The organism is Pseudoduganella sp. RAF19 (assembly GCF_052114165.1).
Taxonomy (GTDB): domain Bacteria; phylum Pseudomonadota; class Gammaproteobacteria; order Burkholderiales; family Burkholderiaceae_D; genus Rugamonas.
Map to the genome: position 1 here is coordinate 1 of NZ_JBFREF010000015.1, position 57,671 is coordinate 57,671.

The window sequence follows — 57,671 nt, forward strand, 5'->3', positions numbered from 1 at the left end:
ATGACCATAGCAAGTCGGTCCCACCCCTTCCCATCCCGAACAGGACCGTGAAACGACTTTGCGCCGATGATAGTGCTGCAACCAGTGTGAAAGTAGGTTATCGTCAGGCTAGTTATTGAAAAAGCCCACCAGGCGCATGCGCCGGTGGGCTTTTTGCTTTTAGCCGCCTCTTACAATTTGTAATAGTTTCCCAACCCTCCTTAACGCAAAGCTTGCCTAATATGCTCTGCAGAACAGGGAGGAACCATGGACGAGACCTTCAAATTCACGACCGATTCCAGTGGCCAGATCACAGGCATCAGCCTGGTCGGCGCACGATATGACCATGTATTGCGGGTGCCGGACGGCACCACGTTCACCAGTATCGCCAACAAGGTCACGGAAACCATCAGCGGCGACCGCGCGACAGTTACCGTGATCTACACTCAGGATGCGGCTGACGCCAGCATTTACCGCATCAGCTCCGAATCGACCGTCATCAAGGCGCCCAGTACCGACAAGCATTACTTCAGTTTCACCGTCACCGGCGGCGCCGTGACTGCCGCCAGCGAGACCTTCATTTTCGGCACACACACGCACACCAGGGATCTGACCAACACACCGGCATCGAGCTTCTCCGCCAGCGCGGCCGGCGTGACGGAAACGCGCGTAGTGGGCGATCTGATCGAAACGCTGAACTTCGTGCAGGTCGGCAGCAGCGGCGAATACGCGCTCGCATCCGACACCAGGACGGTCATCGCGCAGGGCAGTGCAACGACTGCGCTCAACGTCGAGCCTTTTGAGCGCGACCAGTTTGTATTCGATGCCAGTGGCAATGTGACCGGAGTGCAGGCGATCCTGTGGGATGGCAGCACCAAGACCGTGACACCTGGCGAGCACACCAGCTATACTCAGCTTGAAAAGGGATTTGTGCTCGAAACGCACACGGGCACCCACCATACGAGCTTCGAACTTTTCTACGACGGCAACGGCGACGGCAAATACACCGCGATCGCCGAAGGCAACGGCACCAGCGTCGACCTGGTTGGCATCAAGGCGCAGCTGGCCGGCATTGAAGGACTGTTGTAGCAGTTGTTGCGCTGCCGTGGTTTTTGTCTTATAGTCTCCTCAATAATTGGTAACGTTTCCAAAACGTGCCGCAAAACCAAGGAGACAGGATGTTCAAGCGTAGCAAGCTGGCCGTTGCCTGCGGTCTGGCGCTGTTCGTGGCGGGTGTGGCGCAGGCTGGCGCCGGCACCGCGAGTCCGGCGCTCAATGCTGAAGTCATTCACTGGTGGACCTCGGGCGGCGAGTCGGCTGCCGTCAAACAGCTGGAAGGCGCTTACCGTGCTGCCGGCGGCAACTGGATCGACACCGCCATTGCAGGCGGCGACCAGGCCCGCGCGGTCACCCTGAACCGCATCGTTGGCGGCAAAGCGCCCGCGGCTGCGCAATTCAACATCTCCAAGCAATTTCTCGACGTGGTGGAGCAGGACATGCTCATGCCGCTCGACGACATCGCCAGGCAACAGGACTGGGACCGCACGCTGCCCGAGCCAATCGCGCACGTGATCAAGGTCGACGGCCATTACTATGCGCTGCCGCTCGACATCCACATGCAAACCTGGATCTGGTACTCCAAGGCTGCGTTCAAGAAGGCAGGCATCACCAAAGAGCCGGCGACGATGGATGAACTCTTCGCCGCGCTGGACAAACTGAAGGCTGCTGGCCTGATCCCGCTGGCGCACGGCGGGCAGGCGTGGCAAGAAAACGTGCTGTTTGCAGGCGTTCTGGCCAACGTCGGCGGCAAGCAGCTGTACATGCAGGTGATGCGTGACCGCGACCAGAAGGCGATCAACTCCGAAGCGATGCGCAAGGTGCTGGTCGCTTACAAGCGCCTGCAGTCTTACGTGGACCCGAACGCGCCTGGCCGCAACTGGAACGACGCCACGGCCTTGCTGGTAAGCGGCAAAGCGGGCGTGCAAATCATGGGCGACTGGGCGAAAGGCGAATTCACCGCGGCCAAGCAAAAGCCGGGCGTGGACTTCGGCTGTATTGCCGGCCTGGGGCCTGACGTGCCATACCTGGTGCAGGGCGATGCCTTCGTCTTCCCGAGATCGGATCGCGGAGATGTGCAGCAGGCGCAAAAGCTGATGGCGCGCACACTGGTTGCGCCGACGACGCTGATCTCCTTCAACAAACTCAAAGGCTCGCTGCCGCCGCGCGTCGATCTCGACACCAGTTCGCTCGATGTGTGCTCGCAGGCCGGTGCCGCCATCATGCGTGGCAAGTCGCGTCTTGCCGGCGCACCTGAGGTCTACCTGACGCCCGATCAGAACGGCGCGCTGCAAGATGCGATCACCGCCTTCTGGAATACGTCCATGCCGGTAGAGAGAGCGCAAAAAGCGCTGGCTGCCGCGCTGCGGAACTGAGCTGCCGATGCGTCAACGCGGCGTCATGCCTTACTTCGCGCTGTTGCCGATGCTGGCCACGGTGGGCGTAGCTTATCTGGGCGCCTTCGCCTGGACTTTCTATGTCTCGCTGACCGGCTCGCGCAGCATCGCGTCGAATAAGTTCGTGGGCATGGCCAATTACACGCGGCTGTTCGATAACGAACGCTGGCAGCTGTCGGCGCATAATCTCGCCATTTACGGTGTGCTGTTCATTCTGGCCTGCCTGGTGATCGGCTTTCTGCTGGCGGCCTGCATCGACCGCCAGGTAACGGGGGAAGGCGCTTTGCGCACGGTCTTCCTCTATCCGTATGCGATGTCCTTCGTCGCAACCGGCCTTGTGTGGCAATGGATCTTCACACCGGACGGCATTCCCGGCCTCGACTTCGACTGGCTGGTCGATCAGGATAAAGTGATCTACACCATCGTCATCGCCTCCATATGGCAGGCGTCCGGCTTTGTGATGGCGCTGATGCTGGCAGGCTTGCGCGGTGTCGATCCCGAAATCTGGAAAGCCGCGCGGCTGGACGGTATTCCCGTGTGGCGCGTGTACCTGTCGATCGTGCTGCCCATGCTCGGTCCTACCGTTGCAACGGTGCTGATTCTGCTGGCGACCATGGTCGTCAAACTGTACGACGCGGTGGTGTCCATGACCCAGGGCGGCCCCGGCATCGCCAGCGAAGTGCCGGCCAAGTTCATCATGGACCATCTCTTCCTGCGCGCGAACATCGGCCTGGCATCGGCTGCCGCAGTCATGCTGCTGGTGACGGTGCTGATGCTGCTGGCGCCTTATGCTTATGCGCGCAGCCGCCGGAGGATCGCATGAAGCCAGCGCGCATCGGCCTGTATGCCTTCCTGCTCAGCGCAGCGCTGTTCTTCATGCTGCCGCTGTACATCATGATCACCACCTCGCTGAAGTCGATGGACGAAATCCGCAATGGCCACCTGTTTGCGCTGCCGCTGGCGCCAACACTGGAAGCCTGGCGTTCGGCGTGGAGTGAAGCCTGCACCGGCGCGTCCTGCGATGGCGTGCGGGCCGGCTTCTGGAATTCCGTGCGCATTGCGGTGCCGAGTACCATCCTGCCGATCCTGCTGGGCGCGCTGAATGGCTATGCGCTGTCGTTCTGGCGCCCGCGTGGCGCCAACGTACTGTTTGCGATCCTGCTGCTGGGCGCATTCGTGCCGGTGCAGGTGATGATTTATCCGCTGGTGCGTATGCTGGCCGCGATGGAAGTGTATGGCTCGCTGACCGCAATCGTGCTGGTGCATCTGGTGTTCGGCATGCCGGTACTGACTCTCCTCTTCCGCAACTATTATGTGTCGCTGCCGCATGAGCTGTTCCAGGCTGCGCGCATCGATGGTGGCGGTTTCTGGCGCATCTTCTGGCACGTGATGCTGCCAGCTTCTATTCCTATGCTGGTGGTCGCGGCCATCATGCAGGTTACGGGCGTTTGGAACGACTATATCCTGGGCCTGGTCTTTGCAGGGCGCGATAACGCGCCAATGACGGTGCAGCTGAATAATGTAATCAACACCACGACGGGTGTCCGTCTTTATAACGTCAACATGGCGGCGACCATTCTCACGGCGCTAGTGCCCTTGGCGATTTACTTCTTGTCCGGCCGCTGGTTTGTACGCGGCATCGCCGCTGGCGCAGTGAAAGGTTGAGTGGATGTCGAACGTAGATTTGCGTAAGTTGAGCATCACCCTTGGCGGTAACGCTGTGATCAGGGAGCTGGATCTGCAGGTGAAGGAGGGCGAGTTTCTGGTGCTGCTTGGTCCTTCGGGCTGCGGCAAGTCGACCCTGCTGCATAGCATCGCGGGCCTGATTGAAACGAGCGGTGGCAGTATCGAGATCGGTGGCAAGGATATGTCGCGCATCGATCCGAGCGAGCGTGGTATCGGCATGGTGTTCCAGTCGTATGCGCTGTACCCGACTATGACGGTGGAGAAGAATATGTCCTTCGGCTTGCGCATTGCGGGCATGCCGAAGGCGCAGATTGCAGAACGCCTTGAGCGCGTGGCGGGAATGCTGCACCTGAAGGAGCTGCTGAAGCGCAAGCCGGCGCAGCTGTCCGGCGGCCAGCGTCAGCGTGTGGCAATTGGCCGTGCGCTGGTGCGCAATGCGAACGTGTATTTGTTTGATGAGCCATTGTCGAATCTGGATGCAAAGCTGCGCACGGACCTGCGCCGCGAGCTGAAACTGCTGCATCAGAATCTGGGCTCGACCATGATTTATGTGACCCACGATCAGGTTGAAGCGATGACCCTAGCCAGCCGCATCGTGGTGATGAAGGCCGGTGAGATTCAGCAGGTAGGCACGCCGAGTGAAGTGTATGAGCGGCCGGCGAACCTGTTTGTAGCGGGCTTCCTTGGCGCGCCCTCGATGAACTTTATTCACGGTGAGCTGGATGCCCTGGGCAGATTCAATGCCGGGACGCTGTCGGTCGGCGTGAGTGCGGCAGGTCCGCGCAAGGCCGTGCTGGGTGTGCGCCCCGAGCATATAGCGTTAATGGATGATGGTCCGCTGCTTGGCAAGGTGTCGCTGGCCGAGCCGATGGGCAGTCATCAGGTGGTGTGGCTGGATTGCGGTGGTCATCAGCTATCGTGCATCGTGCAGGAGGCTCGTTCGTTTGCGGTAGGGGACCAGGTGGCGTTTGCCATTGATGCGCGTCGCGCCTGCCTGTTCGACCCCGACAGCGGAAAGGCTTTATGAGATGGAAGCCATCAAGTATGCTCTCACAAGTTAACTAAGGATCACTGTGGCCACAATCAAAGACGTTGCCCGCCTTGCGGGCGTTGGACTGGGAACGGCGTCCCGCGTAGTCAGCGGGAAGGGGGCCGTATCGCCCGCCACGCTTGAGAAAGTGAAGAAGGCCATTGAGGAACTGGGTTTCCGTCCATCGCATGCTGCGCGTTCGCTGCTGTCGGGCACCAGCCAGATGATCGGCGTCTACATCCCTGTGCTGAGCGGCACCTTCTACACACCCATCCTGCAGATCATCGATACCGAGCTGCGTGCTGCGGGGCTGCATATGGTGGTGGCTTTCGGCGTGGGTCTTGGCGACGAACGCAAGCAGGCGAAAGAGGGCATTGAATTCCTGATGGAGCGCGGCTGCGATGGCCTGATCATCATGACGGGCGCTCTGCATGACGAAGACATTGCAGGGCTGGGCGCAGCGCAAAGCCGCCTCGTGGCGCTGAACCATCCCTTCACCGAGATTCCTGACCAGTGCTTCACCGTGGACCACGCACTGGGCGGCCGCCTTGCCGCACGTGCGCTGCTGGACCATAAGCATCGCGACATCGCCGTGATTGCAGGTCCTTCGCGACTCGCCGACAGCGTGGCCCGTATCAACGGCTTCATGGATGAATTGCAGCAGAACGGCATCGATACCGGCAAGATGTGGGTGGCCGAGAGCGACTTCTCGCCAGCTGGCGGCTGGGCTGCGGCCAAAGAGCTGGTCGAATCCGGCCATCGCTGCAGCGCGCTGTTCTGCGCCAACGATGAAATGGCGGTCGGCGCGCTGTCCTATTTCCAGGAGGCGGGCATTCGCGTACCGCATGATCTGTCCGTGATTGGCTATGACGATACGCCAAGCGCCGAGTTCTCTGCCCCGCGCCTGACGTCGGTGCACATGCCCTGGCGCGAGATGACGATGAATGGACTCAGCGCGTTGTTGAATCAATGCTATGACCTGAGGCGGCCGGTAACGCGCAGCTTCCCCGTCACCGTGACACTGCGCGCATCGCTGGCAAAGGCCGCCAGCACGGCCGTAAAACGTAAAGCTTCATGAAATGAGCGGCCTCCCGTGGGGCGGGCCGCTTTTTTTGAATTAAACTTGGAAACCTTTCCATACTTTGACCATGACGACTACTGACCGCACCGAACCCCAGGCGCCCAAGCGCAGCGACTTTGCCACGGACTTCCTGTGGGGCTGCGCTACTTCCTCCTACCAGATCGAAGGCGCAGGCTCCGAAGATGGGCGCGTTGAATCCATCTGGGACCGGTTCGCCGCCACGCCAGGCAAGGTGCGCGATGGCTCCAGCGGCGCAGTCGCCTGCGATCACTACCATCGCTGGCCGCAGGACTTCGCGATCGCACAGGATATGGGCTTGAATGCCTACCGCTTCTCGATTGCCTGGCCGCGCATCATCAACGAAGCGGGCAAAGTGAATGAGAAGGGCCTCGATTTCTATTCGGGCCTGGTGGACGGCATGCTGGAACGCGGCCTGGACCCATGGGCCACGCTGTATCACTGGGACTTGCCGCAGTATCTGCAGGACCGCGGCGGCTGGGAGTCACGCGAGACGGTGGACCGCTTCCTGGAGTTCGCCGACGTCATGTCGCGCCGCCTCGGCGACCGGGTGACGAACTGGATCACGCACAACGAGCCATGGTGTACCTCCATCCTCGGCAACTTCGAGGGCGTGCATGCGCCGGGCAAGCATGATCTGCATGCGGCGCTGCAGGTCTGCCACCACGTGCTTCTCTCGCATGGAAAAGCCGTGCCTCTGATCCGCGCCAACGTCCCGGATGCGCGCGTCGGTATTTCGCTAAGCCTTCATCCGGTGCGTCCGGCCAGTGCGAGTGCGGAAGACTGGGCTGCGATGGAGCGCCACGACGGCTTGCGCTATCGCTGGTTCCTCGATCCGCTGTTCGGCAAGGGCTACCCGGCCGAGACGATGGAGCGCCTGCGCGCTTCCGCACCGGACGTGCGACCAGGCGATCTGGAAGCCATGTCCGTCAAGACTGATTTCCTCGGTGTGAATTACTACTTCCCCGAGACTATCGCGAACGCACTGGGCCACGAGCCGCTGGATGCACGCGTGCTGCCGCCTCGCGGTTCGGATATCACGGCCATGGGCTGGGAAGTCGCGCCGGAGGGATTGACCGAGCTGCTGGTGCGCATCCAGCAGGACTACCAGCCCGGCGATATCTACATCACCGAGAATGGCTCCTGCTACGACGACACCGTCGAAGCGAATGGCGAAGTGCATGACGTGCAGCGCCGCCATTACCTGATGCGCCACCTGGACGCGCTGAAGGCCGCCATTGCAGCAGGCGTGCCGGTGAAAGGCTATTTCGCCTGGAGCCTGGTGGACAATTTCGAATGGGCCGAGGGCTATCTGCGCCGCTTTGGCCTTGTACACATTGAATACGCAACCCAGGAGCGCCGCCTGAAAGACAGTGGCAAGTGGTATCGCGCCTTCCTGAAATCGGAGAAATAAGAATGAAGAGACTGACCCTGGCGCTGGCCGTAGCGCTCGCACTTCCCGCCGTTGCCGCCCCGCTGAAGGACTGGCCGCATATCAAGAGCGCCATTGCGAAGGACGACGCGCTGGAGAAGCGCGTGCAGGAAATCGTGAGCAAAATGACGCTTGAGCAGAAAATCGGCCAGATGACGCAGCCGGAAATCAAGACCACCACGCCTGACGATGTGAAGCGCTACTACCTCGGCTCCGTGCTGAACGGCGGTGGCAGCTGGCCGAAAGGGAACAAGCACGCCAGCGCGAAGGACTGGCTGGACCTGGCGGAGGCCTACCACCAGGCCTCCATGTCGACTGATATGGCGGTGAAGGTGCCAGTCATCTGGGGGATCGACGCGATCCACGGCAACAGCAATATCTATGGCGCCACGCTGTTCCCGCATAACATCGGCCTCGGTGCGGCGCGCGATCCGAAACTGGCAGAAGAAATCGGCGCAGCCACCGGCAAGGCGGTACGCGCAACCGGCATCGCCTGGATCTTTGGTCCGACCATCGCTGTGGTGCGTGACGACCGCTGGGGACGTACCTACGAGAGCTTCTCGGAAAACCCTGAAGTAGTCGAAAGCTATGCAGGTCCTTACGTTCGCGGTCTGCAGGGCAGTTTCAAGAACGATGCCAACGTGGTCGCCAGTATCAAGCACTTCATGGGTGACGGCGGCACCGACCAGGGCAAGGACCGTGGCGTGAACAAGTCCACGGCCGAGCAGATGATGAATATCCATGCCCGCGGCTATTACACCGGCCTGGCGGCGGGAGCCCAGACGGTGATGGCGTCGTTCAACAGCTGGGACGATGTCAGCGCAGGCGTCAATTACGGCAAGATGCACGGCAGCCGAGTGTTGCTGACCGATGTACTGAAGACCAAGATGGGCTTCGACGGTTTTGTGATCAGCGACTGGAACGCCATCGCCGAAGTACCGGGCTGCCGCAACGACAGCTGCCCGCAGTCGATCAATGCCGGCGTGGACATGATCATGGTGCCGGATGACTGGAAGGCCTTTATCGCCAACACCATCGCGCAAGTGAAGTCCGGCGAGATTCCGATGGCGCGCATTGATGATGCCGTGACCCGTATCCTGCGCGTGAAGCTGCGCGCTGGCTTGTTTGGTAAGAGCCCTGCGCAGAACGCCCACGCGGGCAAGAACGATGCGCTGCTGGCGCGCGAGCTGGCGCGCCGTGCGGTACGTGAATCGCTGGTGCTGCTGAAGAACGAAGGCCCTGCGCTGCCACTGGCACACGGCAAGAAGATTCTGGTGGTGGGCAAGACCGCGGACAATATCGCCAACCAGACCGGCGGCTGGTCGCTGACCTGGCAGGGCACGGACAACACCAATGCCGACTTCCCGAACGCCGACAGCATCCTGGCCGGCATCCGCGCCGCGGCGGGCGCCGAGAATGTGCTGTTCAGTGCCGATGCGCGCGATGTGGATGTCAGCAAGTTCGATGCCGTGATCGCCGTGATCGGCGAGCGTCCATACGCCGAAGGCGATGGCGATATCGGCCCGTCCGGCACGCTGCGCCACAGCAGCCGTTATCCGGAGGATTTGTCCGTGCTGGAGGCCGTGGCAGGGAAGGGCAAGCCGGTGGTGACCGTGTTCGTTTCCGGCCGTCCTCTGTACACCAACGATTTGCTGAATTTGTCGGATACCTTTATCGCGGCCTGGCTGCCAGGCACCGAAGGCAAGGGCGTATCTGATCTGCTGGTGGCCGGCAAACAGAAATACGACTTCCGCGGCAAACTGTCCTTCTCGTGGCCGAAGTCGGCCTGCCAGACGCCGCTGAACGTAGGCGATGCCGATTATTCGCCGCTGTTCGCCTATGGCTATGGTCTGAAAAACGGACAGCGTTCGAAACTGGGCAAGCTGGATACCTCGTATGCGGCGGGCGGTTGCGGCGGCGGCAATAGCTATCCTGTTTTCAGCCAGGCCGACCGTGCCAGCTTCCCGCTCGCGATCCGCAGCGGCAGCGAACGCCAGGCACTGGGCGCAGACCTGAACGCGACCTTCCAGCTGCCGGGCATCAAGGTGCAGACTTCGCAGATCAATACCCAGCAGGACGCCAAGCTGGTGACCTGGACCGGTCCGGCATCCGTTGAAGCGCATGGCGCCAAGCCGCTGGCCCTGCCGCCGGCGCTGGCCAAGGATGGCGCGCTGCACTTTGCCACCATCGTGTCGGCGGCGCCGCAGGGCAAGGTAACGCTGGCAATGCAGGACAGCACGGTCAATGCGACCGCGCTGTTCCAGCGCCTGGCAGGCAAGGGCAAGCAGAGTGTTTCGATTCCCCTGGCTTGCTTCGCTGGTTTGCATCCGGAGCGCGTCGATACGCCATTCAGCATTACGTCAGACGCAACGTTTGCGGCATCGTTTGCGAATATCGAGATTGTCTCCGGCGCCACCGATGCGGTGCGCTGCGAAGATCTGAAATAAGGAACGGTCATGGCAAATACCGCACACAATGCTAGCGCGCCAGTGGCGCATTCGACCCACGATGCCAACGGCAATAACACGGCGCCGCTGGTCATCATCACCATCCTGTTCTTCATGTGGGGCTTGCTCACGTCGCTCAATGACGTGCTGATCCCGCATCTGAAGGCGAAATATACGCTCAGCTACGTGCAGGCGATGCTGGTGCAGTTCTGCTTCTTCGGCGCCTACTTCATCGTATCGCTGCCGGCGGGCGGACTGATTCGCCGCATCGGCTATCAGCGCGGCGCGGTGACAGGCCTGCTGATTGCGGCCGGCGGCTGCGCGCTGTTCTATCCGGCGGCGGAGAGCGGCTATACGCTGTTCCTGTTTGCCTTCTTCGTGCTGGCAGCGGGCATCACCATCCTGCAGGTGGCGGCGAATCCTTTTGTTACCGTGCTTGGTCCGGCGCGTACCGCGTCCAGCCGCCTGACCTTGACGCAGGCCTTCAATTCACTGGGCACGACGGTTGGTCCGTCGGTTGGCGGTTTCCTGATCCTGTCGGGCGGCAGCGTGCAGGGACCGTACCTGGCGCTGGCCGGCGCGCTGGCCGTACTGGCGTTGTTGTTTGCGGCAGCGCGTCTGCCGCACATCACGCATGCCGACGAGGGGACGGACGCGCAGACGGCGTCGCCGGCTGGCGTCACTGATGCGGTGGAGAAGCGCTCCGCGACATCGTTTCCGCACCTGGTGCTGGGTGCGATCGCCATCTTCGTTTATGTCGGCGGCGAAGTCAGCGTCGGCTCCTTCCTGATCAACTTCCTCGGTGAGCCGGCCATTGCAGGGCTGTCGCATGCCGATGCCGCGCAATACGTCAGCCTGTACTGGGGCGGCGCGATGGTCGGCCGCTTCATCGGTTTCGCGGTGATGCGCAAGATCAGTCCCGGCAAGGCGCTGGCGTTCAACGCCACGGCTGCCATCGTGCTGATCCTGGCCGCGATTCTGGGCCATGGCAAGGTGGCGATGTGGGCAATCCTGGCGGTTGGCCTGTGCAACTCCATCATGTTCCCGACCATCTTCAGCATGGCGCTTCACAAGCTGGGCCGCTTCACCGGCCAGGCGTCGGGCATCCTGTGCATGGCCATCGTCGGCGGTGCACTGGTGCCMTTTGCACAAGGCGCGCTGGCGGACAACGCAGGGCTGCAACTCTCCTTCGTGATTCCGGCGGCTTGCTACGCCTACATCCTGCTATTTGGCCTGAAGTACGCCGGCCTGCACAAGACCTGAGGTCACGGCCTTGTAAGCCCGTGCGCGCTCCGTTTCGCTCAATACGCGTGGAGTCGCCACGGGCGCACCAGCCTGGAAGAAGGGGCTGATCTGCCAGCTGCCGTTGACGCGGGCGCGCAGCACGGAAGCGATGATGCCGGCAGTGGCAAAGAACGTCGCCGCGGCGCTGGAGGGACCCTTGCCTTTAGCGTGCCTGGTGTTTGTGTGCACACGCTTGCTGCCGAATTTGGCATCTAGCGTCGCGATGGACTTGCCAAGGCCGTTGTGCAGCAGCGCGACGAAGGACAGCTTCGGATCACGCGCGGTGTTGGCGATTGGCGTGTTGCAGCAGCTGGCGTACCAGCGCAGCAAGCCTTTATCGGACAGCGAAACACAGGCCAGCGCCTCTGCGCCCTGCGTGAACGATACATGCTGCTGTAAGGTGGTCACAACATCAGTGCCGCCATGGCCATCCAGCACACGTTCCGGGTTGCCTAATGCATGGGCGTAGGCCTGGCAGTCCGCGCAGTGGCAGACAAGGCGTGTTACGGACACCGCGCCGGACAGGGCACCCTGCAGATGCCCGCATTTGCATTGAATTTTTCTTGCTGTGTATTGCATGATTAGCTCCCAACATTGATATTCGATGTTGGGATTAAATCGCTGCGGTGTGTCCTGCGGATTTCAGTGATACATTGAGACACACAGCCGTCTAGACAGGCGCCGCACAATATTGGCGCACATAAGCCTCATGCTGCGGCAGCTGGGCCACGGTGCGGTTCACCGTATCGCTGATGCTGCCGAGGAAGGCCGACAGTTCCGCATCGCCCATCAGATCGGCCGCCTGGTGGTGCTGCTCCGGCATGATGCCCTGGCCCAGCATCACCTGAATCCAGGAGTTCTCGGCGAACAGCTCGTTCGGAATACGGAACACGCGGCCCGTTTCGCGGAACAGATTGATGCGATGACGCAGGGAGGCCGGTACTTCCATCTCGGCGCAATGGCGCCAGAACGCGGTATCGCGGCGGTTCGTCACGTTATAGTGCAAGATGATGAAGTCACGGATGTGTTCAATCTCCGTGCGCGTCTGGCTGTTGTATTCGTCGATATCGCTTTGACGGATACCCTGAGCCGGGAACAGCTGCATCAGACGGATGATGCCGCGCTGGATCAGGTGAATACTGGTCGACTCGATCGGCTCCAGGAAGCCGCTGGCCAGGCCGATGGCGACGCAGTTGCCAACCCAGGTCTTGTGGCGCTGGCCCGGCTTGAAGCGGATCACGCGTGGCTGCACCAGTTGCTCGCCCTCGATATTGGAGAGCAGGGTTTGCTTCGCGTGCTCGTCATCGGTGAATTTACTGGAGAAGACGATGCCATTGCCGACGCGGTGCTGCAGCGGAATGCGCCACTGCCAGCCGGCGTCGCGTGCGATGGAGCGCGTCAGCGGCACGGCAGGACCAACGGATGCCGTCTGCACTGCAATCGCGCTGTCGCAGTGCAGCCATTGCGACCAGTCCTCATACTCCTGCTTCATGGTTTCGCCGATCAGCAAGGCGCGGAAGCCGGTGCAGTCGATGAACAGATCGCCTTCCAGCAGCGCCCCGTTCTCCAGCTGCAGGGACGTGATGTTGCCGCTTGCCGGATCGGTGTTCACGCGGGCGATCTTGCCTTCGATACGCTGGGCGCCATAGCCTTCCGAATACTTGCGCAGATAGCGCGCATAGGCGCTGGCGTCCATGTGGTAAGCGTAGTTGATGCCCTGGCGCGGCAAGTGGGCGAAGCGGTTTTCCTGCGCCGCTTTCAGTTCCAGGCAGTAATCGCCGTAGTCGCCGGCGAGATTGCGCTCGCGGCCCTTGCGCCAGAAATGCTGGAAGCCCGCGGTCCAGTGGTCGGTGCCGGTCAGACCGAAGGAGTGGATGTAGTCTTCATTGACGTTGCGCCAGTTCTCGAAGCTGATGCCCAGCTTGAAGGTGGCGTTGGTGGCGGCCATGAATTCCTGCTCATTGATCTCCAGCAGGCTGTGATAGTTCATCAAAGTAGGAATGGTCGCTTCGCCTACGCCCACGGTGCCGATTTCGTCGGACTCCACCAGTTTGATGTCGAGCAGCTTGCCCAGGGTGCGAGACAGCGCGGCAGCCACCATCCAGCCAGCGGTGCCGCCGCCGGCAATCACAACGCGCCGGATAGGGCGGCGGTCTTCTCCATTATGTTCTCGCATTGGTGTCTCCTGTTACCGGTTAATTTTCTTGAGCAGCTGCGCGCGCAGCACGCGCGACATGTCATCGTCGATGGGGCCCAGCATGCGGCGCGCTTGCGGCGACATGTGAGCGGAAGTATTTTCGTCGGCCTCGAATACGTAGTGGCGGAACAGTTCCTTCCAGGCCTCGCGCTGTTCGTGCGGCAGGTCGCGGATCGTCATCAGAGACAGCATCAGCGCATTGCTGGGCGTGTCCATGTAATCGGGCGACTGGCGCCACCAGTAGTTGATCAGCATATTGAAGCTGTCCAGCGCCTCCACATGATGCCACCACATACTGGGGATGAAAATGGCGTCGCCCGGCCCCAGCTCGGCCACTTGCGCATGGCGGCAGGCTTCCGCAAAGCGTGGGAAGCGCTCCAGATCGGGCTTGGCGAAATCCACCAGGCTGATGGACTGGCCGGCAGGTGTGAAGTCCAGCGGGCCGATATACAGATTGGTCAGCTGGTCCGGCGGGAACAGGGTGAAGCGGCGGTGGCCGGCTGTCACGCAGGCCAGATTGTCCGGCAAGTCGTAATGCGCAGCGATGCGCGTGCGGTTGCCGAACCAGACGCTCATCAGCGCGTCGCGCACACCGAGATCGATCGGATTCTCTTCGCGGAAGCCGGGCAGGGCGACTTCCACCGTGGTCGAACCGACATAGATGGCAGGCGGCTGCGGGTTATCGCGCTGCGCCGCCAGTTCATCCAGTACCTGGTCGATACGCGCGCGCAGCGACTGGAAATTGAAGCCGCTCAGGTCTTCGTTGTAGAAGAAGCGGCCTTCGATGTCGTCGCGGCCCAGCATGGCGACCACCGTGCAGTCGCGATAGAAGCGGCGCAGGTAGGCGTCTGCCGTCTGGTGTGTGGCGCCCGCGTGCACGGCGGGCCAGTCCGCAACCAGGCCACGCAGAATCATGGGCTGCGTGGAAGTCAGGATCTCGTCCGTCAGCGTCTCGCGCGTAACGCCGTGCACTTCCCGCATCGGTTTTGCATCAACCAGCACGGTTCTTACGCTCGATCAGTGCACGGAAGTTGGCCATGGAGGCAATCTGCATATAGATCGGCTGCAGGAAGCCGGCGCGGTGCAGGCCTTCCAGCGCCGGCCCGCCCAGTGCTGCCAGACGCTCTTCATGGATCGTGTAGAAGCCGGCCAGGCGGTTCTGGGAGCCGTCATTCAGCTCGATGTCGGCCACGAAGGATTCCAGCAGTTCGTTCTGCAGCAGGGCGCCGATGAACAGGCGCTGTTGCTGCAGGCCGTTGTGCAGGGCCAGCAGCATGGAATTGACGTTTTCCAGGTATTCGGTGGTGCCGCCGTGGGTACGGAATACCGGTTCGCCCTCGCTGCGATTGACGCGCGGGTTATCCAGGTCCACATGTACGGTCAGTTCGTCGCCGTTGCGGCCGATCAGGAAAGGCTGGCGCTCGATGGCCAGCGGCACATAGGCAGCATCCCAGCCGTCTGGACCAAGGAAAAGATTCTCGCCTTCCTGGAAGCCGAACAAGGCCAGCGATTCGAAAGAACCATCGGCACTCTTGCGGAACACGATCGGGTAGCAGGACTGCACATCGCGGAACTCGCCGGGGAAGGTGAGGGCGCTCATCACGTTGTCGCCATACTGCGCGCCGCGTGCGGTGACGATGTGCATGTCCTTGTGGGCCACGTTATTGAGCAGTGCGTGATTGGGCATGAAGTGGCCTTTTCAGATTCGAGGCAAGCCGTGACGCCGGATATGGGCGATCAGCTCGCGGTTGGTGGGCAGGGCCTTCAGCATTTTCGCCGTCAGCCCGGCTGTTTCGCGGAAGTAGTTATCGGCTGCTTCCGCATTATCGGGACGGCGCAAACCGCCGCCAGCCTCGCTGCGGAAGCCCATGCCGTACAAGACGTACTGGTAGCTGGCAGCCGGGAAGACTTCCTCGATGCGGTAAAAGTCGCTGCGCGACGGCGGACGATGGCGCCACAGCGTCAGCATTTCGGCCAGGCGTTCCGGCACCGTTTCGCGGTTATCGATCCAATATGGCGAATCGCTGCGGTGGCTCAGCACATAGTGCAGCTTGAGGAAGTCGATCACGCGCTCCCAGCGATAGCGGAAAGTCTCGTTGAAGCGGCGCGCAACGATGTCCATGGCTTCGCGCGTCGCGGGCATGTCGTCGCTGATCATATTGGCCGACAGTTCGACCATGGCGAGTGCCGACGCTTCCAGTGGCTCGATAAAGCCGGAGGAAAGGCCTACGGCCACGCAATTGCGTTGCCAGAAGCGCTCGCGGTAACCTGGATTGAAGGTCAGCTTGCGCGGCGGCGGAATGTCGTCCAGTCCGATGTAGGCGCGCAGTTCGGCTTCCGCTGCCTCGTCGCTGGTATGGGCGCTGGAATAAACGTGGCCAATGCCGCGCCGCGAGGGCAGGCCGATATCCCAGATCCAGCCGTTGCGCTGCGCGGTGGACGTGGTCTGCGAACCGATGGGCGTATCTTCGGCAGGGTAGGGAATTTGCACTGCCAGCGCGCTGTCGTTGAACAGCACATGCTTCTGCGAGATGAAGGGTACTTCAAAGTGCTGGCCCAGCAGGCGCGATTGCATGCCGGTGCAATCGACAAACAGGTCGCCGGCCAGCACGCCGCCCTGACGCAGTTTCAGTGAGGCGATATCGCCGCCATCGCCGGATGTGATGGCATCCACGTGATCCAGTACATGCCGCACGCCGAGGCGTTCGGTGCAGTGCTTGCGCAGGAAGACGGAGAATTTGCCCGCGTCCAGGTGGTAGCCATAGTTGGCCACCGCCGCGAATTCCGGCGTGGCGGCCTGCTTGGGCGCCTTGCCCTGCACGCACAGGTGCGGCTGGAACGAAGCCAGATCGGCAAAGGGCACTTGCGGAAATGCTTCCAGCCAGCGCTCGACCAGATTGGCCTCGCCATAGCCCTGCGGCAGAACAAACGGGTGGAAATAGTAATCGTCATCCGCGCCGGTAACCCAGCGGTTAAAGCGCGAGCCTTGTTTGAACGAGGCGTCGCACTCGCGGAAGAAATCGGATTCGGAAACACCGATGCGATGCAAAGTGTCGCGCATCGTCGGCCAGGTGCCTTCGCCGACGCCGATAATCGGCACGTCCGGCGATTCGACCAAGGTAACTTCCAGTCCGCCCGGCTGGTGCGCCGGATGGTCGGCGGCCAGGACGGCGGCGGTCAGCCAGCCTGCCGAACCGCCTCCCACTACAACAACTTGTCGGATCATCCTGCTCACTGCCATGAAACCTGTCCCCGTTGTGCTTTGCTGCGAGTCTAACCGAAAAGGCCGCCGCTGGGCAGCGGCCTTTTCATGGTCAGAACTTGTAACGGGCTCCAATCATGTAACGCGGACCTGCCTGCGTCACGGACAACACTTCAGACTTGGTACGGCCATGCACGCGCTGGATTTCGTCGGTCAGGTTGATCGCCTCGAACTGGAAGCTCAGCTTCTCGGTCAGTTGATAGCCCACGCTCAGGTCCAGCTGTCCATACGGCTCGGTGTAGTTCGGGTTAGGACCTGCGCCGTCGAAGGTCGACGACAGGAACTCGCCGCGCCAGTTCCAGGCCGCACGCACCGTGAACTTCTTGTCTTCGTAGATACCCACCAGGTTGTACGAGTTGCTGAGGCCTACCAGCGCGAACTGCTCGCCGATCGACGCGTTGTCGTATTTCAGGCCGGAGTGCACGTAGGTGTAGTTGGCCTGCAAACCGAAGCCGGTGTCGCCGAACATATGCTGGACGTTGAGTTCAGCACCGTGCAGCTTGGCCTTCTTCTGGTTCGAGTACGAGTTGATCTCGAAGCTTGCCACCGGATCGCTCGGTTGGCCGACGATGTTACCGGTTGCGTTGCCGCTTGCGTCATCCGGGCCGCGCGTCACGCCGGGTGCATTCGGGTGATTGCGGAAGATGTAGTTGCGGATGCAGACTGCATCGCTGCCGCAATTGCCCTTGGCGATCGCCTCGTTCCACAGTGCGCCGCCCACCGGCGTATGCAGGCCTGGCGAGGTGTCGGTGAACTTCGACTGGCCAGCGTAGTTGCTCAGGTCCTTGTAGAACAGGCCCAGCGACGCGAAGCTCTGCTTGTCGTAATACCATTCGCCGGAGAAGTCCAGGTTCTTCGACTTGACTGGCAGCAGCGCCGGATTACCCTGCGAGCCGGTACCGCCATTGATACGCGCCAGATTGTCGATCGTCTTGCCGCCCTGGATCTGGTCATAGCGCGGACGGCCAATGGTTTCGCCGTAGCTGGCGCGAACCTTGATGTCCGGACGCAGGTCGGCATCCCAATCGATGCTTGGCAGCCAGTTGCTGTATTTACCGTTCAGCGTCGTGAACGAAGCAGGGCCGAACTGCACAGGGAATTCGTTGGCCGAAACCATGGTGATGCTGACCGGAGTCGGCACCAGTGCGGACGACACGACGTCCGTCGTTTCGTAGCGCACGCCGATATTGGTGTGCATCGGTACGCCAAATTCCCAATCCGTACCCAGCTGGATATAGCCGCTCTTCGACGTTTCCTTGGTGCGGCGGTCGGTATCCCAGGTGGTCTTCGGCAGGTAGAGATCAGGCAGGCCGGAAGCCTTGGCCGCCAGATCACGCACTTGCGCGAAGTTGAAGGTGTAGAAGGTATTGAACAGGTTCGGATTGCTGCTGCCGTCGATCTTGTCGAAATACTGGCGCACGGTGTCCGCATGCCATACGCTGCTTGGATAGTCCGAAGGCTTGGTGGCGCCGCCCCAGGTATCGCGCTGCTGCGTGGAGAAGGCGGAGCGGTTGTCCACCTTGGTGTGCGCAATGCCGAAGTTCAGGTTGGACGATTCCATCACCTTCCAGCTGCCCTTGACCTGGGTCTGGTCGATCTTGCCCTTCATATAGCCGTTGCGGAAGGCCGAACCGGTCACCTGCTGCGGTGCGTTAACGAAGTCAGCACCCTTGATGCTCAGAACCGGGAAGTCTTTCGAGAAGTCGGCCGAGGTGTCGCCGCGGCTGAAGCTTGCCGTACCCAGCACGTTGTCCGAACCCCATGGGCTGTCGGCCTTCGATTCGGCGGTGGAGTGGTGCGTATCCAGCTCGAAGCGCAGATCGTTATTCGGCTTCCACAGCGCGTTGAAGCCCAGCGACTTGTTCTGGGTCTTGGTCGCGAAGTCGGCGCCGCCCATGGCGATGTCGCTGTTCCCGGCCGGGATCAGTTCCGTGTAGACCAGCGGGCCAGCCACAGGACCATTCGACCAGGTGCTGGTGGATGGACCGAAGTTGAACCAGGCCGAAACGTCGTTACGCTTGGTCTGGATCTTGTTCTCGGAATAGGTGTAGTCCAGCGTGGTGGTCAGCGATTTCGCCGGCGCGTACTGCAAGGTCAACTGGCCATTGGTACGCTGGCGCTGCACGCCGCTCATGGCGTAGTTCAGGTTTTGCGGAACGTTGTAGATGTCGTTCGGTCCCGGACGATTGGTGATGCGGTTGCTGCCATCCGCGCCGGGCAGGGGAATGGTGCCCCAGTTGTTCTCGTCGCCCTTGAACGGGCCGCGCCAGCCGTTGCCCACCGACGCCACGTTGAAGCCCAGGTTGCGCTCCTGGTAGCTCGCGCTCAGCGAGATACCGAAGGTGTTGTCCGCAAACGTATTGCTATAGATACCGGAGACTTCAGGCGTGTAGGAATGCTTGGCCTTCACATCGCCCGGCAGGTTGTTGTTGGAGGTGTCGTACACACCCTTGGCGCCGAAGCTGGCCACCATGCCCGGATGGTCCAGCGGACGCGCGGTCATGATATTGATGGTGGCGCCGATACCGCCGGTCGGCGTTTCGGCGCGGCCGGTCTTGTACACCTGGATCTGCGAAATCGCTTCGGAAGCCAGGTTGGCGAAGTCGAAGGAGCGGCCATTCAGGTCGCCCAGGTTGGAGGTCGGCATCTGGCGGCCGTTCAGCAGCACCAGGTTGAAGTCCGGACCCACACCGCGCACCGTCACTTTCGCGCCTTCGCCGATCGAGCGGTCGATGGAAACGCCGCTGATACGCTGCAGCGATTCAGCCAGGTTGGTATCGGGGAATTTACCGATGTCGGCGGCCACAATGCCGTCAACGATACCGTCCGCGTTGCGCTTCAGGTTCATGGAAGTACCGAGACTGGCGCGCAGGCCGCTCACTACAACGGTCTGCATATCGGTTTGGGTGGTCGAGCTGATTTGTCCCGATGCCGCGTCCTGCGCGTGGAGCGGTGCGACGAACGCTGTACATGCCGTCGCGACGGCCAGGCTCATTAGCTTCTGCTTCGCCTTGGGCTGGTGCATTTGGTCTCCTTGGTTTTATGCCGGCGGGTGTTTTGCCGGTCACGTGGAAACGTTTCCACTTCGTTTTAAAAGATACTAGGGTTAGTGCAAAAAATTGTCAATGAAATACTGAACTGCGTGAGGCTTTCTGGCGGGGACTTACAACACTTGCCAGTTTGGGGACGCTGGATCGTGGAAATTGGAAACCTTTCCACATTGCCAAGCAAATATAGCATCGTTCATTTTTTAAAGTCAACACGCAATGCAACATGGAGGAGGCCAGATGGCGCAAGGCGTTGCGGCTTGCGCACACCTCCGTGCTCCCGGACTTCGATTGACACTCAAATTTTTACGATGCTATATTTTCCCGACTATCTGGGAACGTTTCCACGTCTAAGGAGTCTTAATGAAGCTGTTTACCATCGCGCTTGCCGCATCCATGCTGTTGTCGCTGGCGCCGGAAGCGCAAGCCTTTCGCTGGCCGGGCAACGCGAAAGCCGCCGTCAGCCTGGCTTACGACGATGCGCTGGATTCGCAGCTGGATAACGTGATTCCCACGCTGGATCGCTATGGCCTGAAGGGCAGCTTCTATCTTCAACTGTCCAATCCCGCCGTGCAGCTGCGCATGGGCGAGTGGCGCGCGGCCGCCCAACACGGGCATGAGCTGGGCAACCACAGCCTGTTCCACCAATGCGTGTATAACGGCGGCGATCATTCCTGGGTGCAGGCGCATCGCGACCTGGCGACGACCAGCGTGGCGCAGATGGCCGATCAGGTGCGGCTGGCCAATACCATGCTGACGGCCATCGACGGCAAGAGCGAGCGCACTTATACGGCGCCCTGCGGCGATCTCGATGCGGGCGGCAAGCCTTATCTGCCGGCGATCCGCGATGCCTTTGTCGCCATCAAGGCGGGCGGCGGCAGCGGCGTTGTGGCGTCGATGGAAAAACTGGATACGGGCGCGGTGCCGGTCTTTGCGCCGGTCGGCTTGACCGGCCAGCAGCTGATCGCGCTGGTAAAGGAAGCGGGCGCACACGGCACCATGCTGAATCTGACCTTCCACGGCATCGGCGGCGATTACCTTACCGTGTCAAAGGAAGCCCACGAGGAGCTGGTGCGCTTCCTCTCCGAGCACAAAGACGAATACTGGACCGACACCTTCCTCAACATCATGAAATATGTGCGGGCGCCGGGCTGGGTGCTGGACTGGAGCGACGAATTCGATGGCACGGAACTCGATCACCATAAATGGGTTGAAGAGACGGGCGGCAGCGGCTGGGGCAATAATGAGCTGCAGTTCTACACGCCGCGCCGCGAGAACGTGCGCGTGGCCGATGGCCGCCTGATTATCGAAGCGCGCAAGGAGCAGTACGAGCATCGCGGCTATACCTCGGCGCGCATCAAGACGGCAGGCCTGATGGAGCGCCGCTACGGCCGTTTTGAAGCGCGCATCAAGATCCCGCGCGGGCAGGGCATCTGGCCTGCATTCTGGATGCTGGGCGCCGACATCGCCAAAGCCGGCTGGCCGCGCGGCGGCGAGATCGACATCATGGAAAACATCGGCAAGGAGCCCGGCCTCGTGCATGGCACCCTGCACGGGCCGGGCTATTCCGGCGAGCATGGCTTTGGTGCACCATCGGCGCTGGCGGCGGGCACCTATGCTGACGACTTCCACATCTACGCGGTGGAGTGGGAGCCGAAGGAAATCCGCTGGTATCGCGACGGCATCCTGTACCACACCGCGCGTCCGGATCTGGTGAAGGGCGAGTGGGTCTTCGAGCATCCCTTCTTCGTGCTGCTGAACCTCGCGGTCGGCGGCTACTGGCCCGGCAATCCGGACGCCACCACCGAGTTCCCGCAGCGCATGCTGGTGGACTACGTCCGCGTCTATCGGCGTGCCGACGCAAAATAATGCCGGATTCAGACAATACGGCAGCCTAGGGCGCCGCCTACACTCTTTCGCATCTCAACCGAAGGAGTGCACGATGGAAGACCGTTATCACACCCACCTCAATATTCTTTACCCGCAGCTGGAGGTGGTCGATATACCCGGGCTGGTCGCGGCCTGCGAACATGAGTGGTACAACCAGACGCTGTGCGCGGTGAACGAGTCCGTAGTGCGGCTGGGCGTGGTGCAGGGCGAGTACCACTGGCACCAGCACGTCAACGACGACGAATTCTTTTACGTGGTCAGCGGCCGCTTCCTGATTGATCTGGAAGACCGTACCGTGGAGCTGCTGCCGGGGCAGGGCTTTGTGGTGCCGCGCGGCGTGCCGCACCGGCCGCGTGCGCCGGAGCGGACCGTAATTCTCATGGTCGAGAACAAAGGGATCGTGCCAACCGGCGACGCCTGAGCGCACGATTGCAATTCGTTGCAACTTATTTGACTACATCCGGTTATAGTGCCGCAGGGAAATAACTGGAGGTAGTATGAAAAAGATGACTTTTGCGGTGAGCGTGCTGCTGGCGCTCAGCGCTTGCGGCGGTGGTGGCGGCAGCAATGGGACGGCCAGCGTGCCAAACACGCCCCCGGCCCCTCCGACGACGCCACCGTCCACGCCGCCAACCACGCCGCCGCCGTCCACCGGCTGTTCGGCCAATCCTGCCGACCTGACGTCGCTCCAGATCTTCCCGGCCGACAGCCCCTGGCGCACCGATATCTCGAAGGCCGCGCTGGACAGCCGCTCGGCCAGCATCATCAGCTTCCTGAACCAGACCGCCGCGCCCCTGTTTGCGGACTTCGGCAGCGGCACCTACAACGGCGCGCCGATCGGCATCCCCTTCGTGGTGGTGTGCGACCAGCAGCCGGTGAACGTGACGTATCGCGCCAACACTTACGACGGTAACTACGGTGATGAAAGCGATCCCGGTCCGATGCCGATCCCGCTCACCGCACCGATCGAAGAGAACGGCGCAGGCGACAGCCACGTGATTGCGGTCGACGCGAAAAACCACAAACTGTATGAACTTTACAACGCTAGCACGATGGCAGGCGGTACGGTGTGGGGCGCTTCGTCGGGCGCGAAATTCGACCTCGACAGCAATGCCCTGCGTCCTTTGTGCTGGACGTCGGCCGATGCCGCGGGCTTGCCGATCTTCCCCGGCTTGCTGCGCTACGACGAAGCGGCATCCGGCAAGATCACCCATCCTATCCGTTTCACGCTGCAGAAAAGCCGCGTCAGCCCCAACTTCACCGGCCTTGCGCGCCACGCGGTCAACGGCACCAATACCGCAGATGCCAGCCCCACGCCTATGGGAATGCGCCTGCGCCTGAAGGCGGACGTGGATTTGTCGGGCTATTCCGCAACCAACCGTACCATCCTGACGGCGATGAAGAATTACGGAATCATCCTGGCCGACATCGGTTCCAACTTCTATATTTCGGGCGCGCCGGACGCACGCTGGGATAACGATGACTTGCACAAGCTGCGCGCGATTCGTCCGTCCGACTTCGAGGTGGTGCAGATGGATCGGATCTACAATCCCAATAACCCCAGCGACGCGGCGTTGTGCGGACGCTAATTTTCTTCCCCCGACGCCATTTCTATTGCTAAACTGGTCAATAAATGACTGTGAAGAAAGGCGTGCGGGATGAAAGAGCAAGCGGCAAGGGCGGTTTTGCTTGTCAAGGCCGTCGAAGAGGCAGACCAGGCGCGCGAGGTCCTGACTGAGGACGACCGCAAGTACGCCACCCGTACCGCACGTGAGCTGGCGGACTGGGACGCGTCCGAGCGTAAAGCCGCCGCGACTTTCCCATCCTTCCTGGAGGCGCGCGCTGAACAGATTCTGAAACGACTCGGCGCCCGCCATCCTGCTTTCGGCACTTTTGCACAGCGTCACAGCGGGGCGGCCTGGGTGCTGGGCTGGTTCCTGCCGCTGGCCGGCTTCCTGCTCGGCGTCGGCGCCGACCGCATCGCCGATCCCGAGCACGTTGACCTGCTGTCGCTGCCGCTGCTGCTGATCATTCTGTGGAATGTGCTGGTCTATGTGGCGATCGTGGTGTGGGCGCTGCTGCCGAAGCGCGGCGAACGCCTGTTCCGTTCGCGCTGGGTGCGCCGCGTCAGCGTGGGCAAGGGCGGCATTCCGCGCCGCCTGCCGTATTCTCTGTCCGCCGCCATGCTGGAATTCGTCGGGCAATGGACCCGTATCAGCATGTCCCTGAACGCGGCCCGCGTGGCGCGCGCCCTGCATCTGAGCGCTGCCGCGCTGGCCGTGGGCGCCATCGTTTCCCTGTACTCGCGCGGCGTGCTGACACGCTATTCGGCCGGATGGGAAAGCACCTTCCTCGATGCGCATGATGTGTACACCGCGCTGTCATGGCTGTTTGGCCCCGTCATTGCGCTCTTTAATCTGCAAGGCTTTTCGGCGGCGGAAATCGCGACCCTGCAATTCGGGTTGGACGCCAATGCGCAGACCCTGGCCGACAATGGTGCGCGCTGGGTGCATCTGTATGCGGGCGCGCTGATTCTGTACGTGGTGGTGCCGCGCGTGTCCCTGGCGATTCCTGCGGCCTTCCGCGCCTGGCGCCTGAAGCGCCGCTTCCCGCTCGACCTGGACCAGCCTTACTTCCGCAAACTGAGTCAGGCTGCCGGTGGCGAGGCGGGCGTGCTGCGCGTGGTGCCTTACAGCTTCAGCGTCGATGAGAATCGCAGCAAGAGTCTGGAGTCGGTGGCGGTCGAGCAGCTGGGTGACCGCGCCCATCTGCGTCTGCTGGCGCCCGTACCTTATGGCGTGGACGCTGCCGCCACGCTGCATGAACAGGGCTCCAGTGGCGCGCCAACCGTGACCGCGCTCCTGTTCAGCATGGGCGCCACCCCGGAGAAGGAAAATCACGGCGCCGCCATCGATGCGCTGGTGGCCGAAGGCGGCGAGGGCGCGACTGTATTGCTCGACCAGTCCGCGCTGGTACGGCTGGACGCGGCGCGTCTGCGGGAAAGGGTAGAATTGTGGCGGGAGTTCTGCATCTTTCATGGCGCGCAGCCTTTCGTCGTTGACCTGCTGGCGCCGCCCGACAAATTAAGGGAGAGCGCATGAGCGGCGCGCCGGCCACGATCCAGCTAGCACTGATTTCCCATACCAATAACGGCAAGACCACCCTGGCGCGCACCCTGCTTGGCGCCGACGTGGGCGAAGTTCGCGACGCCGCCCACGTCACGGTGTTTGCCGAATCCCATACCCTCCTGAGCACACAGCAAGGCGACCGCCTGGTGCTGTGGGACACGCCTGGCTTCGGCGACTCGGTACGCCTGATGAAGCGCCTGGCCATGTCCGGCAATCCGATCGGCTGGTTTCTGCGCGAAGTGCTGGACCGCTACCGCGACCGGCCGTTCTGGCTCAGCCAGCAGGCCCTGCGTGCTGCGCGCGACAACGCGGACGTGGTGCTGTACCTGGTGAACTCGGTCGAGAATCCGCAGGACGCGGGCTATCTGCCGCCCGAAATGCGCATCCTCGAATGGCTCGGCAAACCCGTGCTGGTGCTGCTGAACCAGATGGGGCCACCGCGTCCCGCCGCCGAGGAAGAAGCGGAGCAGCTGCGCTGGAAAGAGCACATGCTGCAATTTAACGTCGTGCGCGAAGTGCTGCCGCTGGACGCCTTCGCCCGCTGCTGGGTGCATGAGCGCGTGTTCTACGACGCCATTGCGGCCTTGCTGCCGCCCGCCAAACAGGAAAGCTACCGCCGCATCTTCTCGCTGTGGGAAGAGAATAATGCGCGCCGTTTCCGGCATTCGATGGCGGTGACGGCGCAGCAGCTGGTGGATGCCGTGCGCGATCGGCAGGTGGTGGAAACGCCGGAGAAGGGCGTGATCGCATCGGCCCTGAAGATCGTCGGCTTCGGCAAAGGCGAGGACCGCAAGCGGCAGGAGCGGGCAATGAATACCCTGATCGGCCGCCTCAATATCGCCATTGGCCAGACCACGGTGCACCTGCTGGCGCTGCACAAGCTCGATTCCAGCGAGGCGCCCAAGATCAATGCGCGCGTCAGCAAGAATTTCGTGGTGAAGGCCCCGGTGGAAAAGGCGCAGGCGGCGCTGCTCGGCGCCATCGTTTCGGGCGCGGCGACGGGGCTGTCGGCCGATCTGGCGGCGGGCGGTCTGACATTGGGCACGGGCGCTTTGCTGGGCGGCGTGATTGGCGCATTGGCGTTTTCCGGTGCGGCCTGGGGCTTCAATGTGGGCACCGACCGCAAGGTGCCGACCATTACGCTGTCGGATGAGTTCCTGCGTACCTTGCTGGTGTCCAGCGTGCTGCGCTACCTGGCGGTGGCCCACTTCGGCCGTGGCCGCGGCAACTTCGTGGAAAGCGAAGCTCCGGCCTTCTGGCAGGAGGAAGTGGAAAAGGCCGTCGCCGCGCGCGACGAGGAAGTAAGCGCCCTGTGGCGCCAGCTGCGCGACCTGGAGGAGCCGGATCTGGCCCCCGCCAGCGCCATCGTCACGGCCGTCACCAGTGAAGTGCTGGAACACCTCTATCGGCAGGATCAGGCAATCCTCAGTTAGTTTTGGTCTACCGCTCCAGGCGGCTGCGATCCTAAGATGGACGCATGAAAACCTTAGACCACATCTACATCAACGGTGAATTCGTCAGCCCACACGGTGAGGAATTCATGGAATTTGCCAATCCGTCGACCAACGAGCCGCTGACCCGCGTGCGCCTGGCCGATGAAACGGATGCGCAGCGCGCGATTGCCGCTGCCAAAGCCGCTTACCCTGCGTTCTCCCGCACCACCCGCGAGGAACGCATGGACATGCTGCAGCGCCTGCACGATGTCGTGCGCGAAGGCGAGCAGGAACTGATCGACATCATGCTGGCCGAATACGGCGGACCGCTTGCCACTTCGACCGGGACTGCGCGCCGCGCTGCGGCGAGTTTCGCCAATGCGAAGAAGCTGCTGGCCGAATATGACTTCGTGCGCCAGACTGGCATCGCACGCGTGCAGATGGTGCCGCTGGGCGTGGTTGGCCTGATCACGCCATGGAACGCCAACTACGGCTTCATCTGCGGCAAGCTGGCCATGGCCATTGCATCTGGCAGCACGGCTGTCATCAAGCCCAGCGAAATGAGCGCGCTGCAGACGGATGCGCTCACGCGCCTGCTGCACAAGGCGGGCCTGCCGCCCGGCGTGTTCAATATCGTGACGGGCCGCGGCGACACGGTCGGCGCCGAGATCACGCGCCATCCGGATGTGGCCAAGATTTCCTTTACCGGCTCGACCGCTGTCGGCAAGGCCATCGCACGTGGCGCGATCGACACCATGAAGCGCGTCACGCTGGAGCTGGGCGGCAAATCCCCGACCGTGCTGCTGGACGACGCGGACTTCGCGAAAGCCATGCCCTTCGCTATCGCCGCAGCTACCTTCAACAGCGGCCAGGCCTGCCTTGCCGGCACGCGTCTGCTGGTGCCTGAGTCGCGGCTGGAAGAAGCCAAGCGTCTTGCTGCGGCGGAGATGGCCAGGTTGCAGGTGGGCGATCCACGCGACCCTGCGACGCGCATCGGCCCCATGGTCAGCCACAAGCAATGGGAGCGCGTGCAAAGCTATATCCGCAAAGGTCTGGAAGAGGGCGCCGAACTGCTGGTCGGCGGCGAAGGCAAGCCGCAGGGACTGGAAACGGGCAACTTCGTGAAGCCGACCGTGTTCGCCAATGTGCGCAACGATATGACCATCGCGCGTGAAGAAATCTTCGGACCGGTGCTGTCCATTATCAGCTACCGCACGGAAGAAGAAGCCATCGAAATCGCGAACGACACCAGCTACGGTCTGCACGCGTATGTGTTCTCGGGCGACGTGGCGCGCGCCAATCGCGTGGCCGCGCAGATCATCGCCGGGCGCGTGTTCATCAATGGGCTGTATGATGAACCCCTGGCGCCGTTCGGCGGTTTCAGGCAATCGGGCCTGGGACGGGAATTCGGTGTCTTTGGACTGGAAGCCTATCTCGAACCGAAGGCCTTGATGGGGTATGAAACGACACTCTGAGCTGCTGGAGGCGCTGCGTGCGGCGGTGGCGCCGCGCTTCGGCGGACTGCCGCATGAACGCTACGACATCGTCACCGCCATTCCCTGGCTGACGCTGATCCGCATCCCCGCGCCCACGCCGGCGGGGCGGGGCATGCTGCAGCCTTCCATGTGCCTGCTGCTGCAAGGCGCCAAGCAGATGCTGATCGGTGCGGACGTGGTGAAGTATGGCCCTGGCGACTACGTCCTGACCGCGGTTGACATGCCGGTTGCGGGACAGGTGACCGCCGCGACGCCGGCGCATCCATACTTCGGCCTGCGCGTTGATTTCGACCCGCAGGAAATCGCGGCCTTCATCCTCGACATGCAGATCGAGGCGCCGCCACCGCAGCAGCTGCCGGCTACTTACGTCGAAAGCGCCGACGAAGCCTTGCTGGATGTCTTCGCGCGTTTGCTGGAGCTGCTGGACCGGCCGGGCGATATCCCGGTCCTGTCACGCCTGCTGAAACAGGAACTCTTCTACCATCTGCTGATGGCGCCCGGCGGTGCGGCGCTCAACACGGCGGTGCGCGGCGGCGGCAGGGAAAAGGCGATCGGCGAAGCGATCATGTGGATTCGCCAGAATTTCGACAAGCCTTTGAGTATTGAAGCGCTGGCGAAAGCAGTACGCATGAGCACTTCGGTGCTGCATCGCCGCTTCAAGGCGATGACGGTGATGAGCCCTTTGCAGTACCAGAAGCAGGTGCGTTTGCTGGAAGCGCGCAAGCTGCTGATGGCGGGCGGTGTGGAAGCGGCCACTGTGGCCTTTAAAGTGGGCTACGAAAGCCCGTCCCAGTTCAGCCGCGAATACCGCAGGCTATTCGGCGCCTCTCCCTTGCAGGACGCCGAACAGCTGCGGCATGCGGTCATCGAACCTTAGGCTGCGAAGCCGCCGTCGATGTTCAGGCTGGCGCCGGTCACGTAAGCCGATTCCGGGCTGGCCAGGTAAGCCACCAGGCCCGCGATTTCTTCCGGCGTACCATGACGTTTGATCGCCATCAGGCCGTGCAACGCGGTAGCGAAGTCGCTGTTTTCCGGGTTCATATCGGTGTTCACAGGACCAGGCTGCACATTGTTGATGGTGATGCCGCGTGGCGCCAGGTCACGCGACAGGCCTTGCACCAGCCCTTTCAGCGCGGACTTGCTCATTGCGTACACAGCGCCGCCAGCGAAAGGCATGCGGTCGGCGTTGGTGCTGCCGATATTGATCACGCGGCCGCCTTCCTTCATGTGGGCCACGGCTGCCTTGGTGGCGGCAAACACGGCACGCACATTCACGTTCACGGTCAGGTCGAAGTCTTCGATCGAGAACTCGCTGACATCGCCCAGGCGCAGCACGCCCGCGTTGTTGACCAGAATGTCCACGCCGCCGAACAGCTTGGCGGTGTTGTCGATGGCGGCGTTCACAGCGTTGATATCGGCTGCATCGGCCTTGATCGCGATGGCCTGACCGCCGGCGGCGATGATTTCGGTTGCCAGCTTGTCGGCCACATCGCCCGAGCTTTGATAGGTGAAGGCCACGGTCGCGCCTTCAGCTGCCAGGCGGCGCACGGTGGCGGCGCCGATACCACGGGAACCGCCGGTGACGAAAGCTACTTTGCCTTTGAGATTGGTGCTCATGATGTTTTCCTTCCGGGTTGGGTTAGTTGATGGATGCAGTATGGTCGGGAAATTACGTTTAAACTAGACGGTAATCGAGACAATTACTTTCAACTAAAGGTATCGAATGGAACCGTTGAACTACCTGGAATCCTTCCTGCAGAGCGCCGAGGGCGGCGGTTTTTCCGAGGCAGCCCGGCGTCTTGGCCTGACACCCGCCGCCGTCAGCAAGAACGTGGCGCGGCTGGAAGCACGGCTGGGTGTGCGCCTGTTCCAGCGCAGCACGCGCAGGCTGACCCTGACCGAAGCGGGTGAACGCTTGCTGCAGCAGGCGCGCGGCCCACTGGCTGAGCTGCAGGGGGCGATCGCCGACGTGTCGAGCGACGCCGAGCCGGCCGGCATCCTGAAAGTAGGCATGGCGCACGCGGTAGGCCGCATCTACCTGGTGCCGCTGCTGGCGGAGTTCGTCCGCCGCTACCCGCGCGTGATACCGGACTGGCGCTTCGACAACCGCACCGTGGACCTGATCGGCGAAGGCTATGACGTGGCCATCGGCGGCGGCATCGAGCTGGCGCCCGGCGTGGTGGCGCGCGAAGTGGGGCGTCCGCGCGTGCTGGTGTGCGCCGCGCCAGACTACATGAAGGGCAAGACCATGCCGAAGCATCCGGCCGACCTGGCGACGCTGGAAGGCATCGCCCGGCGTTCCGCCGAAACGGGACGCCTGCGCGGCTACGTGCTGCGCAACAGGGCAGGGCAGGAGGCCAGCACGGAGTTTCGCGCCATCGCCACCTTCGACGATCCGGAAGCGATGGCGCAGGCGGCCTGCCTCGGCCTGGGCGTGGTGCTGCTGCCGGGACCGCACGCTGCGCCTTATCTGGAAAGCGGCGCGCTGGTGCGCCTGCTGCCGGACTGGCATGCGGAAGTGGGCGCGCTGTCGATCTATTATTCAAGCAAAAAAGGCTTGCCTGCCAAGACCCGCGTGTTCGTGGATTTCATCATTGAGCAATTCAAAGCGACAGGATTCGCAGACCGCCTCGACAGGCTTTGAAAACCATGTATGATGGCCTTTCTTTCTCAGTCGATAAGGGGTGCCATCCATGTCTGCCGAAGCAAAGAAGTATCGCCTTGTTACCCGCAGCGATTTTGACGGTCTGGTTTGTGCGGTGCTGCTCAAGCATCTCAATATGATCGACGACATTCTGTTCGTGCACCCGAAGGATATGCAGGACGGGAAGATCGCCATCTCGGGCCGTGACATCACGACCAACCTGCCGTATGTCGCGGGCGCCCATCTCGCCTTCGACCACCATTCATCCGAAACCCTGCGCAATACCGGCGACCGGCAGAACCACGTGCTCGATCCCAAGGCGCCTTCCGCCGCACGTGTTGTGTACGACTATTTCGGCGGCGGCACGGCCTTCCCTGCGGCTTGGAACGACATGATGCGCGCCGTCGATAAGGGCGATTCGGCGCAGTTCAACGAAGACGAAATCCTGCATCCGAAGGGCTGGGACTTGCTGAACTTCCTGATGGATGCACGCACCGGTTTGGGGCGCTTCCGCGAGTTTCGCATCTCGAACTACAACCTGATGATGGACCTGATCGATTACTGCCGCTCGCATTCGATCGATGAAATCATGGCGCTGCCCGATGTGAAGGAGCGCATGGACCTGTACTTCGATCATGTGGAGAAGTGCAAGGACCAGATCCGCCGCTGCTCGACCATCCACAAGAACCTGGTGGTGCTGGACTTGCGCAATGAGGAGATGATCTATGCGGGCAACCGCTTCCTGATCTACGCGCTGTTCCCGGAGACGAATATCTCGATCCACGTGCTGTGGGGCTTGAAGAATCAGAACACGGTATTCGCGACCGGCAAATCGATCGTCAACCGGTCGTCGAAGACCAATATCGGTGCGCTGATGCTGGAATATGGCGGCGGCGGGCATATGAATGCCGGGACCTGCCAGGTGGACAACGAAATTGCGGAGGATGTGCTGGGCGCGCTCATCGCGCGCATCACCAGCGAGGGGTGAGGTATGCATGGCGGATCAATGATCCGCCCTACGGTGCTCATCACCAGAGGCGTAGGGCGGGTCATTGACCCGCCGCTTCGTCCACGGAATTAGAACTCTTTCTCGGGTAAAGCTACGGAATTATCCGTCGAGAACTGGTAGTCCTTGAACACGTGTTCGGCCGTCAGCAGCTGGTACGAACCGTCCGGCTTCTTGAACGAGGTGTCCTTCAGGCGGTAGGTGGTGTGGCCGCAAGTCCAGCAGTTGAAGTTGCGCATGTGGGTGCACAGGCAGGTCTTGTCCATCACCTTGATGCCCTTGTCGCTGCCGCCGTTGGCCGTCACTTCGCGGTTATACGAATTGATGTAGGCGCAATTGCCGGTGGCGTCCAGCAGATAGCCGTAGGACTCGCAACCCGGGCGGATGCCCGCGCCGATGGCCGGCGTGTTCTTCAGCATGCGCATCGGATAGCCGGTTGGCGAGATGCCGTTGACGATGATGTCTTCTTCGCTGGCCTTGAAGTATTCCTGTTTCACCTCTGCCGGCAGGCCGCATTCCTTGGTCACGGTGAAGCGGGTCGCCACCTGCACGCCCGCCGCGCCCATTTCCAGGAAGGACACCGCATCGGAACCAGTGAACACGCCGCCCGCGGCGATCACGGGAACATCCAGGTTCTCGGCTTTCAGATAATCCAGGATCTCGCGCACGATCTGGTGCAGGTCGAATTCCTTCCAGTCTTCCAGGCCGAAGCCCAGGTGGCCGCCGGCCAGCGGACCTTCAACGATCACATAGTCCGGCAGGCGATTCAGCTTCTGGTTCTTGCGCAGGAAGATCTGCAGCGCGCGCACGGACGAAACGATGATGCCCAGCTTCGCTTCGCGGAAGCGCGGGTGTTCAGCCATCAGGGCGAAAGAACCGAAGTGCAGGCCGGCCGACAGCGTGATGCCGTCGATGCCCGCGTCCAGCGCCGCGTTCAGGCGGGTGCGCAGGGTTTCCTTCGGACCGTTCATGGTCAGCTTTTCCATGCAGTTCACGAAGATCAGGCCGGGACCCTGCTTGCGCTTCATCGTGTCGCCGATGTGCAGGCGCTGCGCCTCGGCCAGGCGGCCCAGGTCGAACTGCACTTCGGACTTGTCCATATTATGGATGTTGTACTTGTACAGCTTGGTCTTGTCTTTGACGAAGGTGGTGTCGAACTTGCGGTCCGAAACGTCTTCCACCATGGCGTCGGAAATGTGGCCGATGCCACCCAGGCGCGCAGCTTCCAGCGCCAGTTCGGTCGTGGAAATATCCACGCCCATTCCGCCGATCATGATTGGCACATACTCTTTGTCGCCAAACTTCAGGCGGAAATCATCAACACGTTTCATTACTGTCCTTAATCAATCGCGGAAATTATTGAATTCCAGCGGGGTGTCCGGCACATCCTTGCGCAGCAGCTGCATGGCCGCCTGCAGGTCGTCGCGCTTGGCACCCGTCACGCGCACGGATTCGCCCTGGATGGACGCCTGGACCTTCATCTTGCTTTCCTTGATGACCTTGGTGATCTTCTTGGCAGTCTCGGTATCGAGGCCATTCTTGATCTTGATGACTTGCTTGACCTTGTCGCCGCCGATCTTCTCGATCTTGCCTTCGTCCAGGAAGCGCACGTCCACTTTGCGCTTGGCCAGCTTGTTGGTCAGCACGTCCTTGACCTGGGTGAGCTGGAAATCGGAGTCGGCGAAGGCGGTCAGGTCATTTTCTTTCTGTTCAACGCGCGCATCGCTGCCCTTGAAGTCAAAGCGGGTGCTGATTTCCTTATTGGATTGATCGACGGCGTTACGCACTTCGATCATGTCCGCTTCGGAGACTACGTCAAACGATGGCATATGGATTCCTTTACAATAAAGCAACGGCTAAGGCTAGCCTACTCAAAAGATGCGACATTTTAACGGACATCGGGGCGAACGCTCGGTCGATTTTGAGGCTTTACCTCTATAATCTGGCAAATTCTTGACATAGATATGACTCAGCCTCTCCCTCTGCAACATAACTTTTCCCTCAAGCCCTTCAATACCTTTGGAATTGATGCTTCCGCAAAACTATATTTGCGCGTGAACAGCATCGATCAATTACAGGCTGCCTTTGCCGACCCCGAATTGGCCGCCATGCCGCGCCTGGTATTGGGCGGCGGCAGCAATCTGCTGCTGACCGGCGATTTTCCGGGACTGGTGTTACATATTTCACTACACGGCCGTGAAATACTGGCCGGCGACGCCACCCACCACCATGTGCGGGCGGCGGCGGGTGAGAACTGGCACCAGTTCGTGCAGTGGACGCTGTCCCGTGACCTCGGCGGACTGGAAAACCTGTCCCTGATTCCCGGCACGGTAGGTGCGGCCCCGATTCAGAATGTGGGGGCGTATGGCGCCGAGACCAAGGACGTATTTTTGTCGCTGACCGCTTTCGATCCGGCTTCCGGCAAGCTGGTCGAGATGGATGGTGCGGCTTGCCGCTTCGGCTACCGCGATTCCGTCTTCAAGCATGAGGGGCGTGAGCTGATCATCGTGGATGTGCGCTTCGCACTGCCGCGCGACTGGCAGCCGAATCTGCGCTATGCGGAGCTGGCCAATGCGGTGGCGGAGCAGGGCTTGCCTGCGCCGACGGCGCAGCAGATTTCCGATACGGTGGTCGCCATCCGCAGCCGCAAGCTGCCGGACCCGGCGCAGATTGGCAATGCGGGTTCGTTCTTCAAGAATCCGGTGGTCAGCGCGGAGCATTGCGCGAAGCTGCTGGAGCAATTTCCGGCGCTGGTGCATCACGTTCAAGCGGATGGCAGCGAGAAGCTGGCCGCCGGCTGGCTGATCGATCAATGCGGCTGGAAGGGACGCTCGCTGGGCGCGGCAGGCGTGTATCCGAAACAGGCGCTGGTGCTGGTGAATAATGGCGGCGCGACGGGCGAGGAGGTAAAGCAGCTCGCCGCTGCGATCCAGGCCGACGTCGCCGCGCGCTACGGCGTGCAGCTGGAACCGGAGCCGGTGTTCGTTTAAACACGGCGGATCAATGATCCGCCCTACGCCGTCATACGGCGCGTCGCGTAGGGCGGGTCATTGACCCGCCGTGGCGGTCACGCGGCGCTGCTGGGGACTGAGGCCGCGTCCACTGCGCCATTGCGGCCGTTGCGCTTGGCGGCATACAGCGCGTTATCGGCCGCGCCAATCAGGTCGGCCTGGGTGAATGGTTTCGACGGCACCATGGTCGCCACGCCGATCGACAAGGTCACCACCCGATGCGGCGCATCGCGGTTCTCAATGCTTAGCTGCTCCATGGTCTGCACGCAGGCGCGCGCCACCTTCATGGCGCCGGCGCCGTCCGTATCCGGCAGGATGAAGGCAAATTCTTCGCCACCGTAGCGCGCCACCAGATCCGCCGGGCGGCGCAGGTGTTCGGTCAGTACGGCCGCAGTGCGCTTCAGGCACAGATCACCGGCCTGGTGGCCATAGGTGTCGTTATAAACCTTGAAGCAGTCGACATCGCACATCAGCAGCGACAGTGGCTGGCGCTCGCGCTGGCCGCGCTGCCACTCCAGCAGCATGGCTTCATCGAAGCGGCGGCGGTTGGAAATGCCGGTCAGCGCATCCAGCGCGGCCAGCTTTTGCAGCTCGATATTGGCCGCCGTCAGCTGCTGCTGGCTCTCGCGCAGGAAGCGGAAGGCCTGGTCGCGCTGCAGGCGGTGAATGTAGCCGTCTGAGTGATAGCGTACGCGCGCCAGCATTTCCAGCTGGTCCGGCAGCTTCACCAGGTAATCGTTGGCGCCCGACGCGAAAGCATGGGCCTTCAGTTTGGGATCTTCGCGGGCGGATAGCACCAGCACCGGCACGTGTTCCAGATATTCATGGGTGCGATATTGGCGCAGCAGCTCGAAGCCATCCGATCCCGGCATCACCAGATCCTGCAGGATCACGGTCGGGCGCAGCTCAATCGCGGTTTGCAGCGCCTGGTCCGCCTCGGTGACATAGTGGAATTCGATATCGTCCTGGGCCGACAGCATGCGGCGCAGCGCCTCGACGATGATGAGCTGATCGTCCACCAGCAGCACTCGCACTTTGAACTGGGTAAGGCTCTTATCGGATTCCGGGTTCGTAGTGCTCAGCAGGGACATCGGGACTCGCTCTAAGTTTTAACTGCATTTGCCGCCTATCGTACTTCGCAGCATCGGGCCGATTTTCTCCAGCGGCAGGATCATCTGCGCCGCATCGATTTCGATGGCGGCGCGCGGCATGCCGAATACGGCGCTGCTGGCCTGGTCCTGCGCGATCGTCGTCTTGCCTGCCCGGCGCAGTGCCAGCAGGCCTTCCGCGCCGTCGCGGCCCATCCCTGTCATCAGAACGCCAATGGCATCCTGGCTCCAGTGCTGGGCGACGCTGCGGAAAAACACATCCACCGAAGGACGGTATGCGTAATCCCTTGGGTTCACATCGTAAACCAGATGTAGCGATTCATCTAGTACAAGATGGTCATTGCTTTTGGCGACCATGACCATGCCGGCCTGCAGGGTGTCGCCATGCTCGATGGCGCGTACCGGCACGGCCAGCTGCTCGCCCAGCCATTTGGCGAAATGGTCGGCGAAGTTTTCGTCGATGTGCTGCACGATGACCACGGCGCAATCGGGCGGCGGGGTCCAGGCGGCGAGGGTTTTGGCGATGGCGACCGGGCCGCCGGTGGAAGCGCCAATGGCCACCAGCATTTTCAGGGGAACGTCGCGCTGCGTGCGAGAGGAGGAGCGCTTGGGCTGCATGGACTGGGTGCCACCGCTGTGGCGAATCAGGCTGTCCATGGTTTTGATTTTGTGCAGCAGTTCCGCATCCCCGCCGGCTTTTCCGTGCAGGATGGGGGTGGCCGTCACGTCCAGCGCCCCGGCGCCGAGGGCGCGGAACACCTGGTTCACATTGTCCTTGGGCTGGCCGGTCACGATCAGGATGGCGCAGGGCGATTCTTCCATGATCTGGCGGGTGGCTTCGACGCCGTCCAGTTCCGGCATGTTCAGGTCCATCAAGACCAGGTCGGGGCGGTTCTCGGCGCACATGCGCACTGCCTCGCGGCCCGTGCGGGCGATCCACAACACCTGATGTTCATGCGTGCTGGCCACCACGCGGCGCAAGGCCTCCGCCGCCATCGGGACGTCGTTGGCAATCGCGATTTTCATCGGTAGGCGTCCCCGATGAGATCCGTGACGGCATCGAGGAGGGTTTCGTCGTGGAAGCTGCCTTTGGTGAGGTAGTAATCGGCGCCCGCAGCAAGGCCGCGGGCGCGGTCTTCCGGCCTGTCCTTGTACGACACGATCATTACGGGCAGCTTGTGCAATTGCAGATCCTTCTTGATCAGGTTGACCAGCTCAATGCCATCCATGCGCGGCATGTCCACGTCGGTGATGACGAGGTCATATTCGCCGCTGCGTACCACGTTCCAGCCGTCGATGCCGTCAATGGCGATATCGACTTCGAAGCCACGGCCGACCAGCAGTTTGCGCTCCATTTCGCGCACCGTCAGCGAATCGTCCACGACAAGAATTCGTTTCATTCTACGCCGTTCCGCCAGATCAGCGCGCGCCAGCTGATGCAGGCCGCCTTCGTTCAGCAGTTTTTCGATGGAGATCAGCAGATCCGGCACGTCCAGAATCAGCAGCGGTTCGCCGTCATCGAGCAGGGCAGCCGCTGAAATGTCGCGCATCTTGCCGAAGATCGGGTCAATGGCCTGCACGGCCAGGCTTTCTTCGCCACGGATGCGGTCCACCACCAGGGCATAACGGCGCGCGCCATTGCCCACGACAACCACGGGCAAATCGCCGCTGTTTTCCATTTCGCCCAGTTCCAGCACTTGCGCGGCGGCGACCAGGCCGAGATGTTCGCCGTTGTGGTCGAAGAACTGCTTGTTTTCCAGTGTATGGATGGCGGATTGGTCGACCGTCAGCACCCGCTCCACCTTCACGATAGGGAAGGCGTAGGCCTCGCCCTTGATGTCCACCACCAGCGCACGCACAATGGACTGCGTCAGCGGCAGGGTGATCGAGCTGCGGAAGCCTTTGCCCGGCTCGGACTCCACGCGCACGGTGCCGTTCTGCTGGCGAATGGTGTCATGCACGATGTCCAGGCCCACGCCGCGGCCGGAGATTTCCGTGATGCCTTCTTTCAGGCTGAAGGCGGGCAGGAACAGGAATTCCATCAGTTCCGCCTGCGACATGGCGGCGGCCATCTGCTCGTTGGCCATCTTGCGCTCGACCACCGAGCGGCGGATTTTTTCGATTTCGACGCCGCGTCCATCGTCGCTGATTTCGATATTCAGCATGCCTGCGCGGTGGCGCGCTTCGAGCACGATGGTCCCGGCGCGCGGCTTGCCTGCGGCCTCGCGCTCGTCCGGCGTTTCCATGCCATGGTCGACGGAGTTGCGCAGAATGTGGTTCAGCGGACTTTCGATCTTGGCCAGAATGTCGCGGTCGACCAGGGTGTCTTCCCCATGGATCACCAGCACCACATCCTTGCCCAGGCTGCGCGCCAGGTCGCGCACCATACGCGGGAAGTGCTGGATGCCGTCGCGGAAGGGGCGCATACGCATGGCCAGCACTTCGTCGACCATGTTTTCGGAAACGGTCAGCAGGCGGCGCTCGTAGTTTTCGATGTCCGCGATGTGCTCCAGCATGAACTGCTTCAGCGGCTGGCTTTTCTGGATCGCCAGCAGGGACTTTTCCTTCAACGAAGGATCGGTACTGCGTGAGATGGCTTCGTGCAGGTCTTCCAGCACCGTGAACAAGCTGGCCTGGTTACGCTTGAAGCGCTGCACGCCCTGAATCATCGGATGCAGCTGGTGCGCATTGATGCGCGACTCGCTGGCCAGCGACAGCAGGCGATCGAAGCTTTGGGTGGCCTGCAGCGCGGCCGGGGAGTGGCCGGCCGGCGCAGCTTGCGGCTCGTCCGGCGGCGCCGATGCCGTTTGCGCGTTACCGCCATCGCTGTCGCCACCGCCGCCGTCATCGCTGGCACCGGCGTTGGCGCCTGACCCCACGTGCGCGCTTGCGTTCGCCGCTGGCGGCGCATTGGCTATCGCACTGGCTGATGTACCGGCGTCCACGGCCGGCGGCGCGCCGGCGATAGCTGCGCCGGGTGTGGCGGGGCTGGCGTCAGCGCTGCGCACCGGCACTGCCGCGGACGAAGGTGGCGGTGGTGGTGGGGGCGGCGAAATCGGCTCGGGCAGGAAGGCGATGCCCAGCACCGCGTCCATGGTTTTTTTGATGAGCGCTGCATTCGCGCCCATCCACGGCTGCACGCCCGCATCAGTGAGGCGCGAGCACTGGATGATCAGATCCACGCCTGCCAGCAATGCATCAACGCGATTCGGCGTCAGTTTCAGCTTACCCGCCTGCGCGGCAATGAAGGCGTCCTCCATCCCGTGCGCCAGTTGCACCACCATGTCGAGGCCAACGATTGAAGCGGCGCCTTTGATGGAGTGCGCAGCGCGCATCATCGGTTCCACCGACGTAGGATCGCTGTGGCGCTCGAAGGCCAGCAAGCCGTCGGTCAGGATCTGGCATTGCGAGTCGGCCTCCATGCGGAACAGGTCGAGCATGGAGAACTGGCTCAGGTCGCGGCTATCGCTGCTCATGACAGAGCCCTCGCAAGCTGGTGGCCGATCAGGTCTGCGTCCAGGCAACCGATCTGCATGTCCTTCATTGGCAGCACGCCGGACAGGTAGCGCGTCAATCCCTTGTTGATGGTGGCGGCGGGCGGTTTGATTTCGCCGGCGGCATAGCGCGCGATGCCATACATCTCGGTGACGGGAATCGCATAGGCTTGCTCGCCCCACTGCACCAGCATCAGGCGCGCGAACGTATAGCGTCCCGTGGTTGACTCTCCTTCGCGGTCGTCGATGCCGAACAGTTCAGCCAGGTCCATGCAGGGATACAGCCTGCCGCCCACATTCACCACGCCACGCAGGCCGCGCGCGCGGCGGTGGGGCAGGCGATGCGGCGTGGCTGCCGGTGCAATCTGGACAAAGATCGAAGTCGGCAGTGACAGCCATTCGCGGCCAATGCGGAACACGACCAGGCTGGCGTCGCGCTCAGTGGCATCTGTTTCGGGCGCGCGGAAGTGCTCGGCCCATTCGCGCTTGTACTCCTCGCTGACGGGGCGGCGCAGGTTGCGCTGCGCGGCGTCGGCATAGACTTCGCAATTGCGGCAATGGACGGCGCTCGCCAGCAGCTCGCAGCTGTGGTCGCCCGCCACGCCAATGCGCTTCCAGCAATCGTTCAGGTCCTCGATTTCGCTCATGGTTTATCCGCTCGCATGCTGGCGCTGGTAGACGCGCGCCGCCCGCGCTTTCAATGTCGCGGCGGCGCTGCGGTTGCCGCCTTGCTCCGTGAGCAGGGCAAGATGGCACAGCGCTTCGTAATGATCGGGCTGCAAATACAGGCAGCGCTTCAGCTCCCGTTCGGCTGCATCGGCCTTTCCGGCTGTTTCGGCCAGCAGACCGAGGATGAAATAAGCCTCGGCGCTTTCCGGCGCGCGCGCCAGCAGGTCGTTGCAGGCAGTTTCCGCTTCTTTCACGCGGCCCTGGTCGGCGAGCTGGCGCGCTTGCGCCAGCAGCGTGTCCGTGGACGCCGCCGTCGCGGACGCAGGCGCTCGCGGCGCAGATGCGCGGCCGGCGGGGCGCGCGGCGGCGGACGCCGGACCGACGGTGGCTGGCGACAGGCCTGCCGCGAGCGAAGGTGCCGGGGCCGGAACTGCGGCAGCTAGTGCCGGACCGGTTGCACGCGGCGAGGCGGGCGTGGGGCTGGGGGCGAGCACGGAGGCGGACGCGCGGTGGCGCGGAGCGGGTGGTCGGACGGCGGGCGTCAGGCCTGCGGGATCGCGTGAGACGCCGGGGGCGGCGGTGGGCGAGCCCCCTGGCGCGGTGGCGCTGCGGATCAGGTGCGTTGCGCCGGGCAACGTGGCCAGCGCGCGGGCGTGGGCGCGGCTGCCTTCCTTGCGCATGGCGAATGCGTAGCGGTAGGGCAGGGGCACGAAGCCGTTCTGCGTGAACACCGGCACTTCGGCATAACCTGCCAGCAGGACGCCATCATCAACCAGCAGCGCCGACAAACGCTCGGCAGCGGCGGCGGCTGTGGGGCGGTCGAAGTAAATCAGCAGATTGCGGCAAAAGATAATGTCGTAATACGAAGGCAGCGCAGGATCGGCCGCCAGCAGATTGCCCTGCCTGAAGCGCACGCGCTGACGCAGGCCGGACGCGATCTGGTACATGTCCTCTTCGCCTTGCACCGGCGTGAAATAACGGTCGCGGAAAGCCAGATCCTGCGCGCGGAAGGCGTTGCGGCCGTAGATGCCGATCTCCGCGCGGTTGATGCAGGCCGCGCTGATGTCCACCGCGTCAATGCTGAAAGTCTCCAGCGGCACGCGGGCATCGCACAGCGCCATCGCCATCGAATAGGGCTCCTCGCCGCCCGCGCACGGCACGGACAGAATGCGCACCACGCGCGCTCCATTTGCCAGCCGTTCCTTGACAACCTCCGTGGCCAGCGCAAAGGCTTGCGGATCGCGGAACAGCCAGGACTCCGGCACGACCACCAGCTCGATCAGCGCTTCCAGCTCGCCCGGTATGGACCCCTGCATCAGATCGTGGCCATACTGTTTGCGGTCGCTAAGCCCAAGCGCGTCCATGCGCTCATGGATGGCACGTTCCACGGCAGTACGGGGCAGGTTCAGCCCCGTCGCCTCCTTGAGCATGCCTTGCACGGTCACGATGCTTTATCCTCCACCTGGAACAGCAGGGCACGCAAAGCGGCAGGCAGCAGCTGATCCAGTTCCACCAGCTGCACGATGCCTTCGCTATCGCCTGCCACCGCGCCGAGGAAAGGCGCGGCGCGTACACCGCTTGGCTGCAAGGCCTGTTCGGACACTTCCTGCACACCCTGCACGCGCTCGGCCAGCAAGGCCAGCGCGTGCACCGCGCCTTCCGGATCGGTGTAATCGACCAGCACGATGCGCGTATCGAAATGCTGGCGTGCCGGCGGACCGCCGCTGGCGCGCGACAGGTCGATCACCGGCACGGTTGCTCCGTGCAGATTCATCATGCCGGCTACGGCGTCCGGCGCCATTGGCAGGGCCTTCAGCTCCAGCAAGGGCAGCACGCGCTGCACCACCTGCAAGGGCAGGCCGTAGCGATCGTGGCCGATGTGAAAGACCAGCGCCTTCATGGTATTACACGGTCACCGCAAAGGTGGCCACGCTCGATTGCAGGTCGCCTGCCGCATATTGCAGCTGGTGCACCGCTTCGCTGGTGGCTTTCAGCGATTCCACCGTCTGCTGGGTGGCATCGTTCAGCTGCATCATGGTTTCGGTGATCTGCTGTGCGCCGACGGCCTGCGACTGCATGCCCTGCAGGACGGTGTCGAACTGCGGCGCCAGTTTCTGCACCTGGTCCATCACGCCGGACAGCTGGTCCGTCACCTGCCGCACTTCGCTCACGCTGCGGCGGATCTCTTCGCTGAACTTGTCCATGCCCATCACGCTGGCCGACACCGCAGACTGCATTTCCTTCAGCATCTGCTCGATATCCCAGGTGGAGACGGAAGTCTGGTCGGCCAGGCGGCGGATTTCGGTAGCCACCACCGAGAAGCCGCGTCCCGCTTCCCCCGCCTTCTCGGCTTCGATTGCAGCATTGAGCGACAGGATATTGGTCTGGTCCGCAACCTTGGTGATGGTGGTCAGCACGCTGTTGATATTGGACGCCTTCTCCGACAGTGCCGCCAGCTTGGCGTTGATCGAATCCGTCGCGCTCACCATATTCTGCATGGTCTGGTCCATGCGGCGCAGGTTGACCTGGGCTTCGGAGGTGGCACTGGTGGTGTAGTCCGCCACGGCAGTGGCGTCTTCCATGGTCTTCAGCAGCTGGGTGGTATTGGCCGAAATTTCCTTGGTGGTGCTCAGCACCTCCACGCTGGTCTGGGCCTGTTCGACGCCGGTGGCTTCCTGCTGCTTGGCGGAAGCGGCAATCTCGGTTGCCGAGGTGGTGACCTGGATGCCGGCTTTCTGCACATTGTTCAGTAGCGAACGCAGATTGTCGAACATGCGCGACAGGCCCGTGCCCAGGCGGCCAATGGCATCTTCGCCGGAGACGTTGACCTTGCTGGTCAGGTCGCCCTCTGCCGCGCGGGTGACGGTCTCCATCAGCGAATCGACCTTTTCGCGCAGCTCATTGGTCAGCGCCTGCTCGCGGAGCTGCGTTTCCTGCAGTACTTGCGCCATATTATTGAAGTCCTGCGTAACCTTGCCCAGTTCATCGCGCGACAGCACTTGTGCGCGCGTGCTTTGTTCACCGGCGCCCAGGCGGCCCAGTGCCACCGTCAGGTTATTCAGCGGCGTGACGATGGCGCGGGACAGCAGATAGGTCACCAGCAGGCCGACCGCCACGGCAGCGATGCCGCCCATGATCAGCAGATTATTGGTCAGCTGCTGCTGTGCCAGGGAGGTTGCCGTGCGTTCCTTGAGCAGGCGGTTTTCCTCGTCCTCGGCGTCGTCCAGCAAGTCGGTCGCCGATTTGATGATGTTGGCGCTGTCGCGCAGTTCATTGGACTGGCCGATAATGTCCGCCGCGCCTTTGGTTTCACCGAGCGCGCGGCGCTTCTCGATCTGGCGCCTGATATTGTCATTGATCCAGGCCGTGATCAGACTCTGTGCCTTTTTCAGGCGCTCCTGCTGGCGCGGATTGTCGGCGGTGAGCTTCAGCACGTTGTCCAGATGCTTGGACAGTTCGGCCGCGTTATCGCGTTCATTCGCGATGGCGCTTTCGAGGCCGGTGAGCAGGTAGCCGCGCGTTTCGACTTGCGCATGCAGCATGGAGTTGCGGACCAGGCCAAGCTCAATCAGCACTTGCATGGTGTGCTTGTCCCAGCCATTAGCCTCGGTCAGCCGATTGAAGCTGTTAAAAGCCATCGCGAGCAATAGCAAGATGATTGCCAGGACGGTGCCGAAGCCCAGATAGAGTTTGTTTTTTACACTGAGGTCTTTCATGCGCTCTCCTAGCGGGACGTGGGGTCGTGCTGGCAATGTAACAAAAAAAACGGGCCGCGCAAAGGCGGCCCGTTTCATAGTGCAATCAAAGACTTATTGACCGCGCTTCATGCGTGCGTTGGCGGCGATGCGCATACGCAGCGCATTCAGCTTGATGAAGCCGCCTGCGTCGGCCTGGTTGTAGGCGCCGCCGTCTTCATCGAAGGTCGCGATGGTCTGGTCGAACAGCGAATCGGTCTTCGAATCGCGCGCCACTACAATCACATTGCCCTTGTACAGCTTGACACGCACCCAGCCGTTCACGGTTTGCTGGGTGTGATCGATCAGGGTTTGCAGGGCCACACGCTCCGGCGACCACCAGTAGCCGTTGTAAATCAGCGATGCGTAACGTGGCATCAGATCGTCCTTCAGGTGGGCCACTTCGCGGTCCAAGGTGATGGATTCAATGGCGCGGTGCGCTTTCAGCATAATAGTGCCGCCTGGCGTCTCATAGCAGCCGCGCGATTTCATGCCCACATAACGGTTCTCGACCAGGTCCAGACGGCCGATGCCATGCTTGCCGCCCAGGCGGTTCAGTTCCGTCAGCACTTCGGCAGCGGACATGCGCTTGCCGTTCAGGGCCACGATGTCGCCCTTTTCGTATTCGACGTCCAGGTACTCTGCCTGGTCCGGAGCCGCTTCCGGGCTCACGGTCCAGCGCCACATCGACTCTTCGGCTTCGGCGCTTGGGTTTTCCAGGTGACGGCCTTCGAAGGAGATGTGCAGCAGGTTGGCGTCCATCGAGTAAGGCGCGCCGCCGTTCTTGTGCTTCATGTCGATGGCGATACCGGCATCTTCCGCGTATTTCAGCAGCTTCTCGCGCGACAGCAGATCCCATTCACGCCATGGCGCAATCACTTTCACGCCTGGCTTCAGCGCGTAGGCGCCCAGTTCGAAGCGCACCTGGTCATTGCCCTTGCCGGTCGCGCCGTGGGAGATGGCGTCGGCGCCGGTCTGGTTGGCGATCTCGATCAGACGCTTGGCGATCAGCGGACGAGCGATGGAAGTGCCCAGCAGGTATTCGCCTTCGTACACGGTGTTGGCGCGGAACATCGGGAACACGAAGTCGCGGACGAACTCTTCGCGCACGTCGTCGATGAAGATGTTCTCAGGCTTGATGCCGAACTTCAGCGCCTTGGCGCGTGCCGGCTCCAGCTCTTCACCCTGGCCCAGGTCGGCGGTGAAGGTCACGATCTCGCAGTTGTAGTTATCCTGCAGCCATTTCAGGATCACGGAGGTGTCCAGGCCGCCCGAATAGGCGAGGACTACTTTCTTAACGTCGCTCATTTCGATTTCTCAATCAGGTTGGTTATCAGTTTTAATGCGGCCCAGCAGCAGGAACTCGATCAGTGCCTTCTGGATGTGCAGGCGGTTCTCGGCTTCGTCCCAGACCACGGATTGCGGTCCGTCGATCACCTCGGCGGACACTTCCTCGCCGCGGTGGGCAGGCAGGCAGTGCATGAACAGGGCGTCCGGCTTGGCGCGTTTCATTTTGTCGCCGTCCACGATCCAGCCGTCGAAGGCTTTCAGGCGGGCCGCGTTTTCTTCTTCATAGCCCATGCTGGTCCACACGTCGGTGTTGACCAGGTCCGCGCCTTCGCAGGCATCGGACGGGTTGGCGAACAGGGTGAAGCGGTCGGTCGATACCAGCGACATGTCCATCTCGTAGCCGTGCGGCGTGGACACGTTGACGTGGAAGCCGAACACCTCGGCTGCCTGCAGCCAGGAATACAGCATGTTGTTGGCGTCGCCGATCCATGCCACGGTCTTCCCGGAGATGGAGCCGCGATGCTCGATATAGGTGAAGATGTCCGCGAACACCTGGCATGGGTGGTGTTCGTTGGTCAGGCCATTAATCACCGGCACGCGCGAATTGGCGGCGAAGCGCTCGATGATGTCCTGGCCGAAGGTACGCACCATGATGATGTCGCACATGCGGGACATGACCTGGCCCGCGTCTTCCACCGGCTCGCCGCGGCCCAGTTGGGAATCGCGGGTGTTCAGGTAGATGGCGGCGCCACCCAGCTGGTGCATGCCGGCCTCGAAGGAGAGGCGGGTGCGGGTTGAGTTCTTGTCGAACACCATCACCAGCGTACGGTCGATCATCGGGTGATAGATCTCGTAATTCTTGAACTTGCGCTTGATATCGTGCGCACGCTCGATGACATATTGATATTCTTCCAGCGTCAGGTCGCTGAATTGGAGGTAGTGCCTAATCTTCGGAGTGGACATATTTGCAACTACTTATTGCGGGGGGATTAATGATTATAAGGGCATTTCAGTAGATAGTGGCCGGTCGCGCGGGATCGTGCCGCGGCGCCGTGAGAGGCAGGTCCAGGGTAAAAGTGGTCCCGCCACTGCTGCTGATCACGCTGATATGCCCACCCAGCAGCGAAGTGACGATATTGTAACTAATCGAGAGGCCCAGGCCGGAACCGCCTTGCCCGAGCTTTGTGGTGAAGAAGGGATCGAAAATCCGCGACAGGTTTTCCTGCGCGATGCCGCCGCCGTCGTCGCTGAACGATACCAGCACGCGGCCTTCCACGGGCATGCTGGCCACCAGGCGCATCAGGCCTTCTTCGCGGCCGTCGAAGGCGTGCAGCAGGGCGTTATTGATCAGATTTGTGACCACCTGGCCGAAGGGGCCGGGGTAGCTGTCCATCACGATGGAGTCCGGTATTTCGAACTCGATTTTGTGATACGCGGCGCGGATGCGGTTCATCATGGTGGCGATGATCTCGTGCGTCACCTGTTGCAGATTGAAGCTGCGGCGTTGTTCCGTGGTGCGGTCCACCGCCACCTGCTTGAAGCTGTTCACCAGGTCTGCCGCGCTGTGCAGGCCGCGCATCACCAGCGCGGACGCCTTGCGTGCGTCGCCGATATACGTCAGCAGTTCGGATTTGCGCAGGCCGGGGCCATTGACGGCTTTTTCCAGGTCTTCCGTCTTCTGTTCCAGTGTGCTGGCGATCAGCAGGCTGTTGCCGATCGGCGTATTCAGTTCGTGCGCCACGCCCGCCATCAGCGAGCCCAGTGCCGCCAGCTTTTCCTGCGATACCAGCTGGCTCTGGGCTTCCTTCAGCTGTTCGTAGGCATGCGCGTTATCCAGTGCAATGGCGCCGTAGGAGCATAAAGTACGGAAGATCAGGCGTTCGCGTTCGCCAAAAGCATTGATCTGCATCGACTGCACCGTCATCACGCCCAGCGCGCGTTCGCCCAGCAGCAGCGGCACGAACAGGGCGCACACGCTCGGAGCGGTGCCCGGCAGGGCCATGGCGTGGCGTTCTTCGCCGACCTGCTCGACATAGACCTCGCGCCGCTCGTTCAGGCATTTGGCGCCCAGTGCCGACGGGTGATCGAGCGGAATGATGCGATGCGGCAGGGGGCGGCCGTCCTCGATACCGAAGGCGCGCTGCAGTTTCTGGCCAGATGGATCGGTCAGATAGATGGCAAAAGTATTGGCCGACAACAGGGCCTGGACGTGGATGTTCAGCGCCTGGAACACGCCATGTGCATCCAGATGGGTGGTGATTTCCTGGCCGATGGCCGACAGGCGCTCCAGCAGCCGCGTGGTCTGCTGCAGCACTTCGGCGCGGCGCGCTTCCGACATGGCCAGTTCACGGTGGTGCTGGCCTTCGGCGCGTGCCTGCTCCGTCTGATGGTGCACCTGCATGGCGACGGCGCGGCTGGTGGCTTCCAGCGTATGCGTCTTTTCGCGCGCCTGGCTGGCGGCAGTGGCCATGCTGTAAGCCTTCCCGAAGTCGCCGAGGTGAGCGTATTCCTGGCCCAGCGCGTCGTACAGATCGCCCGGCACGGTAAAGCCTTCGATGGTGGAGGCGGTGTCCAGCGCGTGGTGCAGGTAGTGCAGGGTGGCGTTGGGCGCGGTCATGCCTTCCGGCGCGGGCAGCGTATTACGGCTGTGGATCAGGGCCAGCACGCGCAAGGCGGCGATATGGTTGTAAGCGTTGTGCAGGCTGGCGGCCAGCTGCACGGCTTGTTCCGCCAYATCCAGCGCCTCTTCGGCGCGGTCGAGGAAGAGCAGGGCATGTGCCTGGCCGCGGCGGGCCACGCTTTCAAAATCCGCCTGCTGCAAGGCTTCGGCGCGGATGGCCAGGCGCTGGAAGGCGTCCAGCGCACCGGAAAAGTCTTCCTTGGCCAGGCACAGGTCGCCCAGGTATTGCAGGGCGATGGCGTAGCTGCGGGCGTTCGCCACCGGCAGCATGATTTCCAGCGCCTCCTGTAGCAGCTCTTGCGCGGCATCGATGCGGCCCAGGCGGCGCACCGTGTCGGCCGTGTGCATCAGCACCGAGCCCACGCTGCGCGGCCAGGCGGTGGGACGCGCCAGTTCCATCGCACGCTGCATCCACTCCAGCGCCGAGTGCAGGTCGTTCAGGTTGGCGAACATCTCGGCGATATTGGTGCCGGCAATGATGGCGGCGCGGATCTGGCCTGTTTCCAGCGCGGCTTCGTAGCTGCGGATGTAGAAACCGGCCGCGTTGCCGAAATCGCTGGCCTGGCTTGCGGCCACGCCGAGGAAATCGTTGATCCAGCAATCGACACCTGTCGATACTTCTTCGGACAAATCGAAGCGCTTGCCCCAGCGCGCACTGGCGCTATGCAGGTCGCGCAGCACGGCCCAGCGTGCGCTGGCCGCATCGGCAATGGCTTCGCGGTCGCTGTCGCCGGCGCGGCGGGCCGCTTCCGATGCTGCAGCCAGTTCTTCGTCGCGCTTGGGGTGGTCGCCGCGATCGACGGCAACCCAGGCCTTCAGCCAGTGGGCGTCGGCACAGGCGGCGTCGTCACCCAGTTCGCGCAGGGCAAGGCGGGCGTTTTCCGCAAGATCGTAGGCTTCATCGAGACGGCCGGTGAGCCAGGCAATTTCGCCCTGCACCAGCTTCAGGCGGCTGATGCAGGCGGAGCGTTCTGCGTTATCGAATTCGGACGATAGCAGCAGGGTGCTCGCTTCCTGCGCCAGTTCTGCGGCGCGCGGGCAGTCGCGCTGGCGCAGATGCCAGGACAGCGTCATGAGGAGCGGCAGGCGCTCGGCGCCGCGCAATGGGAGCAGGTCAAGCTCCCACTGGGCTACGGCGTCGTCGTCTGCAAACATCTCCATGGCGGTTCCGGTCAGTAAAGCGTCTGTGAGGATTCGTGTAATAGCTGTCCGTACAGAGTATGGCGCATTTTTGCGATCTTGCCTTGCTCGACCGCATCAAGAATTGCGCACTGTGGCTCGCTTAAATGCCGGCAGTTATAAAATTTGCATCCGCCGAGGTAGGGTGCGAAGTCGCGGAAGGCCCGTTCCAGCATGCCTTCGGTGAGGTGATACAGGCCGAATTCCTGGAAGCCCGGCGAATCGATCACGCTGGCGTCGGGACCCAGATGATAAAGGCGGGTGAATGTGGTGGTGTGTTTGCCGGTATCCAGCGCCTCGCTGATTTCGCGCGTGGCGATATCGGCGTCCGGCACCAGCAGGTTAATCAGCGAGGACTTGCCCATGCCGGACTGGCCGATCAGGATCGACGATTCGCCTTCCAGCAGCGGGCCAAGCGCCGCAACGGTGGCTTCCGGCTGGCCGGTGGCGGACACCTGGATCAGCTCATAGCCCATGTCCGTGTAGACCTTCAGGCGCTCCTGCGCGCGCGGCAGGGCCTCTTGCACGTCGATCTTGTTCAGGATCAGACGCGCCTTCACGCCCGCCGCTTCTGCCGCCACCAGCGCGCGCGACACGAGGTCGTCCGAGAAGCTTGGCTCGGTGGCGACCACGATGAAAAGCTGGGTGACGTTTGCCGCCAGCAGCTTGGATTTGTACTGGTCGGAGCGGTAGAGCAGGGTCTTGCGCTCCTGGATCTTGTCGATCACGGCCTGGTCGGGCGAAGTCAAGGTCAGATCGACGATGTCGCCCACCGCCACATTGGTCTTCTTGCCGCGCGTGACGCACTGAAGATGCTGGCCGTTCGAATCCGCCAGATAGTGGCGGCCGTGTGCTGCGATGATGATGCCGGTACGCTTTTCCTTGCTCATGCCAATGCGTCCGCCTTCGCTGCACAGATAAAGTCATTCAGCGAAAGGCCGCCGACCGAGTGCGTGTCATAGCGCACCTGGCAGGTCTTGTAGCCCACCACCAGTTCCGGGTGATGGTCTTCCTTGTGCGAGATGTAGGCCAGCGCGTTCACGAAAGCCATGGTCTCGTAGTAGTTGGCGAAGTTGAAGGTCTTCACCAGCTTGCCGTTTTCGATGCTCCAGCCTTCCAGCAGATGGCACAAGCGGGATGCTTCGTGGTGGTTCACGCCGTCCTTGACGTGGGCGCTATGCAGGGAGCGCAGGTGGGCTGCGCTCAGGATGGCGGCTGTCATTGTGCTGCCCCCAGGTTGAGTTGACGAATGCGCACGCTGGCAGGCGGATGCGAATCGTAGAAGGCCGAATGCAGCGGATCGGGCGTCAGGGTCGAGGCGTTATCTTCGTACATCTTGACCAGGGCCGACACCAGGTCGCGCGAATCGGTGTGCTTGGCGGCGAAAGCGTCCGCTTCGAATTCATGCTTGCGCGAGCTGAGCGAAGTCAGTGGGCCGAACAGGAAAGTGAAGACCGGCAGCGACAGCATGAACAGGATCAGGGCCATGGCGTCATTGCTCTGGCCCGGCACGATGATCGGATTCACACCGAGGCCGGTGTAGAACCAGATCTGGTTTTTCAGATAGCCCAGCAGGGCCAGGAAGCCCAGCGAAATCGCGAACATCACCACGATGCGCTTGACGATGTGCTTCAGCTTGAAGTGGCCCAGCTCGTGCGCCAGCACGGCCTCGATTTCCTGTGGCGCCAGGCGCTCGATCAGGGTGTCGAAGAACACGATGCGCTTGGCTGCACCGAAGCCGGAGAAGTAGGCATTGCCGTGCGCGCTGCGCTTGGAGCCGTCCATCACAAACAGGCCCTTGGAGGCAAAACCAACGCGCTGCATCAGGCCTTCGATACGCGACTTCAGCGATTCATCGGCCAGTGGCGTGAACTTGTTGAACAGCGGTGCAATCACGGTCGGGTAGAGCACCATGATCAGCAGCTGGAAGCCGCTCCACACAAACCAGGCATACAGCCACCACAAGTCGCCGGACTTTTCCATCAGTGCCAGCACCACCCAGATCAGCGGCAGGCCGATCACGCCGGCCAGCAGCAGGCCTTTCAGCATATCGGTGAAGAACAGCCCCACCGTCATCTTGTTGAAGCCGAAGCGCTCTTCCAGGCGGAACTGGCGGTAGAAGTCGAGCGGCAGGTCGATCAGGCCCGAGATCACGCCGAAGGCGATGATCAGGCCGAGCTGGTAGCTCATGCCGCCGCCGGTGGCGTTGAAGACTGTGCCGTTGAGCCACTGCAGGCCGCCCAGCAGGGTAAAGCAGATCAGCACGACGGCGTTGACCGCCATCGATACCAGGCCGAACTTGGTGCGCGCGACCGTGTAGTCGGCAGCCTTCTGGTGCGCATGCAGTGGGATTTTTTCCGCGAATTCGGATGGCACGGCAGCGCGGTGCGCCAGCACGTGACGGATGTGGCGCGACGCGAGCCAGAAACGGACCGACAGGGTCAACACCAGAAAAGCGACAAACAAAATCGAAAACGCGTGTGAATACATTCTGTGCCTGTGAGAAAATGGCGGATTGATTTGGCTAAGAGAGAATTATGTCACAAGCGAACGATACCCCAGCAAGCACTGCCGCCGCTCCGGTTGCCGCACCGCGCCCGAATGAAATGAACCTGGTGTGGGTTGATATGGAAATGACCGGCCTGGAGCCGGAAACCGACCGTATTATCGAAGTGGCAATCGTGGTGACCGACATGCACCTGAACGTGCTGGCCGAGGGCCCCGTTTTCGCGATTCACCAGTCGGACGAAACGCTGGACAAGATGGATGCCTGGAACAAAGGCACCCATGGCCGCTCCGGCCTGATCGACCGCGTGAAAGCTTCCACGGTGAGCGAAGAGCAGGCCGAGGCCGAGCTGATCGCCTTCATGAAGCAGTGGGTCCCGAACGGCAAATCGCCAATGTGCGGCAATACCATCGGCCAGGATCGTCGCTTCATGGTCAAGTACATGCCGAAGCTGGAGGCGTTCTTCCACTACCGGAATATCGACGTGTCCACCCTGAAGGAGCTGGGCCGCCGCTGGAAGCCTGAAATGGTCGCCGGCTTCAAGAAAGCCCAGAAGCACACTGCGCTGGCCGACATCGTCGAATCCATCGAAGAACTCAAGTACTACCGCGAGAACTTCATCAAGCTGTAAAACGTTGCAATATTGCCACGGCACTCCCCATGCCGTGGCACATCGGGTATAAAGCTGTTTTCAATTTGCCAACTACCCGATGCGCAAACTTCTCCTTGTCCTGGTGCTGGGCGCCGCCATCACTGCCCACGCCGATGACGACAAATTCCGCATGAAGGCCGATCAGGCCGACACCGGCTCGCATCTCAAGCGCGACACCGCGATTTCCAGTCTCCCTTTCGACAAAACTTATGAGCAGCTCACCGAAGCGCAGAAGAATCAGCTGCGCGGCGTCTACGAGCACATGGGGCCTGCCGATGAGCCGCCGTTCCCCGTGCACGGCCTGAAGCACCTGTTCAAAGGCCTGGAAGAAGTGCAGCGCCGCCTTGCAGTGCGCGGACGGCTCGACGTGCGCGTCATGGTCGGCCCCGACGGGGAGCCGCAAGATGTGAAGATCTACGAAACCCCCGACCCCGACCTGGCCAAAGCCGTCGCCTTCCTGCTGCTGAAGGAGAAATACAAGCCGGCCCTGTGTGAGGGCAAGCCCTGCTCGCAGGAGTTCTCTTTCCGCGTCCTGTTCGAAATGAATCTCTAGGACTTTGCGAAGTCGCTGTTCGGGGCGGCGGCGCGGACGCGGGACAGGATGGCTTCGGCGCGCTGTTTGCCGACTTTGCGTTGCAGGGACTTGCGCAGTTCGCCGTGCATGACGCCGAGAGGATCTTCGTCTTCCAGCATGGCGGGGAAGCTCTCTGGCTTCGCGATCAGCGCTGCCAGCAGGCGGTCGCGTGTGGCGCGGTGGGCAGCGGGGAGGGCTGTGGTGAGCTGGTCGAGGCGCTTGCGCGGGAGCCAGCGTCCGGCGGCCATGACGCCTTCGATCTTCGTGGTGTTGGCGACGTCGTCCAATGGATTGGCTTGCAGTAGCAGCAGGTCCGCACGGCGGCCGGGCGCGATGGCGCCGTCCTCGCCCGGCTTGGCGAAGTAGGCTGCCGGCGATATGGTGGCGGCGCTCAGGACCTGGTAGGGCGTGAGGCCGGATTCGCTCAGTTCCGCAAATTCACGGTGCAGGGAGTAGCCGGGCACGGGGCCGAGCATGGCGGCGTCGGTGCCGGTCAGGATTGGCACACCTGCATCGGACATGGCCTTTACCAGCTTGCGCTGGAAGGGCATGGCTTCGCGAAGGAAGTTCTGGTCGTTGGGCGAGAAGTGGCCGTAAATGTTTTTGCCCGGCGCCAGTCCATCGCGCACCCACGGCGCCAACGCAGCGATTTCAGGACGTTTCAGATAAGTTTGCAGATCAGTTGATTCCAGCTGGATGTCATGGAAGGTCGTCAGCGTGGCCGTAACGCTGATGCCGGCAGCCTTGATCTGTGCAGCGGTTGGCGCAATCTTCGATTCGTCCAGTTTAACGTGGTCGAAACTCTCGCCGCCGCCGTCATTGAACTGCGAGTACAGGATTTCTTCAGCATGCGCCAGCGACTGTCCCGCGGCCAGTGTTTTCGCGAAGCCCGGCGCGCGCGCCACGTGACCGGTAATCAGCAGGCCGCGCGCCTTGGCGGTCGCAATGATGACCGGGTATTCTTCCGCGCCAATCTTGTTATAGACCTTGATGCCATCGTAGCCCTGGTCCGCGATCTTCTGCACGAAGCGCTCGGCCTCCGCCGGCGGCATTGACGTGTTCATGATTGGGCCGGTCGTGAAAATGCGAGGTCCGAGCAGACTGCCGTCGGCGACTTGCCGGCGCCAAGTCAGGTGCGCTGAATGGCCGGACAGGTTGTAGACCGTGGTCACGCCCTGCGCCAGAAACAGCGGCAGCTCGGCGCGCGAAAGCAGGTGCACATGCGCGTCCACCAGGCCGGGCATCAGATAACGCCCCTTGCCATCGATCCGCTGCGCCCCGCGCGGCACGGCCACGCTTTCCATCGGCCCCGCAGCAGCAATCCGCCCATCCTCCACCAGCACCGTCTGGTGCGCCTGCACCTGTTCGTTTTGCATCGCGATCAGATTGACGTCGACAAAAGCGATTGGTGCAGCACCTGCGCGCGCAGCAGCGGCGGCAAGGAGTAAGGCGGCGATCGGCTTCATTCAGCGCTCCAGAATTGACGAGCCGCTAATGTAGCGCAAATCTGCCGCGAAGTTTTACTAGTTTATTTCCAGATGAAGGTGGCGATCATCCAGCGTGGTTCGGTGGCGCCGTCGGGCATGCGGTAGAGGCATTTGGAGAGGGCGACGTAGGCGGCGCGGTCGAGGTCGGCTGTGCCGGAGGAGTGGGCGATTTTGCCGTCGAGGACTGCGCCGTCAAGCCCGATCAGGTAGGACACAACGACCTTGCCTTGCTCGCCGCCTTTCAGCGTCTTGGGATATTCGGGCCGTGCGCAGCTCGGGTCGCCGGGGCCGGGGCGGGCGACGGCCGGCAGGGATTGCGTCTCGGCGCTGAAAGCAGGTGCAGCAAGTGCGAGAAGGCTAAGCAAGGCGCCGCCGAGGGCGATGCGGGCAAAACGGGAAAGCATGGCGATCTCCTTCATTTGGATTGAATCGAGTGCTCGACTGCGGCCTGCGAGCGGATCTCGGCGTTGACCAGCTGGCGCAAGGCGGCCGTGTTGGCGAGGGACTTGGCCTGCGCAAGGTCATGCCGCTCCAGCGCCGCCTGCACAGCGGCTTCGCGCTCCTGTTGCAGCTGGAAGGCAGGCTTGCCGGGATCGCCGTCGGCCACGGCTGCGACGGCGCTGGCTGTGGAACCCGGCGCTTCGGAGTCGCCGCATCCCGCGATCAGCGCTGCGGCCAACAGCGCCGCGGCGTAGTTCAGGTATTTCATGTTCATCTTCCGAAAAAGAGCCCGCGCACCCCTCAGTGCGCGGACAAAGGGTGCTCTTAAACCATGAAGCCCAGGTCTTTCACGCTGAAATTCGACAGCTCATTCTTGAAGATCTGGTTCTCCAGTACATCCGCTTCGGCGCCGAACCAGCGGCCCAGCGTTGCGCCGTATTGCTGGTTCGAGATCTGTGGAATCCACACGCCGCGGCCGGTCGCGTCGTCTTTGCCGCCGAGGACAAAGTCGGGGAACTGGCCATACAGCCCGCCTTTCACGGCCGCGCCGATGATCAGGTGGTGATTGCCCCAGCCATGATCGGTGCCGCCGCTGTTCGGCTGCAGCGAGCGGCCGAAGTCGGACATGGTGAAGGTGGTGACAAGCTGCTCGGCATTGATTTCATGCAGCGCCTGCTGGAAGGCTGCGACCGATTGCGACACCTGGCGCAGCATGTCGAACTGCTGGTAAGCCTGGCCGCCGTGGGTATCGAAGCCGCTCAGCGAAACGAAGTAGACCTGGCGTCCCGGACCTTGCGTGGAACGCAGGCGGATCAGCTGCGCCACAGTCTTCAGCTGCTGCGCCAGCGAATAGCCGGGGAATACAGTGGACAAAGGCGCGCCGGTATTGGCCGCCTTCAGGTCCTTCACCAGATCCATGCCATTCAGCAGGGACTTGTTGGCCGCTTGCGCAATCAGGTTCGGATTCTGGGCCGACAAGATCTGCAGCAGGGCAGCGCGGCGCGTATCGGCTTCGTTCTGCGGCCAGAAGTTCATGCCCGCCAGATCCAGCTGGCCAGTGCCTGGGAGCAGATTGCCGTGCACCGACGAACCTTCAACAAACAGGCCACCCGCGCCGACCGATACTGCATCGAGGTGTCCGCCATTGCCCAGCGCATCGACCAGACGGCCACCCCAGCCAGTGCCGGCAGCCGATGGCGTACCTGCCTGGTTCTGGATGTTCTGGTCCGGATGCGAGAACAGCTGCGGCGGCACGTTGGCGCCGGACTGATATTGCGCCTTGGTCAGCGGCTGGCGCAGATTGCCAACGTTGAGCAGGCCGGCGACCATGCCTTGTCCATACAGCGCATCGATCTCCGGCATGCCGTAGTGGAAAGCGAAAGGCTGGTCCACGCCGTTCGACAGGCGCGCGCTGCGCTGCGCGGTCAAGGTCTTGGCGTTCACCGACAGCGCCAGCCCCTGGCTGCCGCGGATCGCGTTGTAGGCGTTGTAGTGCGTGGCGTCCAGCGGCACGATCATATTGTTGCCGTCGTTACCGCCAAACAGATAGACGCAGACCAGCGCCTTGTAGTCGCTCACGGGCGCTGCCTTGGCCGAACGGGGCATGCCCAGCAAGCCCAGGGTGGACATGGCGCCCAGCATGCCGATCTGCGCACTGGCGCCGAGGAAGCCACGGCGCGACATATTGGTTTTGCTCATATTCGTATTCCTCTCACTGCTGGACGGCGAATTCGGCCGTGATCGCGGTCAGGTACAGCGCGGTGATGGCGCGCTGCTTCATGTCGGCGGTTGCGTTGATGGTGGCACCGATGGCGGCACGTGCGGCTGGCGTCATGCGGCCTTGCAGCAGCGTTGCATCCACAAGGTTCAACAGGGCGGTCGGATTGTTGGCCACTGCCTGGAATGGCGTGATGTCGATGCGCACCATGCCGCCGTATTCGCCGGACAGGAAGTTGTACAGGTAGTTGGCGCGCGATACCGACAGCGACGGCGCATACAGCTGGAACTCCGGACCCACCAGGCCAGCCTGGCCTGGCAGTGGCGTAATCGGCGAGAAGAAGTTGAACACGCTCGGTGCGTTCAGCAGCTTTTCGCCCAGCAGGAAGTAATCCCAGAACAGATTGTTCGGATCAATCACGGTGGCGTTCAGCGCGCGGAACAGGGTGAGGCTGTGCAGCATCGGGTCTTTCAGCTTGCCCGAGACGGTGCTTGGAACCTGGGCTTCCGGGTCCATCAGCACGGCGGTCAGGGTGGCTTTCAGATCGCCGCGGCCAGCCGGGCCGTAAGCGAAGACGTCCGCCACGCGCTGCACATACGCCGGGCTTGGATTGCTCATCACGAAAGCGCGGATCAGGCGGGTCGCGATGAAAGGCGGCAGGTTAGGGTGGTTGAACAGGGCGTTCATCACCGCGTCGTAATCCTGCATCGTAGACTGGCCGGCGGACAGGGTGATGCCGCCGAAGATGGTCTTGGCAGTCTTGTCGTGGTAGTTGTCGCGCGGCTGCAGCGGGCCGGTGAAGTTTTCCCAATTGATGCCGGTGGCGCTGGAGCCCGGATAAGTCCAGCCGCTCAGGGCGCGCGACATGCCGCCGATGGTGGCCTGGTCGTAGCTCGGGATCGGTGCGCCGTTGCGGTCCAGCTGCACGGTGCCGTCCTGGTTCAGCATCACAGGGCCGATGGTGAACAGCTGCATGACTTCACGCGCATAGTTCTCGTTCGGCGCCGGCATCACGCTGTTGCCGAGGTCGAGGTATTTGCCCATCGACGGATTCAGCGTCATTTCGCGCAGCAGGGTGTTGAAGTTGCCGAAGGCGTTGTTCTGCAGGGTGTTCAGCCACGGCGCCATCTCGTTGCCGTAAGGGTTCTTGTCGGCCGAAACCACGAACAGTTGCGACAGGGCGAATACCATGCGCTGGCGCAGCTGGTCCGGCGCGGTGGCCATATTCATGTACCAGCCCTTGCGCAACACATCGAGGTCGGTGGTCGCAGGCAGCGGAGTAGCGGCCATCTGGAACTGCTGCTGCAGCCAGGCTTGCGCACCCATCGACTTCACGGCGGCGATGCTGGATGCGTTCGGGCCGAAGGTGGCTTGCTGCAGCAGGCGCGCGGCGGCCACGGTGGCGGCGTCCGGCGCCGGCTGTTCACCGATCGGACCTGGGGTTGGCGTCGGGGTCGGCGTTGGAGTTGGCGTCGGCGTCGGAGTGGGAGTGGGAGTAGGCGTTGGATTCGGCGTGCCGATCACGCCTGGCTTGCGCAGCGTCAGCGTGGTGGTGCCGCTCAGCTTGGGCGTGGTGGCGGTGCTGCCGGTGAAGGTGATGACCGGATTGGCCGGC

The 57,671-nt window shown here is 62.2% G+C and carries 48 protein-coding genes and 1 rRNA gene (1 of these 49 running past the window's edge); 22 read left to right on the plus strand and 27 right to left on the minus strand.

The window, feature by feature from the left end; all coding sequences use genetic code 11:
- The 10 genes from rrf to AB4Z19_RS29085 all read left to right on the plus strand — a co-directional run.
- A 5S ribosomal RNA gene (gene rrf / locus AB4Z19_RS29040) occupies positions 1-109 on the plus strand; the annotation flags it as partial.
- Positions 110-246: 137 nt separating this feature from the next.
- The gene (locus tag AB4Z19_RS29045) at positions 247-1,068 is read left to right on the plus strand and encodes a hypothetical protein (RefSeq protein WP_442029116.1); all 822 of its coding nucleotides are present in this window, start codon (positions 247-249) and stop codon (positions 1,066-1,068) included.
- Between the two features lie 89 nt (positions 1,069-1,157).
- Entirely contained in the window at positions 1,158-2,411 is a 1,254-nt protein-coding gene (locus tag AB4Z19_RS29050; protein ID WP_442029115.1) for an ABC transporter substrate-binding protein, read from the plus strand.
- 7 nt (positions 2,412-2,418) lie between these two features.
- Positions 2,419-3,255 carry a carbohydrate ABC transporter permease gene (locus AB4Z19_RS29055; RefSeq protein WP_442036958.1) on the plus strand — a complete coding sequence of 279 codons (837 nt, stop codon included), beginning with the start codon at positions 2,419-2,421 and terminating at the stop codon, positions 3,253-3,255.
- On the plus strand, positions 3,252-4,097 hold the full coding sequence (locus AB4Z19_RS29060) for a carbohydrate ABC transporter permease (RefSeq protein WP_442029252.1): 846 nt from the start codon (positions 3,252-3,254) through the stop codon (positions 4,095-4,097). Before AB4Z19_RS29055 ends, AB4Z19_RS29060 begins: the two co-directional genes overlap by 4 nt.
- Positions 4,098-4,101: 4 nt before the next feature.
- Positions 4,102-5,145: an ABC transporter ATP-binding protein gene (locus AB4Z19_RS29065; RefSeq protein WP_442029253.1), complete on the plus strand. Its 1,044-nt coding sequence runs from the start codon at positions 4,102-4,104 to the stop codon at positions 5,143-5,145.
- A gap of 46 nt (positions 5,146-5,191) precedes the next feature.
- Positions 5,192-6,226, plus strand: coding sequence for a LacI family DNA-binding transcriptional regulator (locus tag AB4Z19_RS29070; protein WP_442036960.1), 1,035 nt, complete (start codon positions 5,192-5,194; stop codon positions 6,224-6,226).
- A 70-nt stretch (positions 6,227-6,296) separates the two neighbouring features.
- A complete protein-coding gene (locus tag AB4Z19_RS29075) occupies positions 6,297-7,661 on the plus strand; it encodes a GH1 family beta-glucosidase (RefSeq protein WP_442029310.1) in 1,365 nt (454 codons plus the stop codon).
- A 2-nt stretch (positions 7,662-7,663) separates the two neighbouring features.
- Positions 7,664-10,126, plus strand: a complete 2,463-nt coding sequence (locus AB4Z19_RS29080; protein WP_442036962.1) for a glycoside hydrolase family 3 N-terminal domain-containing protein — start codon at positions 7,664-7,666, stop codon at positions 10,124-10,126.
- A 9-nt stretch (positions 10,127-10,135) separates the two neighbouring features.
- Positions 10,136-11,389: a sugar MFS transporter gene (locus AB4Z19_RS29085; protein ID WP_442036964.1), complete on the plus strand. Its 1,254-nt coding sequence runs from the start codon at positions 10,136-10,138 to the stop codon at positions 11,387-11,389.
- Here AB4Z19_RS29085 and AB4Z19_RS29090 read toward each other — a convergent pair.
- The 6 genes from AB4Z19_RS29090 to AB4Z19_RS29115 all read right to left on the minus strand — a co-directional run bounded on the left by AB4Z19_RS29090 (position 11,351) and on the right by AB4Z19_RS29115 (position 19,894).
- Positions 11,351-11,989: a DUF6151 family protein gene (locus AB4Z19_RS29090; protein ID WP_442026590.1), complete on the minus strand. Its 639-nt coding sequence runs from the start codon at positions 11,987-11,989 to the stop codon at positions 11,351-11,353. The two genes, AB4Z19_RS29085 and AB4Z19_RS29090, sit on opposite strands and share 39 nt — an antisense overlap.
- A 91-nt stretch (positions 11,990-12,080) precedes the next feature.
- Positions 12,081-13,586, minus strand: coding sequence for a tryptophan halogenase family protein (locus tag AB4Z19_RS29095; RefSeq protein WP_442026591.1), 1,506 nt, complete (start codon positions 13,584-13,586; stop codon positions 12,081-12,083).
- Between the two features lie 12 nt (positions 13,587-13,598).
- On the minus strand, positions 13,599-14,588 hold the full coding sequence (locus AB4Z19_RS29100) for a cupin-like domain-containing protein (protein WP_442026593.1): 990 nt from the start codon (positions 14,586-14,588) through the stop codon (positions 13,599-13,601).
- Positions 14,589-14,598: 10 nt separating this feature from the next.
- Entirely contained in the window at positions 14,599-15,294 is a 696-nt protein-coding gene (locus tag AB4Z19_RS29105) for a SapC family protein (protein ID WP_442026594.1), read from the minus strand.
- A gap of 12 nt (positions 15,295-15,306) precedes the next feature.
- Complete coding sequence (locus tag AB4Z19_RS29110) at positions 15,307-16,833, minus strand: tryptophan halogenase family protein (RefSeq protein WP_442036966.1); 1,527 nt, start codon at positions 16,831-16,833, stop codon at positions 15,307-15,309.
- Positions 16,834-16,921: 88 nt separating this feature from the next.
- Complete coding sequence (locus AB4Z19_RS29115) at positions 16,922-19,894, minus strand: TonB-dependent receptor (RefSeq protein ID WP_442036968.1); 2,973 nt, start codon at positions 19,892-19,894, stop codon at positions 16,922-16,924.
- A gap of 385 nt (positions 19,895-20,279) precedes the next feature.
- Between AB4Z19_RS29115 and AB4Z19_RS29120 the strand changes: the two genes are divergently transcribed.
- From AB4Z19_RS29120 to AB4Z19_RS29150, 7 genes are all read left to right on the plus strand, one after another.
- Positions 20,280-21,785 (plus strand): family 16 glycosylhydrolase, encoded by a 1,506-nt coding sequence (locus AB4Z19_RS29120; protein ID WP_442023664.1) that lies wholly within the window; start codon positions 20,280-20,282, stop codon positions 21,783-21,785.
- Between the two features lie 73 nt (positions 21,786-21,858).
- On the plus strand, positions 21,859-22,227 hold the full coding sequence (locus tag AB4Z19_RS29125; RefSeq protein ID WP_442023662.1) for a cupin domain-containing protein: 369 nt from the start codon (positions 21,859-21,861) through the stop codon (positions 22,225-22,227).
- Between the two features lie 76 nt (positions 22,228-22,303).
- Positions 22,304-23,395 carry a hypothetical protein gene (locus AB4Z19_RS29130; protein WP_442023660.1) on the plus strand — a complete coding sequence of 364 codons (1,092 nt, stop codon included), beginning with the start codon at positions 22,304-22,306 and terminating at the stop codon, positions 23,393-23,395.
- A gap of 69 nt (positions 23,396-23,464) precedes the next feature.
- On the plus strand, positions 23,465-24,907 hold the full coding sequence (locus tag AB4Z19_RS29135) for a DUF2868 domain-containing protein (RefSeq protein WP_442036970.1): 1,443 nt from the start codon (positions 23,465-23,467) through the stop codon (positions 24,905-24,907).
- Complete coding sequence (locus AB4Z19_RS29140; protein WP_442023656.1) at positions 24,904-26,367, plus strand: DUF3482 domain-containing protein; 1,464 nt, start codon at positions 24,904-24,906, stop codon at positions 26,365-26,367. The genes AB4Z19_RS29135 and AB4Z19_RS29140 overlap by 4 nt, the downstream gene beginning before the upstream one ends.
- Before the next feature lie 44 nt (positions 26,368-26,411).
- The gene (locus AB4Z19_RS29145; RefSeq protein ID WP_442023654.1) at positions 26,412-27,842 is read left to right on the plus strand and encodes an aldehyde dehydrogenase family protein; all 1,431 of its coding nucleotides are present in this window, start codon (positions 26,412-26,414) and stop codon (positions 27,840-27,842) included.
- Complete coding sequence (locus tag AB4Z19_RS29150; protein ID WP_442023652.1) at positions 27,826-28,740, plus strand: AraC family transcriptional regulator; 915 nt, start codon at positions 27,826-27,828, stop codon at positions 28,738-28,740. Before AB4Z19_RS29145 ends, AB4Z19_RS29150 begins: the two co-directional genes overlap by 17 nt.
- On the opposite strand, the gene AB4Z19_RS29155 is transcribed toward AB4Z19_RS29150, so the two are convergent.
- A complete protein-coding gene (locus AB4Z19_RS29155) occupies positions 28,737-29,480 on the minus strand; it encodes an SDR family oxidoreductase (RefSeq protein WP_442023650.1) in 744 nt (247 codons plus the stop codon). The genes AB4Z19_RS29150 and AB4Z19_RS29155 overlap by 4 nt on opposite strands.
- Before the next feature lie 106 nt (positions 29,481-29,586).
- Between AB4Z19_RS29155 and AB4Z19_RS29160 the strand changes: the two genes are divergently transcribed.
- Positions 29,587-30,507: a LysR substrate-binding domain-containing protein gene (locus AB4Z19_RS29160; protein ID WP_442036972.1), complete on the plus strand. Its 921-nt coding sequence runs from the start codon at positions 29,587-29,589 to the stop codon at positions 30,505-30,507.
- 49 nt (positions 30,508-30,556) lie between these two features.
- Complete coding sequence (locus AB4Z19_RS29165; protein ID WP_442023647.1) at positions 30,557-31,495, plus strand: exopolyphosphatase; 939 nt, start codon at positions 30,557-30,559, stop codon at positions 31,493-31,495.
- An 89-nt stretch (positions 31,496-31,584) separates the two neighbouring features.
- On the opposite strand, the gene AB4Z19_RS29170 is transcribed toward AB4Z19_RS29165, so the two are convergent.
- Positions 31,585-32,844, minus strand: coding sequence for a nitronate monooxygenase (locus AB4Z19_RS29170; protein WP_442025985.1), 1,260 nt, complete (start codon positions 32,842-32,844; stop codon positions 31,585-31,587).
- A gap of 12 nt (positions 32,845-32,856) precedes the next feature.
- Positions 32,857-33,342, minus strand: coding sequence for a YajQ family cyclic di-GMP-binding protein (locus AB4Z19_RS29175; RefSeq protein WP_442025986.1), 486 nt, complete (start codon positions 33,340-33,342; stop codon positions 32,857-32,859).
- A gap of 135 nt (positions 33,343-33,477) precedes the next feature.
- Here AB4Z19_RS29175 and murB point away from each other — a divergent pair, with 135 nt between their 5' ends.
- Positions 33,478-34,503: a UDP-N-acetylmuramate dehydrogenase gene (gene murB, locus AB4Z19_RS29180; protein WP_442025987.1), complete on the plus strand. Its 1,026-nt coding sequence runs from the start codon at positions 33,478-33,480 to the stop codon at positions 34,501-34,503.
- 77 nt (positions 34,504-34,580) lie between these two features.
- Here the strand turns inward: murB and AB4Z19_RS29185 are convergent, their stop codons facing one another.
- The 13 genes from AB4Z19_RS29185 to AB4Z19_RS29245 all read right to left on the minus strand — a co-directional run bounded on the left by AB4Z19_RS29185 (position 34,581) and on the right by AB4Z19_RS29245 (position 51,169).
- Entirely contained in the window at positions 34,581-35,615 is a 1,035-nt protein-coding gene (locus tag AB4Z19_RS29185) for a diguanylate cyclase (protein ID WP_442036974.1), read from the minus strand.
- An 18-nt stretch (positions 35,616-35,633) separates the two neighbouring features.
- Positions 35,634-36,659, minus strand: coding sequence for a chemotaxis-specific protein-glutamate methyltransferase CheB (gene cheB, locus AB4Z19_RS29190; RefSeq protein ID WP_442025989.1), 1,026 nt, complete (start codon positions 36,657-36,659; stop codon positions 35,634-35,636).
- The gene (locus AB4Z19_RS29195; RefSeq protein WP_442025990.1) at positions 36,656-39,109 is read right to left on the minus strand and encodes a hybrid sensor histidine kinase/response regulator; all 2,454 of its coding nucleotides are present in this window, start codon (positions 39,107-39,109) and stop codon (positions 36,656-36,658) included. Before AB4Z19_RS29195 ends, cheB begins: the two co-directional genes overlap by 4 nt.
- Positions 39,106-39,774: a chemotaxis protein CheW gene (locus tag AB4Z19_RS29200; RefSeq protein WP_442025991.1), complete on the minus strand. Its 669-nt coding sequence runs from the start codon at positions 39,772-39,774 to the stop codon at positions 39,106-39,108. Before AB4Z19_RS29200 ends, AB4Z19_RS29195 begins: the two co-directional genes overlap by 4 nt.
- 3 nt (positions 39,775-39,777) lie before the next feature.
- A complete protein-coding gene (locus AB4Z19_RS29205; RefSeq protein WP_442036976.1) occupies positions 39,778-41,241 on the minus strand; it encodes a CheR family methyltransferase in 1,464 nt (487 codons plus the stop codon).
- Positions 41,238-41,696 (minus strand): chemotaxis protein CheW, encoded by a 459-nt coding sequence (locus tag AB4Z19_RS29210; protein ID WP_442027606.1) that lies wholly within the window; start codon positions 41,694-41,696, stop codon positions 41,238-41,240. The genes AB4Z19_RS29205 and AB4Z19_RS29210 overlap by 4 nt, the downstream gene beginning before the upstream one ends.
- Before the next feature lie 4 nt (positions 41,697-41,700).
- Positions 41,701-43,512, minus strand: coding sequence for a methyl-accepting chemotaxis protein (locus AB4Z19_RS29215; RefSeq protein ID WP_442027605.1), 1,812 nt, complete (start codon positions 43,510-43,512; stop codon positions 41,701-41,703).
- Between the two features lie 93 nt (positions 43,513-43,605).
- Positions 43,606-44,838 (minus strand): argininosuccinate synthase, encoded by a 1,233-nt coding sequence (locus AB4Z19_RS29220; RefSeq protein WP_442027604.1) that lies wholly within the window; start codon positions 44,836-44,838, stop codon positions 43,606-43,608.
- A gap of 9 nt (positions 44,839-44,847) precedes the next feature.
- Entirely contained in the window at positions 44,848-45,783 is a 936-nt protein-coding gene (gene argF / locus AB4Z19_RS29225; RefSeq protein ID WP_442036978.1) for an ornithine carbamoyltransferase, read from the minus strand.
- A gap of 46 nt (positions 45,784-45,829) precedes the next feature.
- Positions 45,830-48,661, minus strand: coding sequence for an ATP-binding protein (locus tag AB4Z19_RS29230; protein WP_442036980.1), 2,832 nt, complete (start codon positions 48,659-48,661; stop codon positions 45,830-45,832).
- Positions 48,662-48,672: 11 nt separating this feature from the next.
- Positions 48,673-49,569, minus strand: coding sequence for a ribosome small subunit-dependent GTPase A (gene rsgA, locus AB4Z19_RS29235; protein ID WP_442036982.1), 897 nt, complete (start codon positions 49,567-49,569; stop codon positions 48,673-48,675).
- Complete coding sequence (locus AB4Z19_RS29240; protein WP_442025410.1) at positions 49,566-49,901, minus strand: 4a-hydroxytetrahydrobiopterin dehydratase; 336 nt, start codon at positions 49,899-49,901, stop codon at positions 49,566-49,568. Before AB4Z19_RS29240 ends, rsgA begins: the two co-directional genes overlap by 4 nt.
- Complete coding sequence (locus AB4Z19_RS29245; protein WP_442025409.1) at positions 49,898-51,169, minus strand: M48 family metallopeptidase; 1,272 nt, start codon at positions 51,167-51,169, stop codon at positions 49,898-49,900. Before AB4Z19_RS29245 ends, AB4Z19_RS29240 begins: the two co-directional genes overlap by 4 nt.
- Positions 51,170-51,216: 47 nt before the next feature.
- Between AB4Z19_RS29245 and orn the strand changes: the two genes are divergently transcribed.
- Together orn and AB4Z19_RS29255 are read left to right on the plus strand one after the other, a co-directional pair.
- Complete coding sequence (gene orn / locus AB4Z19_RS29250) at positions 51,217-51,816, plus strand: oligoribonuclease (protein WP_442036984.1); 600 nt, start codon at positions 51,217-51,219, stop codon at positions 51,814-51,816.
- Positions 51,817-51,895: 79 nt separating this feature from the next.
- Positions 51,896-52,390: an energy transducer TonB gene (locus tag AB4Z19_RS29255; RefSeq protein ID WP_442036986.1), complete on the plus strand. Its 495-nt coding sequence runs from the start codon at positions 51,896-51,898 to the stop codon at positions 52,388-52,390.
- Here the strand turns inward: AB4Z19_RS29255 and AB4Z19_RS29260 are convergent.
- From AB4Z19_RS29260 to AB4Z19_RS29280, 5 genes are all read right to left on the minus strand, one after another.
- Positions 52,387-53,877: an amidohydrolase family protein gene (locus AB4Z19_RS29260; protein ID WP_442025406.1), complete on the minus strand. Its 1,491-nt coding sequence runs from the start codon at positions 53,875-53,877 to the stop codon at positions 52,387-52,389. The two genes, AB4Z19_RS29255 and AB4Z19_RS29260, sit on opposite strands and share 4 nt — an antisense overlap.
- Positions 53,878-53,939: 62 nt before the next feature.
- Entirely contained in the window at positions 53,940-54,302 is a 363-nt protein-coding gene (locus tag AB4Z19_RS29265) for a TonB family protein (protein WP_442036988.1), read from the minus strand.
- 11 nt (positions 54,303-54,313) lie between these two features.
- Complete coding sequence (locus tag AB4Z19_RS29270; protein WP_442025404.1) at positions 54,314-54,607, minus strand: hypothetical protein; 294 nt, start codon at positions 54,605-54,607, stop codon at positions 54,314-54,316.
- 56 nt (positions 54,608-54,663) lie between these two features.
- Positions 54,664-56,037, minus strand: a complete 1,374-nt coding sequence (locus tag AB4Z19_RS29275; RefSeq protein WP_442025403.1) for a DUF1501 domain-containing protein — start codon at positions 56,035-56,037, stop codon at positions 54,664-54,666.
- Positions 56,038-56,050: 13 nt separating this feature from the next.
- A protein-coding gene (locus AB4Z19_RS29280) for a DUF1800 domain-containing protein (RefSeq protein WP_442025402.1) crosses the window boundary here: on the minus strand, positions 56,051-57,671 show its 3' portion. Its footprint extends 257 nt past the window's final position; the window shows 1,621 of its 1,878 coding nt (coding positions 258-1,878); its start codon lies beyond the right edge, outside the window; its stop codon occupies positions 56,051-56,053.

What these genes read in the sequence shown, in the direction of transcription:
- AB4Z19_RS29265 (WP_442036988.1), bottom strand. Translation starts at nt 54,302, where the DNA reads ATGCTTTCCCGTTTTGCCCGCATCGCCCTCGGCGGCGCCTTGCTTAGC.
- argF (WP_442036978.1), bottom strand. Translation starts at nt 45,783, where the DNA reads ATGTCCACTCCGAAGATTAGGCACTACCTCCAATTCAGCGACCTGACG.
- AB4Z19_RS29165 (WP_442023647.1), top strand. Translation starts at nt 30,557, where the DNA reads ATGTCTGCCGAAGCAAAGAAGTATCGCCTTGTTACCCGCAGCGATTTT.
- AB4Z19_RS29240 (WP_442025410.1), bottom strand. Translation starts at nt 49,901, where the DNA reads ATGACAGCCGCCATCCTGAGCGCAGCCCACCTGCGCTCCCTGCATAGC.
- AB4Z19_RS29060 (WP_442029252.1), top strand. Translation starts at nt 3,252, where the DNA reads ATGAAGCCAGCGCGCATCGGCCTGTATGCCTTCCTGCTCAGCGCAGCG.
- cheB (WP_442025989.1), bottom strand. Translation starts at nt 36,659, where the DNA reads ATGAAAATCGCGATTGCCAACGACGTCCCGATGGCGGCGGAGGCCTTG.
- AB4Z19_RS29090 (WP_442026590.1), bottom strand. Translation starts at nt 11,989, where the DNA reads ATGCAATACACAGCAAGAAAAATTCAATGCAAATGCGGGCATCTGCAG.
- AB4Z19_RS29195 (WP_442025990.1), bottom strand. Translation starts at nt 39,109, where the DNA reads ATGAGCAGCGATAGCCGCGACCTGAGCCAGTTCTCCATGCTCGACCTG.
- AB4Z19_RS29275 (WP_442025403.1), bottom strand. Translation starts at nt 56,037, where the DNA reads ATGAGCAAAACCAATATGTCGCGCCGTGGCTTCCTCGGCGCCAGTGCG.
- AB4Z19_RS29055 (WP_442036958.1), top strand. Translation starts at nt 2,419, where the DNA reads ATGCGTCAACGCGGCGTCATGCCTTACTTCGCGCTGTTGCCGATGCTG.
- AB4Z19_RS29160 (WP_442036972.1), top strand. Translation starts at nt 29,587, where the DNA reads ATGGAACCGTTGAACTACCTGGAATCCTTCCTGCAGAGCGCCGAGGGC.
- AB4Z19_RS29140 (WP_442023656.1), top strand. Translation starts at nt 24,904, where the DNA reads ATGAGCGGCGCGCCGGCCACGATCCAGCTAGCACTGATTTCCCATACC.
- AB4Z19_RS29170 (WP_442025985.1), bottom strand. Translation starts at nt 32,844, where the DNA reads ATGAAACGTGTTGATGATTTCCGCCTGAAGTTTGGCGACAAAGAGTAT.
- AB4Z19_RS29260 (WP_442025406.1), bottom strand. Translation starts at nt 53,877, where the DNA reads ATGAAGCCGATCGCCGCCTTACTCCTTGCCGCCGCTGCTGCGCGCGCA.
- AB4Z19_RS29220 (WP_442027604.1), bottom strand. Translation starts at nt 44,838, where the DNA reads ATGAGCGACGTTAAGAAAGTAGTCCTCGCCTATTCGGGCGGCCTGGAC.
- AB4Z19_RS29110 (WP_442036966.1), bottom strand. Translation starts at nt 16,833, where the DNA reads ATGATCCGACAAGTTGTTGTAGTGGGAGGCGGTTCGGCAGGCTGGCTG.
- AB4Z19_RS29155 (WP_442023650.1), bottom strand. Translation starts at nt 29,480, where the DNA reads ATGAGCACCAATCTCAAAGGCAAAGTAGCTTTCGTCACCGGCGGTTCC.
- AB4Z19_RS29045 (WP_442029116.1), top strand. Translation starts at nt 247, where the DNA reads ATGGACGAGACCTTCAAATTCACGACCGATTCCAGTGGCCAGATCACA.
- AB4Z19_RS29245 (WP_442025409.1), bottom strand. Translation starts at nt 51,169, where the DNA reads ATGTATTCACACGCGTTTTCGATTTTGTTTGTCGCTTTTCTGGTGTTG.
- orn (WP_442036984.1), top strand. Translation starts at nt 51,217, where the DNA reads ATGTCACAAGCGAACGATACCCCAGCAAGCACTGCCGCCGCTCCGGTT.
- AB4Z19_RS29185 (WP_442036974.1), bottom strand. Translation starts at nt 35,615, where the DNA reads ATGTCCCTGCTGAGCACTACGAACCCGGAATCCGATAAGAGCCTTACC.
- AB4Z19_RS29125 (WP_442023662.1), top strand. Translation starts at nt 21,859, where the DNA reads ATGGAAGACCGTTATCACACCCACCTCAATATTCTTTACCCGCAGCTG.
- AB4Z19_RS29175 (WP_442025986.1), bottom strand. Translation starts at nt 33,342, where the DNA reads ATGCCATCGTTTGACGTAGTCTCCGAAGCGGACATGATCGAAGTGCGT.
- AB4Z19_RS29120 (WP_442023664.1), top strand. Translation starts at nt 20,280, where the DNA reads ATGAAGCTGTTTACCATCGCGCTTGCCGCATCCATGCTGTTGTCGCTG.
- AB4Z19_RS29065 (WP_442029253.1), top strand. Translation starts at nt 4,102, where the DNA reads ATGTCGAACGTAGATTTGCGTAAGTTGAGCATCACCCTTGGCGGTAAC.
- AB4Z19_RS29115 (WP_442036968.1), bottom strand. Translation starts at nt 19,894, where the DNA reads ATGCACCAGCCCAAGGCGAAGCAGAAGCTAATGAGCCTGGCCGTCGCG.
- AB4Z19_RS29145 (WP_442023654.1), top strand. Translation starts at nt 26,412, where the DNA reads ATGAAAACCTTAGACCACATCTACATCAACGGTGAATTCGTCAGCCCA.
- rsgA (WP_442036982.1), bottom strand. Translation starts at nt 49,569, where the DNA reads ATGAGCAAGGAAAAGCGTACCGGCATCATCATCGCAGCACACGGCCGC.
- AB4Z19_RS29095 (WP_442026591.1), bottom strand. Translation starts at nt 13,586, where the DNA reads ATGCGAGAACATAATGGAGAAGACCGCCGCCCTATCCGGCGCGTTGTG.
- AB4Z19_RS29080 (WP_442036962.1), top strand. Translation starts at nt 7,664, where the DNA reads ATGAAGAGACTGACCCTGGCGCTGGCCGTAGCGCTCGCACTTCCCGCC.
- murB (WP_442025987.1), top strand. Translation starts at nt 33,478, where the DNA reads ATGACTCAGCCTCTCCCTCTGCAACATAACTTTTCCCTCAAGCCCTTC.
- AB4Z19_RS29150 (WP_442023652.1), top strand. Translation starts at nt 27,826, where the DNA reads ATGAAACGACACTCTGAGCTGCTGGAGGCGCTGCGTGCGGCGGTGGCG.
- AB4Z19_RS29075 (WP_442029310.1), top strand. Translation starts at nt 6,297, where the DNA reads ATGACGACTACTGACCGCACCGAACCCCAGGCGCCCAAGCGCAGCGAC.
- AB4Z19_RS29105 (WP_442026594.1), bottom strand. Translation starts at nt 15,294, where the DNA reads ATGCCCAATCACGCACTGCTCAATAACGTGGCCCACAAGGACATGCAC.
- AB4Z19_RS29130 (WP_442023660.1), top strand. Translation starts at nt 22,304, where the DNA reads ATGAAAAAGATGACTTTTGCGGTGAGCGTGCTGCTGGCGCTCAGCGCT.
- AB4Z19_RS29135 (WP_442036970.1), top strand. Translation starts at nt 23,465, where the DNA reads ATGAAAGAGCAAGCGGCAAGGGCGGTTTTGCTTGTCAAGGCCGTCGAA.
- AB4Z19_RS29255 (WP_442036986.1), top strand. Translation starts at nt 51,896, where the DNA reads ATGCGCAAACTTCTCCTTGTCCTGGTGCTGGGCGCCGCCATCACTGCC.
- AB4Z19_RS29200 (WP_442025991.1), bottom strand. Translation starts at nt 39,774, where the DNA reads ATGAGCGAAATCGAGGACCTGAACGATTGCTGGAAGCGCATTGGCGTG.
- AB4Z19_RS29100 (WP_442026593.1), bottom strand. Translation starts at nt 14,588, where the DNA reads ATGCGGGAAGTGCACGGCGTTACGCGCGAGACGCTGACGGACGAGATC.
- AB4Z19_RS29050 (WP_442029115.1), top strand. Translation starts at nt 1,158, where the DNA reads ATGTTCAAGCGTAGCAAGCTGGCCGTTGCCTGCGGTCTGGCGCTGTTC.
- AB4Z19_RS29215 (WP_442027605.1), bottom strand. Translation starts at nt 43,512, where the DNA reads ATGAAAGACCTCAGTGTAAAAAACAAACTCTATCTGGGCTTCGGCACC.
- AB4Z19_RS29270 (WP_442025404.1), bottom strand. Translation starts at nt 54,607, where the DNA reads ATGAAATACCTGAACTACGCCGCGGCGCTGTTGGCCGCAGCGCTGATC.
- AB4Z19_RS29210 (WP_442027606.1), bottom strand. Translation starts at nt 41,696, where the DNA reads ATGAAGGCGCTGGTCTTTCACATCGGCCACGATCGCTACGGCCTGCCC.